Source organism: Phycisphaerae bacterium, assembly GCA_024102815.1.
Taxonomy (GTDB): Bacteria; Planctomycetota; Phycisphaerae; order UBA1845; family UBA1845; genus JAGFJJ01.
In genome coordinates this window covers 1-44,479 of sequence record JAGFJJ010000020.1, presented here as the reverse complement: position 1 = coordinate 44,479, position 44,479 = coordinate 1, and the positions used below count along the sequence as shown (strand labels likewise).

At 59.7% G+C, this 44,479-nt stretch carries 28 protein-coding genes; 20 read left to right on the top strand and 8 right to left on the bottom strand.

The features are described 5' to 3' along the window. Positions 1-207 precede the first annotated feature (207 nt). Together J5J06_06275 and J5J06_06270 are read right to left on the bottom strand one after the other, a co-directional pair. The gene (locus tag J5J06_06275) at positions 208-459 is read right to left on the bottom strand and encodes a hypothetical protein (protein MCO6436678.1); all 252 of its coding nucleotides are present in this window, start codon (positions 457-459) and stop codon (positions 208-210) included. Between the two features lie 54 nt (positions 460-513). After that, complete coding sequence (locus J5J06_06270) at positions 514-801, bottom strand: hypothetical protein (protein ID MCO6436677.1); 288 nt, start codon at positions 799-801, stop codon at positions 514-516. On the opposite strand from J5J06_06270, the gene J5J06_06265 reads away from it, so the two are divergent. The 13 genes from J5J06_06265 to J5J06_06205 all read left to right on the top strand — a co-directional run bounded on the left by J5J06_06265 (position 797) and on the right by J5J06_06205 (position 24,163). Next, positions 797-1,945, top strand: a complete 1,149-nt coding sequence (locus J5J06_06265) for a sigma 54-interacting transcriptional regulator (GenBank protein ID MCO6436676.1) — start codon at positions 797-799, stop codon at positions 1,943-1,945. The two genes, J5J06_06270 and J5J06_06265, sit on opposite strands and share 5 nt — an antisense overlap. A 219-nt stretch (positions 1,946-2,164) precedes the next feature. Next, positions 2,165-3,529, top strand: a complete 1,365-nt coding sequence (locus J5J06_06260; GenBank protein ID MCO6436675.1) for an SWIM zinc finger family protein — start codon at positions 2,165-2,167, stop codon at positions 3,527-3,529. Then, a complete protein-coding gene (locus J5J06_06255) occupies positions 3,529-5,097 on the top strand; it encodes a hypothetical protein (protein ID MCO6436674.1) in 1,569 nt (522 codons plus the stop codon). Before J5J06_06260 ends, J5J06_06255 begins: the two co-directional genes overlap by 1 nt. Continuing rightward, positions 5,084-6,178 (top strand): AAA family ATPase, encoded by a 1,095-nt coding sequence (locus J5J06_06250; GenBank protein ID MCO6436673.1) that lies wholly within the window; start codon positions 5,084-5,086, stop codon positions 6,176-6,178. The genes J5J06_06255 and J5J06_06250 overlap by 14 nt, the downstream gene beginning before the upstream one ends. 14 nt (positions 6,179-6,192) lie before the next feature. Continuing rightward, positions 6,193-8,454, top strand: coding sequence for a hypothetical protein (locus J5J06_06245; GenBank protein MCO6436672.1), 2,262 nt, complete (start codon positions 6,193-6,195; stop codon positions 8,452-8,454). After that, positions 8,441-9,586, top strand: a complete 1,146-nt coding sequence (locus J5J06_06240) for a VWA domain-containing protein (GenBank protein ID MCO6436671.1) — start codon at positions 8,441-8,443, stop codon at positions 9,584-9,586. The genes J5J06_06245 and J5J06_06240 overlap by 14 nt, the downstream gene beginning before the upstream one ends. A 641-nt stretch (positions 9,587-10,227) precedes the next feature. After that, complete coding sequence (locus J5J06_06235; GenBank protein MCO6436670.1) at positions 10,228-10,470, top strand: hypothetical protein; 243 nt, start codon at positions 10,228-10,230, stop codon at positions 10,468-10,470. Positions 10,471-10,512: 42 nt separating this feature from the next. After that, positions 10,513-10,788 (top strand): integrase core domain-containing protein, encoded by a 276-nt coding sequence (locus tag J5J06_06230; protein ID MCO6436669.1) that lies wholly within the window; start codon positions 10,513-10,515, stop codon positions 10,786-10,788. A gap of 797 nt (positions 10,789-11,585) precedes the next feature. Further along, entirely contained in the window at positions 11,586-14,624 is a 3,039-nt protein-coding gene (locus J5J06_06225; GenBank protein MCO6436668.1) for a S8 family serine peptidase, read from the top strand. 204 nt (positions 14,625-14,828) lie between these two features. Then, on the top strand, positions 14,829-18,497 hold the full coding sequence (locus tag J5J06_06220; GenBank protein MCO6436667.1) for a serine/threonine protein kinase: 3,669 nt from the start codon (positions 14,829-14,831) through the stop codon (positions 18,495-18,497). Between the two features lie 203 nt (positions 18,498-18,700). Further along, positions 18,701-18,871, top strand: coding sequence for a transposase (locus tag J5J06_06215; protein MCO6436666.1), 171 nt, complete (start codon positions 18,701-18,703; stop codon positions 18,869-18,871). Positions 18,872-18,876: 5 nt separating this feature from the next. After that, entirely contained in the window at positions 18,877-19,092 is a 216-nt protein-coding gene (locus J5J06_06210; protein ID MCO6436665.1) for a hypothetical protein, read from the top strand. Positions 19,093-19,759: 667 nt separating this feature from the next. Continuing rightward, positions 19,760-24,163 (top strand): hypothetical protein, encoded by a 4,404-nt coding sequence (locus J5J06_06205; protein ID MCO6436664.1) that lies wholly within the window; start codon positions 19,760-19,762, stop codon positions 24,161-24,163. 570 nt (positions 24,164-24,733) lie between these two features. Here the strand turns inward: J5J06_06205 and J5J06_06200 are convergent. The 4 genes from J5J06_06200 to J5J06_06185 form a co-directional block, all read right to left on the bottom strand. Further along, entirely contained in the window at positions 24,734-27,712 is a 2,979-nt protein-coding gene (locus J5J06_06200; GenBank protein MCO6436663.1) for a hypothetical protein, read from the bottom strand. Between the two features lie 683 nt (positions 27,713-28,395). Next, positions 28,396-29,178 carry a magnesium transporter gene (locus tag J5J06_06195; protein ID MCO6436662.1) on the bottom strand — a complete coding sequence of 261 codons (783 nt, stop codon included), beginning with the start codon at positions 29,176-29,178 and terminating at the stop codon, positions 28,396-28,398. Positions 29,179-29,237: 59 nt separating this feature from the next. Continuing rightward, positions 29,238-29,621, bottom strand: a complete 384-nt coding sequence (locus tag J5J06_06190; GenBank protein ID MCO6436661.1) for a magnesium transporter — start codon at positions 29,619-29,621, stop codon at positions 29,238-29,240. Between the two features lie 165 nt (positions 29,622-29,786). Next, positions 29,787-31,262: a diadenylate cyclase gene (locus J5J06_06185; protein ID MCO6436660.1), complete on the bottom strand. Its 1,476-nt coding sequence runs from the start codon at positions 31,260-31,262 to the stop codon at positions 29,787-29,789. Positions 31,263-32,101: 839 nt separating this feature from the next. On the opposite strand from J5J06_06185, the gene J5J06_06180 reads away from it, so the two are divergent. Next, positions 32,102-35,218: a S8 family serine peptidase gene (locus J5J06_06180; GenBank protein ID MCO6436659.1), complete on the top strand. Its 3,117-nt coding sequence runs from the start codon at positions 32,102-32,104 to the stop codon at positions 35,216-35,218. A 160-nt stretch (positions 35,219-35,378) separates the two neighbouring features. Continuing rightward, on the top strand, positions 35,379-35,939 hold the full coding sequence (locus tag J5J06_06175) for a hypothetical protein (protein ID MCO6436658.1): 561 nt from the start codon (positions 35,379-35,381) through the stop codon (positions 35,937-35,939). Here the strand turns inward: J5J06_06175 and J5J06_06170 are convergent. After that, positions 35,869-36,642 (bottom strand): type II secretion system protein, encoded by a 774-nt coding sequence (locus J5J06_06170; GenBank protein MCO6436657.1) that lies wholly within the window; start codon positions 36,640-36,642, stop codon positions 35,869-35,871. The two genes, J5J06_06175 and J5J06_06170, sit on opposite strands and share 71 nt — an antisense overlap. Further along, positions 36,629-37,372 carry a hypothetical protein gene (locus J5J06_06165; GenBank protein ID MCO6436656.1) on the bottom strand — a complete coding sequence of 248 codons (744 nt, stop codon included), beginning with the start codon at positions 37,370-37,372 and terminating at the stop codon, positions 36,629-36,631. The genes J5J06_06170 and J5J06_06165 overlap by 14 nt, the downstream gene beginning before the upstream one ends. Before the next feature lie 511 nt (positions 37,373-37,883). Between J5J06_06165 and J5J06_06160 the strand changes: the two genes are divergently transcribed. From J5J06_06160 to J5J06_06140, 5 genes are all read left to right on the top strand, one after another. Further along, positions 37,884-38,330, top strand: coding sequence for a hypothetical protein (locus tag J5J06_06160; GenBank protein ID MCO6436655.1), 447 nt, complete (start codon positions 37,884-37,886; stop codon positions 38,328-38,330). A 55-nt stretch (positions 38,331-38,385) separates the two neighbouring features. Beyond that, positions 38,386-39,267, top strand: a complete 882-nt coding sequence (locus J5J06_06155; GenBank protein ID MCO6436654.1) for a hypothetical protein — start codon at positions 38,386-38,388, stop codon at positions 39,265-39,267. A 119-nt stretch (positions 39,268-39,386) separates the two neighbouring features. Next, positions 39,387-40,139 (top strand): DNRLRE domain-containing protein, encoded by a 753-nt coding sequence (locus tag J5J06_06150; protein ID MCO6436653.1) that lies wholly within the window; start codon positions 39,387-39,389, stop codon positions 40,137-40,139. Positions 40,140-41,177: 1,038 nt separating this feature from the next. Then, positions 41,178-44,027, top strand: a complete 2,850-nt coding sequence (locus tag J5J06_06145) for a tail fiber domain-containing protein (protein MCO6436652.1) — start codon at positions 41,178-41,180, stop codon at positions 44,025-44,027. Beyond that, a complete protein-coding gene (locus J5J06_06140) occupies positions 44,024-44,371 on the top strand; it encodes a hypothetical protein (protein MCO6436651.1) in 348 nt (115 codons plus the stop codon). The genes J5J06_06145 and J5J06_06140 overlap by 4 nt, the downstream gene beginning before the upstream one ends. Positions 44,372-44,479 lie beyond the last annotated feature (108 nt).

The window sequence follows — 44,479 nt, the reverse complement described above, 5'->3', positions numbered from 1 at the left end:
CGCCGAGGCGATCATTCAAGGGCAGTTTCCGACCAAGGAAGAGTTTCTGCAGTCCCAGGACATGCGTGAGTTCGCTTCCTGGATGCCTATGCTAAGAAATCTGCGAGCGATCACGACTTGGACGTGGGACCTCGAAACCGTCGACTTTGCCGAACAGGTCAAGCTGACGAGCGATCCGGATGTCTGTTCAGTGAGGGCCCTCCGGGCTCACTGGCGTACGACCTGCTTGAAGAGGGGCTTGCCGCGGGCACGGTGTCCATCGCCGAAACCGCCAGGAGACCCATCGTCAATACGCTCGAAGTCGTCAACAACGGTGAGCGTCCCGTGCTCCTGGTCGACGGCCGGCACCTGGTCGGCGGAATGCAGAACCGGACCCTCGTCGGAAGCGTTATGGTCCCGGCGAAGGGTAAGGCCCTCGTACCGGTCGTCTGCGTAGAACAGGGCCGCTGGTCGCCCCAATCCAGGAGGTTCCGGGCCCACCCCGGGAGTGCGTCGAGTTCTGTCCGTCGGTCCTCATCGCCGCGGGCGGAGGACGGCTACGCCCTGTTGCGCTACGACTCGCGAAACCGGCCGAACTTCGGGGATGTGCTGCTCATGATCGACCGCGGCAAGAATCGGGCGGTCAGCCAGCCGATGTTCGAGTACCTGGTTAACGGCCGGATCGTGGATGCGGCCATTACCCCACTTTGCGCGGCGCAGCGTACGCTGAGCCTCCGCGAATCGTTCGACGAGGATACGCGGCGACTTGCGAAAATCGGCCGTGCCTCCTGGGAACTGCTCCTGAGCCAGTTCGGCAATCATCGACCTGGATATCTCGCGCTACGACCGGCTCGCGTCGCGTTTCGCCCTCGAGCACCACGAAAGCCTGACGTTCCTGAAGTCGGGTATCGAAACGCGGAACCGGCAATTCAACGCCATGATCGAGCAGATCGAGCGCGTCGCGCTGCGCTCTTCCGAACCATTGCTCTTGATGGGACCGACGGGAGCCGGCAAGTCTCGCCTGGCACGCCAGATCTATGAGCTGAAGTCCGCTCGGAAGCTGATCAGCGGACCCTTCGTCGAGGTCAATAGCGCAACACTGCGCGGCGATGCGGCCATGTCGACGCTGTTCGGGCATATCAAGGGCGCGTTTACCGGCGCCTTGCAGGCAAGGACAGGCCTATTGCGCAAGGCACATCAAGGAGTCCTATTCCTGGACGAAGTCGGCGACATGGGACCGGACGAGCAGGCCATGCTCCTCCGCGCGCTGGAAGAGAAACGATTCTCGCCTGTCGGGGCCGATCAGGAAGTGGAGAGCGAATTTCAATTGCTCGCCGGAACGAACCGCGACCTGCACGCCGACGTGTGCACTGGACACTTCCGCAACGACCTGCTTGCCCGAATCAGCCTCTGGGCTTTTCGGCTACCCGGATTGCGCGATCGGCGCGAGGACATCGAGCCGAACATCGATTATGAACTGGAGAACTTCACTCGCCGAACGGGGCAGCGGGTCACCTTCAACAAAGAAGCACGTACCAATTTCGTGCGATTCGCCCAGTCAGCATTGGCAATCTGGACGAATAACTTTCGCGACCTGAATGGTGCCATCACACGCATGGCCACCTTGGCAAACGGCGGGCGAATTTCCGTCGATACGGTTCGTGAGGAGATCGAGCGCCTCAACACCATCTGGCGACCCGATTCCGAAGGCGTGGGTGTGGGCCTGCTCCGGCAAATCTTGGATCCCGATCGGCTCGCGGAGCTTGATCGGTTTGAGCGGGTGCAACTTGCAGATGTGTTGACCGTGTGTCGCGCGTCTCGCACGCTTTCCGAGGCCGGTCGTGTGCTGTTCGCGGCCTCGCGCGAGCGGCGTAAGAAGGCCAACGACGCGGATCGGCTGAGGAAGTATCTGAGCCGCTTCGGCGTCCAGTGGGAGGAGATCAGCACGGTCGCGCAGGATGCCTAGCTTGGATAAACCGCAACGCTGGGTTTTGCGCAGGGGGCGTCGCTGATCGGGTTTGGGAACTGCTGCCTCGAGAAGCGAACTATCGATCTTTGTTCCCAGAATGCCGGAGCTATAGCCGTCCAAAGGACCACACAGCGCACCGACGACTTGACAACCGCTTTGCGGCGTTGTGCGATGGACCGTCCCGAGTCGTGCACCGACGGGCGCAGGGAACCGGTAATGGGAAGCTGGACCCCCCAACAAATCCTGGAGCTTGCCCCGGATGCGAGCTCCTCCAAGGCTGGGCAGGGTCTGGCTAAGCCCACCAAGTGGCAGACGCTCGGCCGCAGCGACCGCGCCCTGTGGGGCGAAATCAAGGGCAGCGGGAGCAAGCCCTACCAAGTTCGGATCGACTTGACTGAGCCGGCGTTCAAGTGCAGTTGCCCTAGCCGCAAATTCCCCTGCAAGCACGCCTTGGCATTGTTCCTGATCCTCGCGGAGAGTCCGGGCGCCGTTGCCGAAACGAAGCCGCCGGCCTGGGTTGGCGACTGGCTGAAGGAGCGCGACGCGCGCAACGAGCAACGGGCCGCACGGCGGGAGACGGCGGCGGAGGTCGATCCCGTCGCCCAAGCCCGCCGGGCCGATAAACGCGAGGCCAACGTCCGGCGTGGGGTGGAAGAACTGATGATTTGGCTGAAGGACTTGGCGCGGCAGGGGTTGGGGAGCGCCCAGGCTCAGCCCGCAGCCTTTTGGGAGGGCATGGCGGCGCGAATGGTCGACGCGCAGGCCCCGGGGCTGGCACGCTACGTCCGCCATCTGGGAGCGATCTCGTCGTCTGGCGAGGGCTGGCAGGAGCGCATGTCGACCATAACCGGCCGGCTCCATCTGTTGCTGACTGCCTACCAAAATATCGAAGCTCTTTCCGACGATCTGCAGGCTGACGTGCGGACATATGTGGGGTGGACAACGCCAGAGGAAGAGCTCCGCAAGCTGCCATGTGTGGATGATCGCTGGATTATCGTCGGGCAGGTCACGAGTAGGCAGGAGCGATTGCGCGTGCGGCGAACTTGGCTTCTGGGAAGGAAGAGCCAGCGTTTTGCATTGGTACTCCAGTTTGCCGCCGGCAGTCAGTCATTTGACACCACGTTTGCCCTTGGGACCGAATTCGAAGCTCAATTGACCTTCTATCCCGGCGCGCGGCCGCTGAGAGCCGCCGTATTGCAGCGGACCGAAGGAGGACTGATTCGCGAGCCGCTTCCGCCGGGGGTTTCCATTCACGCGGCGAGGCAAGCGTTCGTTGAGGCTATCGCAGTGCAACCGTGGCTCGAGAGTTCGCCGGTCTTCCTGAATCAAGTAACACCGTGTCCCGGCGACGTTCGCGATTTGCCTAATTGGCTCTTGGCCGACGAAACCGCCAATTCCGTATCGCTCATGATCGATACCGATTGTGGCTGGCAGTTGTTGGCCATTAGCGGTGGTGGGCCGATCCAGGTTTTCGGAGAGTGGGACGGCCGGTCGCTGCAGCCGTTGAGCGTCTTTCGCGACGGTCGATCTTTCGCTCAGATTCAAAGCGAGAGTGGCGCCCTCCTCGCAAGAGTAGCGTAATGTCGACGGCACCAGTGGACAGTCCGAGGGGCGAATGGCAGCGGCTTGTTGCTGCCGCAGTGCTGGGGATGGATCGCCTCGGCACGAACCTGCCTACAATCGGGGGCCCGGCCGGTGCGCTGGTCGATGCCGCCACCGCCGACGACGTGGCAACCAAGCTCTTGAATGCCGTTGCGGTTCTCGGCCCTTATGAGCTTGCCGGGCGAAGCCCCGCCTCCTTGAGCCGAACTCTGGAAGTGCCTCCACCAGAGGATGCTCCTGAATGCAGTCTGCGCGCGGGGCAGCAGTTGTTTCAGATTCTCGAGGGCGAATACGGGATGCTGCTTGAGGAATGGTGCCAACTTGCTGCACAAATGGGGGTACGGATCCCCGACGAGCAGTTGCCACGCTTCCTGGATCGTAGCCTCGCGGCACTGGACGACAGTGTTTTCAATCAGGTCCTCAGGCAGCGCGGGCGTTGGCTTGCGCGGCAGCACCCTCGGTGGCGCCGATTGGTGCAGGAGGACAACGCGGCTGAGATCTGGCGTACTGGGGATCCGGAGGATCGGCTGATCGCGCTGGCCCGACTGCGAAGATGTGACCCCAATGCAGGACGCAGCCTTGTAGCCGAGACTTGGCCGCAGGAGTCACCGGATGATCGGCCGAAGATTCTGAGACAGCTTGCCATCGGGCTTTCGGAAGCGGACGAGGCGTTCCTGGAATCCACGCTAGACGACAAGCGCAAGTCCGTGAGATCGATCGCGAGTGACCTGCTGGCCCGGCTGCCGTCCTCGGGGTATGCCAATCGTATGCTTCAGCGCGCTCGCGCCATGGTCAACTTTCAGGTGCGCAAAGGCTTGATCCGCGGAAAACAGGTGTTGGTCGACGTAACTCCTCCGAACTCCATCGACGCGGCACTGAACCGGGACGGCGTCGAAAACAAGAGTCAACATGGCATGGGTAACAAGGCAAGTGTGCTGTGCCAGGTCTTGGCCGGTGCCGAGCTGGAAGCATGGCGGTCCGGAGCGAACCTGGAACCGGAGGAGCTTGTTCGCGCAGCCGCGGCCTCGGACTGGAAAGCGCCCATCCTTCGCGGCTGGTGCCGCGCTGCAATACGTCAGGGCAATGAGGAATGGGCCATTGCTTTGCTGCGCGTGTGTGCAGATCACGCGGACGCGCTTGAGGGCGAGGAACTCGAAGCGCTGGCAGGCTGTGCTGGCTCGTCGATGCGCGAGCTCCTGGTCCTGGAGCTGCTCGGGAGTCGGGCAAACCTCCGGGATCCTCCCCTGCTCGCGTTGCTGGCGGGGAGCGATCACGCCTGGTCGACTCAGCTTTCTCGTGCCGTGCTGAAGGCGCTCCGGCAGTACTTGTGCACGGACACCGCCATGTATGATCATACGTTGCGAAAGCTGGTCACACAGCAATTTGCTAGACGGATGAATCCGGCCTTCGCAGAGGAAGCGGCCACCGGCTGGAATCGAAACACATCCGCCTGGAATAAGGGCCACGATGAAATGGTGGACAAGCTGGCGGCCACGCTAATGTTCCGCCGGGCGATGCAAGAGGAGCTGCGCAGTGACGAAGGATAAGCGTCCGACGGTGCTCCGGTGCCACGCCGAAGAGCAGTTTGCGGAGGAACTGGAGGCTCTCGCCCGAGAGGACAGCCGTCAAAAGCCGCCCAGCTGGAAGCTCTCGCCTTGGGCAGTGGCGACCTATCTGCTCGGCGGCAAGCTGGAGAGCGGATTCGCGATTACCCCTAAATACATCGGGGATCGGCGCCGCGTCGAAATCGCTGTTTCTACCCTGGCCACGGATCGAGCGCTGCTGCTCCTCGGAGTGCCCGGTACGGCAAAGACTTGGCTGAGCGAACATCTTGCAGCGGCGATCAGCGGTGATTCCACGCTGCTTGTGCAGGGCACCGCGGGTACGCCGGAGGAGGCCATTCGCTACGGTTGGAATTACGCCCTGTTGTTAGCAAAGGGCCCCTCGGAAGACGCCCTGGTCCCCAGTCCGGTGATGAGGGCGATGCGCGAAGGGCGCATTGCGCGCGTGGAGGAACTCACCCGTATTCCGAGCGACGTACAGGATACCCTCATTACGATCCTCTCCGAGAAAACACTGCCGATTCCTGAGCTGAATAGCGAGGTTCAGGCCACCAAGGGCTTCAATGTCATTGCCACGGCCAACAACCGCGACCGCGGTGTCAATGAACTCTCAAGCGCGCTGCGACGGCGTTTCAACACGGTCGTATTACCCACGCCCACCACGGCCGACGAAGAGGTCACCGTTGTGCAGACGCGCGTAGAAGCCATCGGCCGGGCCCTGGAACTGCCAGCCGATGCACCTCCGATCGACGAGATCCGGCGGATCGTGACAATCTTCCGAGAACTCCGCGAAGGCAAGACCGCCGATGGCAAGACCAAGTTGAAGTCTCCCACGGCGACGATGTCCACAGCCGAAGCCATCAGCGTCGTCGGCAGCGGACTGGCGCTGGCGGGCCACTTCGGCGACGGCACGCTACGGGCCGGCGATGTGGCCTCGGGATTGACTGGCGCGATTGTGAAGGATCCCGTGCAGGACGCCGTGGTCTGGAAGGAATACCTCGAGACGGTCGTCAAGGAGCGATCCGGCTGGTCGGATCTCTATCGCGCGTGCCGAAAGGAACTGTAGTCGAGGGAGCACCTGTGTCCTGCGACTTGCGAGTATTCGGCATCCGCCACCATGGTCCGGGATCTGCCCGAAGCCTTCTTCAGGCTCTCAAGTCCTTCGAGGCCGATACCGTCCTGGTCGAGGGACCGCCGGATGCCAATGACCTGATTCCGCTGGCGGCAAGCAATGACATGCATCCCCCGGTGGCGCTGATGATCTACGCGCCTGACGAGCCGCAACGAGCCGTCTTCTATCCTTTTGCGGTGTTCTCGCCTGAGTGGATCGCAATTCGCCATGCATTGGCCCGCGGCGTTCGCGTCGAGTTCATGGATCTGCCACAGACTTATCGGCTCGGCCGTGACGACGACCGGCAGGACGAAAGCCCCGACGCCGACGAATCGCCAACAGGCGATGAAAACGCAGAATCGTTGCGGTCCGACCCGTTGGGTCAGCTCGCCGCGGTTGCAGGTTTCTCTGACAGTGAACGTTGGTGGGACTATTTGGTCGAATCACGCTCGGGTGCTCATGTCACCGTGTTTGACGCCATCGCCGACGCCATGACGGCACTTCGCGAGCAGGAAGGTCCCGCCGACAGCAAGCGGTTGGAAGCCCAACGCGAGGCGTTCATGCGCAAGACCATTCGGGACGCCGTAAGGCGCGGCAGCGAACGACTGGCCGTGATCTGTGGTGCATGGCACGCGCCGGCGCTGCGCAACCCGCACGGCAAGGGATGTGCCGGCGAAGACAGCGCTACGCTCAAGGGTCTTCCGAAGTCGAAGACGGCTGCCGCCTGGGTCCCCTGGTCGTACGACCGGCTCTCATTTCGTTCGGGCTACGGGGCTGGCGTTAACTCCCCAGCATACTACGACCTACTTTGGACCCACGACCGTAGCCCGACCATTCACTGGATGACCCGCGTCGCGCGGCTGATGCGAAAGCAGGACATGGATGCTTCGAGCGCACACGTCATCGAGGCCGTGCGCCTCGCCGATACCCTCGCCGCACTGCGCGAGCGGCCGCTCCCGGGATTGGAAGAGCTCGACGAGGCCGCACAGGCCGTGATGTGCCTCGGGGGAGACGCCCCGATGCGGCTGATCCGTCGTAAACTGGTCATAGGTGACCGGCTTGGCCGCGTGCCCGACGATGTCCCGCTCGCTCCGTTGCAACAGGATCTCCAGCAGCTTCAGCGGCGGCTTCGACTGCCGGTCAATGCCGACGAAAAGGACTACGACCTCGACCTTCGTAAACCTCTGGACCTAGAGCGAAGTCAACTGCTCCACCGCTTGAATCTGCTCAACGTGCCGTGGGGCGAGAGACAGGAGCAGTACGGCAAGAAAGGCACGTTTCATGAGTTTTGGCGCGTGCAGTGGCGGCCGGAATTCGTCGTTGCCCTGGTCGATGCCAGCCGATGGGGCAACACGATCCAGGATGCAGCCACCAACTTCACGATCGACCGCGTCAGCCAGGCTGATTCTCTTCCGGAACTCAGCGCGATCGTCGACGACGCACTGCTGGCCGATCTACCGCAAGCCGTGACCGCCCTGATGGTCGAACTTCGCAACAGAGCGGCTCAAGGTGGAGACGTGCTCCAACTGATGGAAGCCCTGCCTGCTCTGGCGAGGGTCACGAGATACGGCAATGTCCGGCAGACCGACGTGAGCATGGTCGCGGAGGTGTGCGACGGGCTGGTTGCTCGTATCTGCGTCGGCGTTATTCCGGCATGCTCCTCCCTCGACGACGATGCCGCCCGATCAATGTTCGGGCACGTCGTTGCGGTCAATGACGCCATCGCGCTCCTGCAGCGTGACGAACACCGGGCCTCCTGGCGAAACTCGCTGGTCCAACTGGCGGATTACAGCGGACTTCACGGAATCGTTGCTGGCCGAGCAGTACGCATTCTCTACGACACGGGACATTGGTCACCCGAGGAGGTGGCCGACCGACTTAGCGTGGCGCTATCCGCAGCGAACGAACCCGCACACGCTGCTGCCTGGATCGAGGGCTTCCTTTCCGGAAGCGGCTTCCTGGTGGTTCACGACGAGGTGATGTGGAATTTGATGGACCAGTGGCTGCGCGGTCTTACGGCCGATCATTTCATGATGATATTGCCGCCAATCAGGCGAGTATTCGCGACTTTCGCCGCTCCAGAGCGACGGCTGATGGCCGAGCGCGCCGCCCGCTCAACGCACACTGCGCCATGCGCCGATACGGCAGAGTTCGACCATGAGCGGGCCGCGTTGGTCCTGCCGGTGCTGAGGCGCATATTCGGTGTGGAGGTCGATCATGACGTTGGATGAAGGGAAGCGCCGCTGGCGACTCATCCTGGGTCAGGCGGACTCGCTCCATACAGACCTGAGCACCGACGACGTGGCCATCGACAAGGCGCTGGGGGCTCTCTACGACGCGGACAGGCGAGCGGGCCTGGGGGCGTCGATGCCCAATGTGCCGCGATGGCTCGGCGATATTCGCAAGTACTTCCCCAAGTCGGTCGTGTGCCTACTCCAGCGCGATGCCATGGAGCGGCTCGACCTTCATCGTATGCTCATGGAGCCGGAGCTTCTCGAGGCCGTCGAACCCGACGTCCACCTCGTGTCCACGCTCCTTTCACTCCAGGGGGTCATGCCGGCCAAGACGAAGGAAACCGCCCGCGTCATTGTGCGCCGGGTTGTTGACGAGTTGATGCGGAAGCTTGCCAATCCGACACGGCAGGCCGTCGCCGGGGCGCTGAATCGGGCATCGCGGAGCCGCCGCCCGCGGCACAACGAGATCGACTGGCCGCGCACCATCCGTGCCAATCTGAAGCATTATCAACCGGAGTACAAGACGGTCATTCCGGAGACGCGCATCGGATTCGGACGGAAACGATCCTCGCTGCGCGATGTCATTCTCTGCATCGACCAGAGTGGGTCGATGGCCGCGTCCGTCGTGTTTTCGGGTGTCTTCGGCGCCGTGATGGCGTCGATACCGGCCGTCCGTACCAGGCTCGTTGTGTTTGATACGTCCGTCGTGGACTTGACCGATCATCTCGATGATCCCGTGGAAGTTCTGTTCTCAACCCAGTTGGGCGGCGGGACAGATATCAACCGCGCCGTCGGCTACTGCCAATCGCAAATCAGCCGTCCGACGGATACGATATTCGTTCTGATCAGCGACCTGTATGAAGGCGGAGTCGAGAAGGAGCTGCTCTCGCGAGCGGCATCGCTGGTCGGCGCGGGCGTTCAGGTAATCGTCCTGCTCGCGCTCAGCGACGAGGGTGCTCCTTCATTTGACCACTCCCTTGCCGCCAGGATTGCCGGGCTGGGAATTCCGTCCTTCGCCTGCACACCAGACAAATTCCCGGATTTGATGGCCGCGGCGATCAATCGCCAGGACATCGTACGATGGGCTTCGGAAAACGAGTTGGTGTCCGTTCGCCGGCAGGCCGAGTAGCGGGCTCTTATCTGGTAATCGAACGGGCGGACCTCATCGTTAACCTGACCAGCGTTTGCGCAACCATGCCCTCTGCCGGCGTTGTTGCAAGCAGTCATTGCCCGGTTTGATCTGCCCTGCCAACTCCGAAAACTTGGCGACGGCCCCATCGAGCTGAGCTTCATCAAGAAATCTTCGCGAATTGAAATCAGGACCCGACATCTGCCGCTGTACGGGTGACGGAGAGAAGAATTGGAGGCAAGACCTGTGAAATAGATGTAACCACACGCAATCCTACACAAAAACGAGGTGTAAGCAGCCGTAACTCCCTGCTAACAATAATCATGCGCATGGAGGCGGGGGGAATCGAACCCAAAGAGAAGCCCACAAAACAAGCCAATACGATGCAAGACGCCCCTCTCGCCATCCGAAATGGGGCTCCATTGGACATCAGAGTACGCGGAAGGACACAGAAAGACAAAGAATACTTGCGAAGTGCGCACCAACTCCGTGCCGACACGAGCTCGAAATCGAAGCGTTTCTGGCCGGCCTCGCCCCCGTGCAAGACGATACGGCGAGCTTTCACCAAGCCATAGAGCATGCGGCACAGGGCGTGGGTATTACGCTCCAGAACGATTGCCAGCTCGGCGAGGGTCGCTACCATGCGGCACCGTGACAACCACATCAAAGACATCGTCGCCGTCGACTTTTTCACCGTTCCGACTACGACGTTCCGTGTTTTGTTCACGTTTGTTGTGCTTCGCCACGACCGGCGTCGAGTGGCCCACTTCAACGTTTCCTCGCACCCGACAGCCGAGTGGACGGCCCAGCAGGTCGTAGAGGCGTTTCCGTTCGACGAGGTGCCACGGTTCCTGATTCGAGATCGCGATGGGGTTTACGGCTAAGCATTTCGCAAGCGCGTCGAGGGCCTGAGGATAGAAGAAGTTATGATCGCGCCGCGCTCGCCAAGGCAGAATGCGTTCGCCGAAAGAGTGATCGGTTCAATAAGGCGAGAGTGTCTTGACCATGTGATCGTGCTTAACGAGCGCCACCTTCGAAGAATTCTGCACGACTACTTTCAGTACTACCACGAAGCCCGCACGCATCTTTCGCTTGGTCGAAACGCGCCGATCTCGCGAGAAGTTGAGCCACCATCGAAGGGGCGACTCGTCGCCGTTCCGCAGGTCGGGGGCTTGCATCATCGGTATCGCCGAGCCGCCTGAATCCTCGATTCGCCTTCAGTTCATTGTTGCCTTCGCCAGGAGCGTACTGCGCACTCAGCGAAGGATCGGCGTATCTGCTGTCCGATCGTCCGCACAAACCCAACTTTTTGGCTGTCCGATTCATTGATCCTCCGCCACACGTACCTGTTTGAGTGGTGGGATGGACTTTTCGGGATGCACAGGGAGCAAGAGCTCCATCGCGTCGTACCTCGCTGCGGCCCGGACCGTGCTCAGCCCAAATGGCGAGAATTCGCGCAAGAGAGTACACAATGTCGTGAGCGATAGCATGGCCGTTTATCATAGGATGGACAGGGCCATGTCGTTTCCTACTGGGCCGTCGGGAGTGTCGGGGATCGAATTCGAGAACCGCGACCGCAAGCGCTTGGGGCGGGTGCAAGCACGAGCTTCCGAACTGGGCAAAATGACACGCTCATGAATCTGTAGTTTTCGCCTGCACGCCGTCAAAATAGGTATTCCAGGCGACTTGTGGATAATCTCTTTGCTTCACTCCACGGCTCTGGGAAGAGCATCCGTAGCCCGGGCGTGACGCTGCTGTGGATTCACGAAACGCAGGACGCCTCAAGTCGTAGTTTAGCCGCCGAAATGCGCCTTTCGGTCAGAATTTGCAGGGCAAAGCGTTACCAAACGCTTACGAATCGGTTACATTGCTCAATGGCTGGAGATACATTGCTGACATTGACGGGGGAATCTGAGGAGAGGGTGGGCCGATTCAATCCAGGCGGCGCAGTCAAGTCCATTCGCTCGTGACCCCTGCGCGGCAAGCATGGAGGTCATCCATGGAGCGTCAAACGAATAAAGAGCGTTGCAACATCGGCTTGATCATATCGGCAGCGGCGGTTCAGCTCATTTTTCCTTTTGGGGCCATCGCGAACGAGAAACATAGGATTTATTCCCCCGCGGTGGTGGAGGCACGTGAAGCAGCCCGTCAGATGGGCGTGCCGGAAAATCAGCTTCCACGACGAACAGTGGCGGAAAATCGGTTGCACAAACAATCGCTCCCGCGTTGGCAGCGTAAGCTTAACAGCATGGTGCTGGATCGATACGAGCGACTCATGGAAGACGAGATCGTTCAGCAGCCCCACCTAGCACCGAAGTATGCCACACCTCACGTGCGTATCGACGATCGTGCTCGACTCTTGGTCGAAATGCGCGTCGACTCGGTGGATTCGTTTGATGCCCCGTATCTCGCGTCGTTGGGAGGCCGTCTCCACAGCCGAGCAAAGGGTTACGGCTTGCTGGTCGCTTGGATACCCGTTGACAAGCTGCAAGCCATTGCAGAGCGTAACGACGTACGGAGGATCTTTGACGCGGCTCCGCTGACAAGTGATCTGGGGAGTGCCACAACTGAAGGGGATGCACTTCATGGCGCCGACCAAGTCCGCACAATGTTCGGCTATGACGGCACCGGTCAGACGGTGGGCGTGATATCCGACGGTGTTAATGACTTGGCAGACGCCATTTCCACGGGAGACCTCGTTACGGTAGATGTGCTGAGCGACTATACAGACGCTTCGCGAAGGTACAACGAAGGCACGGCGATGCTCGAGATCATCGCTGACATGGCACCGGGCGCGAATTTGATGTTTCACTCCGGCTTATTCGAGCCTGATTTCATCAACGCCGTCAGAGCCTTGGTCGACGCCGGAGCCACAATCATTGTTGATGACCTTACATCAAGCGCGCATCGACTATTCGAGCCCGGACCCGTCACCCAGGCCAAGATCGATGCGGTAGAACAGGGTGTATTCTACACCGCGTCGGCGGGAAATCGTGCCCAGCGGCACTACGAAGAGGAATTCAATGGCCCCTCGGTGAACGTGACCTTGGGCCCGAATACGTACAACCGCCCGCATCGATTTGCCCCATTCAATTGGCAATTACGTATGAAGGCTCCGCCGTCCGGCGCCGTAACTATCTGCCTGCAATGGGCAGAGCCTTACGGATCTGCGAGTATCAACCTGGATTTGTACCTGCTGGGCGAGAGCGGCAACCTGCTTGATTCAAGTACCGACCCCCAAGACGGCGATGATGACCCGATCGAGTGCATTGATACCACGGTAAGCCCCAACAGTTTTGTCAATGTCGTCGTTGATGCGACGACCGGCGATCCCGACGTATTCTTCGATCTCCGCGGAGCGGGCACCACGGATTGGCAATACCTCGTATCCGCGGGAAGCATTAATGGTGCATCGCGAGCGGAAGAGATCTATGCGGTTGGTGCGCATGGCAATGGCTTGATGCCTGGTTCTGCGGATTCGATCGATGCCTCGAGTAGTCGTGGACCTGTCAAGCAAATCATCCCATTCGAATTGACTTGGATGAAGCCCGACATCGCGGCCGCGAGTTTCGTGCAGATCTCCGGAGCCGGGGGCTTTGGGTATACGGGTTGTCCCGGGCTACCGTCGAGTACAAGCTGTTTTCCGGGTACCTCGGCAGCCGCGCCGCACGTTGCTGGCTGCGCCGCGCTCTTGCTCCAGGCTCGCCCCTGGCTCAGCCCCGCCCAGGTCGCTCAGGTTCTCGACGACACGGCCGACGACATCGAGGCGGGCGGACCGGACAACACCGCGGGCCACGGCAGAATGGATTGCCTTGCAGCTGTTCGAAGACTGCGCAACACCGGCACGAACTTTGCTAATAATGCATTTGACAGTGGAACCCTCGGGTCCGATACCGCAGCAGGCCCAGCAGCGGAAGTCGCGTGGGTGGGGCCCATTTGGGCCAGTCGTGATGCCAACACGCCCGGCTGCCCTTGCGACATCTCCTGCCCTTGCGTGGCCGTTGAGTACAACAACTACTTTAAGTTTGACTTGCTGAGAGTCTACAACGAGATCATCAGCGCCAAACTCGTCCTGGAATATCCGGTGGGCGCGCATGTTGTGCCAACCGAGTATGAAACGGATTCGCAACTCTTCGTTCTCCACGAGGTCACATCAGACCCGGATAGTTTCGGCTATGACTTCCTGGCCGGCACGATTCGCCCGTTTTCGGAGTCAGTGTACAACGACCTCGCCGACGGGCCGACTTTTGGTTTTCAGCAAATCAGTGCCGCCGACGAAGGCAGCCTGATCGAGATCGAACTGAATGTAGCTGCGATAACGGCGATGAATACAGCGCGCGGCAACGTCTTTACCATTGGAGGTAGAAACGTTGGCCCCGGTGGACTTGGGACCATCGCGTCCAACGATGTACCACCTCACCTGATATTTGCCAACACGGGTCTGCCGGGCGCCACCGATCCCAGTTTCGGCTTTCCTACGATTCGACGTCTGAAGTATGCAATGTGCGATGCCTCATCCCCCGGAAATACGGCATGCGGCACGAATGTAGAGGCTGCAGCAGGTGGTCACACAGTGACTTTCGAATCCGTAATCGTTGCTGGTGAAACAACGATTACCGAGAGTTCCGTCGGCGAAGATCCGCCTGCAGGTTTCCGGCAAGCATGCGATCCGCCCCAGTATTTTGATGTGTCGACCACCGCAACGGTTGCCGGGAACATCTCAGTCTGCCTAACTTATGATGACGTGGCCTGCCCAGACGAAGAATTCATTACGCTCTGGCATTTTGTGGACGGCGCTTGGGAAAACGTGACCGATCCGGCACCGCCTGATAATCCGGACACCACCGCCAATATCATCTGCGGCACGGTAACGGAGCTCTCACCATTCCTGCTGGCCGTTGACATAGCCTGTGCCAGCGGCAACTGCAACCCCATCCCCGCGGTCTCGCATTGGGGCATCGTTATCTTGGCGCTTCTGGTTTGCGCGCTAGGAACTGCGATTTATGGCCCCCGGACACGTTGGCGCCGGCATGGATAATTGCTTGGGCGGGCGTAACGGTAAGAGGTCTCGATCTCTGTTCGCAGGGCAATCACGTCGATGGGACGAACGGTGGCTCCAACTGGTCGCTGCCGCAATGCTTGGTAAATTGGTCCCTCGACTTCTTTCGACTCGGACTGTAGTTACAATCACTGGCGCTAGCCAGGTAGACAACATTCCTTTACGAAGAATTGGCGCCATACCATGACATCCTCGAACCATGACGACCAGAGCGAGGCGGATCTCACTCGGTCCGTCGGGCCCAAGCGAGGGCGCTCCGCGCAGGTAGGCGAGCAGATTCGCGCCCCATCGCCTAAAGCGCTGCCTTCCCAACGACCCGAATGCATTGGCACGTACCGGATCCTGGGCGAGCTCGGCGAGGGCGGCATGGGTGTCGTTTATCTGGCGGAGCAGAGCGAGCCCATTCATCGGCGTGTCGCCCTCAAAGTCATCAAACGGGGTATGGATACAGGGCCGGTCATCGCCCGCTTCGAGTCTGAGCGGCAGGCGTTGGCGCTCATGAACCATCCCAACGTTGCCAAGGTACTGGACGCCGGCGCGACGGACGACGGGCGACCCTACTTCGTCATGGATTATGTTCAGGGAGAGCCCATTACGCAATATTGTGATCGTCACTGCCTCAACACAAGAGAGAGGCTGGAATTATTCATACTGGTCTGCGAGGCAGTTCAGCACGCGCACCAGAAAGGGATTATTCATCGGGATCTTAAGCCGTCTAATGTGCTGGTAGAGGTGCGGGACAGCCGGCCGATACCCAAGGTGATCGATTTTGGAGTGGCCAAGGCAACCCAGCAACGCCTTACGGAGCGGACGCTCTTCACCGAGTACGGCCAACTGATCGGGACACCCGAGTACATGAGCCCGGAACAGGCCGAGATGACCGCGTTGGACATCGACACGAGAACGGACATTTACTCCCTCGGCGTGATCCTGTACGAGCTGTTGACGGGCGTTCTTCCCTTCGACGCGGTATCACTTCGGCGGGCGGCGTTGGTAGAGATTCAGCGAATCATCCGAGAGTTCGACCCGCCCAAACCCAGTACGCGATTGAGCGGCCTCGGTGACTCGACGGCGGCGGTCACAAAGCACCGTCGAACCGAATTGGGCTCGCTGGCTCGTCTACTTCGGGGCGACCTCGACTGGATCACGATGAAAGCGCTCGAGAAGGACCGGACCCGTCGCTATGCGACTGCGGCCGAGTTCGCAGCCGACGTTTCCCGCCACATGGCCTACGAACCCGTACTCGCGGGGCCTCCAGCGCCCGGTTACAGAATGCGGAAATTCGTGCGTCGCCACCGCGTCGCGGTGGCGACGGGGAGCGCTGTCATTGCGGCTCTGGTCGTCGGGATCATCGGAACCACCTGGGGATTCGCTCGGGCACTCAATGAGAACCGGCGGGCGCAAGCGGCCGAGGACAAGGCGCAACGGCGAGCTGATGAACTTGAAGAAGTCGCTCAATTTCAAGCGCGTCAGCTCTCCGGCGTGAATGCGGAGCTTATGGGGGAGCGATTGCGGGCCGCATTGCGGGTTCAGAAACGCTTGGCGCTCGAATCCCCGCATGTGTCCTCAAGTGATGTGGAAGCCGGGCTAAGCGAGCTTGACGCAAACCTGGAGGGTGTGAGCTTTACAAATCTTGCCCTGGAGGTATTGGACGAGAACATATTCAAACGAGCCTCTGCCACGATCGAATCCGAATTCTCAGATCAGCCTCTGGTGAAAGCCCGCCTGTCGCAAACGCTAGCGGATACTCTCCGGGCGATCGGCCTTTATGATCAGGCCATGCGCCCGCAGGACGAAGCCCTACGAATCCGTCACGAAAAGCTCGGCGATGACAATCTCAATACGCTGATTTCTCTCGATCATATGGGAAACCTCCTCCAGGCTCGAGGCGACCTTCCTAGAGCTCGAGATTGCTACCGCCGCAATCTGGAGACGAGTCGCCAGGTCCTGGGCAATGATCACCCACACACCTTGGATGCAATCCTCGATATGGGTGATATATTGGTCATTCTGGGCGATTACGCGGCAGCAGAGCCGTTGTTACGAGAAGCAGTGGACCGGCATCGTTCTGTGTTGGGTGATCAGCACCCGAATACGCTCGACTCGCTGGCCAGCCTTGGCGGGCTGCTGATGCGGCAGGGGAAACTGGCTGACGCTGAACCAATGTATCGGGAAGTACTGGAGGGGCGTCGCCGCGTTCTGGGTGAGCGCGATCCGGCGACAGCAAAGTCGAAGAACAATATGGGCCTCCTTTTGCAGGCCCGGGGAAAGCTCGCGGAAGCTGAACCCTATTATGGTGATGCCCTGGAGACGTTCCGGCGTGTACTCGGGAACGAGCACCCGGAAACGCTCATCGCGATAAACAATATGGGTCTCCTGTTGAACGCGATGGGCAGAATCTCTGATGCACGCCCCTATTTCCGCGAGGCATCGGATGGATTGCGACGAATACTCGTCGGCAATCACGTATTGGCCTTGAAATCCATCGCCAACCTGGCTTCGTCGCTACAGGCTCAGGGCGAGTATGATCAAGCCGCTCGCATCGCCCGCCAAGCACTGGACGGGTTTCGCGAGACCTTGGGCGACGAACATCCGGATACGCTCAGAGCCATGAACAACATGGGCTCATTGCTACAGGTCACGGGTAAGCTTGACGAGGCCGAGCGCCTTTATCGCGCGTGCTTGGAGCTGCGTCGTCGAATACTGATAAACGATCATCCGGATACACTGATGTCGGTTCATAACTTGGGCACGATTTTGCTCGACAGGGGGCGGCTTCGCGAGGCGGACGTCTATTTCCGTGAAGCGTTCGAAGGTCGTCGTCGTGTACTGGGGAATGATCACCCCGACACGCTCACATCGCTGAATGGCATGGGGCGTGTGCTTCAGGGACTTGGAAAACTGGATGAAGCCGAGAAATTCTACCAGAAAGCCCTGGATGGTCGTCGCGAAAAGCTGGGAACTGGTCACCCCGAAACGCTCCAATCGATGAACGATCTTGGTTCTTGCCTTTTGGCGAGGGGCAGGCGCGATGAGGCGGAAGGATATTTTCGCGAAGTCCTGGCCGGACGGCAACGTACGCTCGGCAACGAACATCCCGATACGCTGGCTTCGATCAACAATATGGGAACGGTCCTGTTTGCCCAAGGCAGACTCTCCGAGGCCGAGCAGTATTTCCGGTTGGCTCTGGATATCAACCGCCGAGTACACGGCGATGACCACCCGGAAACGCTGGTCTCGATTGGCAATGTGGGTGCAGTCTTGAATGCCCAAGGCAGAAATGCAGAGGCTGAGCCATTTTACCGGGGAAGCCTCGAAAAACATCGAAGAGTCTTGGGTGATCTACATCCCAATACATTGACAGCAATCAACAATATGGGCTATCTCTTGCGTGCCGAAGGGAAACTCTTAGCGGCCGAGCCTTTCTATCGCGAGGCGATGGAAGGCCGACGGGCCACCCTGGGTGATGATCACCCGGATACACTGCGTTCGATCAATAATCTCGGCGCTCTGCTGGTAGCCGGCGGTCGTTATGAAGAAGCAGTGGCCGTGCTTGCACCTGCGGAGCCTCTGGTTCGAGCGCATCTCCCCAGACTGCTCGGTCGATTTCTGACGCACCTAGGCCGTGCACGGTCGGCAACCGGTTCGTACGGGGATGCCGAGCGTGTTCTGTTGGAATCCCAGGCCATCCTGGCGAAGAACAAACAGGCCAATCGAAGCCACTACATCGACGCTCTACAGTCCCTTGTAAACCTCTACGATCGCTGGGACAGAGCCGAGCCACAAAAAGGGTACGATGCGGAAACGACAAAATGGCGCCGGAAACTCGCTCAACTCGATCACGCCGAGTAGACTCGGCCTTGCGATGACCGGATGCGATGACCGCCATTTGGCTTCTTGCGAGAGACGTGGTGATTCGATGCGTCAAAGCGTACAGTTCGGAGGCGATCCGAGACTGGCTGCGGCAGCACAAGAGCACTGCGGTGATTCCGACAAAGTCGAACGAGTGAAAAGAGTCCGGCTCTGACCGCGAGAAATATCGTCAGCGTAACGTTGTGGAGCGTTGCATCAATTGGCTGAAGGAGACCCGACGATTCGCTATGCGATACGAGAAATTGGCTGTGAACTTCTTGGCGATGACCCAGCTGGCGATCATTCAGCGGTGCTTCCGGGTATTGCATTCGTCAGACAGGCCCTGGTACGACGCTCGAATGCCAGAGAGGTGAGCTAGGTGGACCTGGAAGCCCGCATCTTGGGCTACGGAGAGGAACTGGGCATGAGTCTTCCCGGCGAGCGTCGTTTCAAAGGCGACCGTTTCGCGGCGGTCGCGAAGGTCGTTCGTTCGGTGAATCATGACACGGCCAGCTTCGATGGGCGAAACAGTAGCGAGAGCCTTGGCGATGTCGTCGGCGTTGAGAAACCATTCGGTGGGGAATCGTTTGGGTAGAATGGTAGCGGCTCCGGTCGACTTTCCGGCGCCGTTGGGGCCCGCGATGACGAATAAGCTCGGGTTGGCCATTGAGGTCTAGCATATCCGTGGCCGGGCATCGTGGTTAAAGATCGGTTGCTGTGTACTGAGCTCCCCGCGTCAAGGAGCGCAGCCCGCTGCCGGGCGACGCGGCGTCGAACCCTTGCCAGGATCAATTGTCGTTTTTGGCCCCGGCCCGACCCCGACAAATTGCTCACCATCGCATGCCATTACTTCCCCTTCTCCGACGCCGGTTCGCCCCCGCACCGCTTAAGAGGTTCTGAGTTGGCCTCGCCACCCGGCGGCTTCGGCGCATTTGCTCTTGTCCAAGTTCGTCGGAGTGACCAATTCTCTGGATGGTGACCGGGCGCTCGACGCACTTCGTGATTCCTCCGTGCCAAAATCTGCCGGCGGGAGTTCGTGGGCTTCGAGCAGGGTCGCGTCGGTCCCCCGAGGATCGACCCCGGTGAAAGTCGACTTCGCCCAGATTGGCGGGGTCGGTTCCCGGAAGACAGCCTTACCGGACCCCCTCATCTTGGGCACTGCCTTGTAATTGAGCCGTACAGTCGGGTAACATGCTTCTGGGCCAATTCAAAATTCTAAGCGAGAATCGCAAGAGCCCGGGCTTCTTGTTGGGGGACACACCATGTGCCGAGCAGGACTCAGCGGACTGATCGTACTCTGCGCTGCTGTTTCAAGCGCGTCCGGGAATGGATCCATACGACTGGTTCCGGCCAATCCCGGCCCCTACGCCGGAAACGAGAATTTCGACGTCGACATCTTTCTCGACAACGGACTCGAAACGGAACACGCCATCCTCTTTGTCCGCTTGAACTACACGGACTCCACCGTTTTTCTACCGAGCACTATGGCCTGGTCGCTCACGCCGGCCGCGGCTGGGAATCCCAACTTACTCGTTCCGACGTTTCAGAGCACCGGCAATCCAGAGAACACGCTGCCGGCGTCCGGTTCAATCAAACTCGGGAGCGTACGCATCACGCTTCCGCGCCAGGACGGCTGCTATGTCCTCGATGTCATGAGTCCCAATGCCACTTCCGGAGGAGCGCTGGTGAATCTGCTGGCCGGCGCCTCAGGTGGGGTTATCACATTTCAGGCCTCGGATGGAACGCTCCTTGGAGGACGCCACTCATTCAAGGTCGGTAGCTTTGGCAGCGCCGAACTCTGCAACGGTCTGGACGAAGATTGTGATGGCCTGATTGACGAGGATTTCACCGTCGAACAATACGATCCCGTCACGAATGGCGCGGTGCCCGTCGGTCCCGGGAGACGATGTGTTATTGGCGTGGGAAACTGCGAGGTTCACGGTCATCTACGATGTACGCCGGACGAGATGGGGATCGAGTGCGTTCCGGACCAGACTCCCCTGCCCCCGCGTATCGAAGGCCCCTACGGGTCGAGCTCCTGTGTCGATCTTGAGGACAATGACTGTGACGGTCTGGTGGATGGCGAGGACCCCGACTGCACCGGTCCGGAATTGTGCGACGACATCGACAACGACGGCGACGGCATGGTGGACGAGGACTTTCCCACTTTGGATGAGCCCTGCACGGTTGGACTCGGCCCCTGCCAGAGGATGGGTGTCATCATCTGCGACGAGCAGCACACGGGCGTCAAGTGCTCGGCCGAGCCGCAACCTCCCGGCATCGAGGGTCCGCGCGGCTCGCTCAACTGCCAGGACGGATACGACAACAACTGCAACGGACTTATTGATTTAAAGGATCCTGTCTGCCAGGGCCCGGAGATTTGCGACGGCAAGGACAACGATGGCGACGACCTTATTGATGAAGACTTCCCGACCTTGGGTCAGCCCTGCACCGTGGGCATCGGTCCGTGTCAGCGCACCGGCGTTTATGTCTGCAAGCCCAGCCGAATCGGCGTACAGTGCAGCGTGACCCCGGGAGCGCCCCAGCCGGAGGGTCCCGGTTGCGACTGCGGCGACGGAATCGATAACGACTGCGACGGCCTGCTGGACCTCGACGATCCCGACTGCGGCGGGAACATCCTCCGCGTCCAAGCCTCGCTGACCCCCCTGTGCGCCGAACCCAACGGCGACTGCAACGGGCGCTACACCGTGCAGTGGAACTCGATCCACAGCGGCCCCCCACCCGTCGAAAAAGGGGAGCTCCTCGCCCTCGATGCCGACGGCAACCTACTCGACTCGGTGATGATCGGCGAGGACGACTATGTCGACTTCACCATTCGCGCCAACGCCGCCCTGTCCGACATCCAGTCCTACGGATTCGAGGGATCGCAGACCTTCTATGGCACCCGCTTTGAGCCGTGCCTGACCGGGCCCGACGTGCCCCTCGTGGCGACCTGCGTCTATCTGGACATGGACTGCGATAACGATCTCGACCTCCAAGAGGTCGCCTTCTTCCAGAACCACTACGGTGAACTGTTCAAGATTCACGAAGTCACCGCGCCGGTTCCCATGGTCCGCGTGGAGAGTAACGACGGCGTCGGCCGGGCCTATGCGTTCCTTTCGCCGCTGCCTTTCACGCACGTGTGGTCGCCGGATGAGACGGTTGTCAGCCTTTCTGAGGGCGATCGCCTGCGGGCGGAAGTCTCGTTGACCAACGTCGATCCGCACTCACTCGAACTCTACCTGGATGGTGTGGACGTGCTGGCGGCGCTGGGGCTTGATCCGACGACGGACTTACCCGGCGGCCCCTACGGCGGATCGGTCCCGCTTCCCAACGGCTGCACGGCCCACATCTGCGAAATGATCGTGGATGCGGCCGACATGCTGACGCCCTCGGCCAACGCCCTCACCATGTACATTGAAGGCATGTGCTGCGGCGGACACCGACTCGTCGCTCGCGGCGTGGAGTTGCCCGGCGCCTATCCCGAGCCACCGCCGACGGCTTGCTCGAACCCCAATACGCTTGACGGCGGCGTGTCCCACGGATTCGAGATCAAAATACTCTTTCCGCCCGAGAACTTCGTGGACAATGCTCCGCCCACGCCGGTGTTGGGGACGGTCTGCCACGGGATGGAATTACCTTCGCCGACACCGAGCGCGGATGGCTTCGTGAAAGTCAACGCGGCCCAGTTCCCCGTGAACTTGAGCGTCCACACGCTGGGTGACGGCTCGTTTACCGCGGATACCTATGAGTATTCCTTTGAGGCCTCGCTGCTCAAGACCGACCTGTTCCAGGACATCATCGGCAACCAGGTGCCCGGCACACTCGACCCCGGCGGCAACATCATCGTCGCCGAAGTCGAGGACGACCTGCTCAATACAACGTTTGACACCGTAAGAATGGCCCTCGGCCCCATCTCACAGAATCCGTCCAAGGGCCCGTTGGCCACGAATATGGCCGTGCCCCACGGATTCAGCGTAACCCTGACTGAGCCGGCCCTGGACACGATCGTTACCGAAGCGCTCAAGTCCGTCGTAACGCACATCTTCATCGATGTGTCCAATATGCTGAACGAACTGCGTGGCAAGAAGATCACCATTCCCACCGATCCTTGCGACATCCATGCCCGCCTGCTCACCGACAGCCCGGTTCCCTTCGCCTTCAGCATGGACCCCAATGCCTTCACTTTCGACATCACGCCGACCAACGACAAGATTGATCTCGTCGTGACCTCCGGACCCATTCACGCCCAGGGTTCCATCGCGGGAAGCTGCCAGGTGAACTTCCTCGGTGGGTGCTTCATCCGCGTGATCGTCAAAGTCGGGGCCATGGTCGACATCGACAAGATCGTCTTCAAAGTGACCGTTACAGAAGACGATCTGCTCGACCACACTGCCCTGATGCCCCAACTGGAGATCGATCCGTCGGATGTGCACATTACGGTGTCCGACGTCGGATCGGACGTGGATTGCTGGGGTGGCATTCTGGCGGACATTTTGACCTTCGGGCAGATCGAATCGATCATCTCGGGAGTTGCCAAGCCCATCCTTCAGAGCTACATCGATGGCATCGATCTGACACAGTACCTCGGCCTGATTCAGATTCCGCCGATCCCGTTGGATTTCCTCGACTTCGACCCGGTGAATATCGAATCGCTGGCCGTGGAGTTCAACTTCGGACTCACGGAAGTTCAGATTGAGCCTGACGGCCTGACCGCGGGATTCGAGACGGAGTTCGTGCCCACGCAGACCGACCCGGAGGTTCAGGTACTGCCGGGACTGCCCGCCACGGTCGCGCCACTACCGCTTCCGGTGCTACCGTTCCCACCGGCCAGGGGACTGACCGCGCTCATCTCCGACGACGCCATCAACCAGTTGCTCTACGCGCTGACCCGCAACGGCATCCTCAAGACGCAATTTGAGGACGTCCGGCAATTGAAGGACTTGCTTCCCGCGGATTGCACGAGCCTGCCCCCGGCGTTCTACGGCCAGTGCGAGGCTTTCCGGGGCACGGCCTGCGTTGGTCTTGTGGGCATTCCCGCGCAGTTGTCCTGCGCGGCGACGAAGCTGCTTCTGGCTGGGCTGAACCTCACGCCCGCGACGCCGATTATTCTCCACGGACGGCTGGACGTCCCGCCCAAGATTCTGTTCTTCCGAACGGCACCAAACAACCAGCTCATCCTGAATATGCGGCTCACACAGGCGTTTTCGGGCATCGCGGCCGACCGCGACGGCGACGGCGTCTACAACGGCGACTACTCCGCTTTGCCGAGTTGCTGGACGGCCACGCCGCCGACGGGAAACACCTGCTCGCTCTGGGCCACGTGTTTCAACATCAATTACACGTTGACGCTGACATTGAGCACCGGCCCGGGGGGCGTGCCCAGGATCATCTTTTCGATTACCGATGCCGATCTGAGCATCCCCACAACCTGCGCGGGGGCAGTGAGTCTGCCCGCGGCCAACGACGCTTTCGAAATGGTCTTCGAGGGGCAGGTCTTCGACCTGATTCAGATGTTCGTGGATGACAACATCCCGCCGTTTGATCTGCCGCTCGATTTTGACGGGATCATCCAACTACAGAACCTTAGCATGATCCTCTACGGAAACGCGTTCGATCCGACATTCGAGGACACGATGGGACTGACGGCCGATCCGGCGCCGTGACCCAGAGTTAGCCAAATGCCCTTGGCCGGGGATCCGTTTGCGAAGTGACTCCGCGCCGTTGCCTACCGACCGGACGTCGTCACCAGGTTCTGGACCGCCTTTGCGCCGCGCGGGAGGTCACGTGTGCGGGGTCGTGCACGAACTGATTTCAACTCATCTTCCGTGACACCATCACGACTCGTCATCCTGCTGTCGACCAAACTCCCAGGCCCCGGTACCACGGTTATGGAGGAACAGAGGTGCAGCCGGATCTGCCGGGATCCAGAAGCTGTTTCAAAACCCCTGTGACACCGCGTTTTCAGTAGCCCCAGGCCAGATGCCGGGCAGTTTTGGAATGGCTTCTACTAACGCAGGTCTCCCATCGCTCGCCCAGAAGCGGCATAGTCTGCATTCGGAAACCGAGTGATCGCCGATCCATCGACGGTCGCCGCCTCGGCCAGAATCGATGGTCATTAGCCATCGATGTGGCCGTAGAATAACGTGCGGCGCCAGGCTGTTCACCGAACCAGTCCGGGCTCCGTTGGGAACCCGGCCTCGCACGTGCTGCCGCAGTGAATCAGCGACGGGTCCTCAAGGACACGTCGTCGAACTCGGTGGCGCCGGGCACAATGCCGGTGACGGCGGATTCATCGGATCATGAATACCACACGGCAACTGCGGATACGGGTGGGGATAGTACTCCTTTCCGGATCCCACGCTGAATGCGTTGACGATACGCAGCACGTCAGTTCCGATCGGCACCAAGTCCACTGGACTGGGGTTGACATCGACCCAGGTGAAATGCGGCGCAGCCGCTCCTGATGCTGCGGCTTGGAGCGCCGCCGCGATGTCGAAACCGCTCACGATCCGATTAGGCGGTTCCCAACTATTCGGGGGCGTTGGGGGCGTGGTAGAGAGGTTCCCCGCGGCGGAAAACGCTCCAACAAGATCCCCCCAGAAGCGGGCATTGGCCGCCGAAGGACGTGCCGGCGTGTGAATGACCAAGGGCGGCGAGAAAGTTACTCCGTTCGTCGTCGCCACGACCTCGTAGCTCCGCAGTTCCGCGCAGGAACCCGGCGTGCCTCGGCAGAAAGCGTCCGCGGCGCAAGGCTGTCCCAAATTCATCGTCGCCATTTCATTGCACCGCGCCCCATCGGCTGGCGCGATCATGCAGCCGGTTACGTGGATCGCAGACAACCCACCCCAGTTGACCAGGATGGGAGACGCACTCGATGACAATCGCGTCACACCTTTACCGACTACCGATGCCGGCGCCGTACATGGTGAAGTGATGTAGAACTGCATGCCCGTGCTGACATCCTTCACGAGAAATGCCTGAATTGCCTTCGCGGTGTTGTCGGGCGCAAAACTGACGTAGTTCGACTTCGCTGTCCCATGAGGATACGTCGTGATCGCCAGAGGTGGGGGCACTGTTGAGTCAATTACGCAAGGATCCGTCCCATTTGACACCTCGGCCCCGTCCGGGCTGCCGTCACCGTCCGTGTCGGGATCTCGCGGATCCGTGTTGATATTGCAGGCATCGGAAATGCCCAAGAGCGCGCCGGCGCAGCAATCATTGCTCTCCCGAACGCTCGGGATGCCGTCCGCATCGTGATCGTCACAGTTTGTGTTGGGCCCCTTGTATTCGCCGCCAAGATTCAGGCAGACAGTCTCCGCGCTATCGGGCGGCGCCTGGACAACGACTGAGCATGTTCCCGTGCCCGGATCGCAGCATGCCCCGCATTCACAGGGGGAGCATACCGTGCCAGTCACGTGGAGATGGCCGGGACCCGCGTGTCCGACTTCCTCACAACACTGCAGATCGGTCGTGCATCCTGCGGGTGGGGCGCTGTTGACACCCGGTACAAAGTTCGGGGCCGGGCAAGGAACGCTGTTGGGAACCAGGACTTCGTGCGACCACGGAGCGCCTCCCGGACGCCCTTCGAACAGCAACGGCTGAAAGCCCGGGACCAACGGCAGATCAAGGAATCGCTGGTCGTTCGGCGGATCAACTCGCGTAAAGATGAACAGCGGCTGGACGAGAAACGAAGAATCAAATCGTCCGCCGTCGGGTGTGTCTTTGTGGATATCCGCCTGTCCATTGTTTCCAGGAGGCAGTGGGTTCGGGGAGAGGGTCACGCGAACGTCCCACTGCTCCGGCTGGCCACCCGTCGTTACAGTGATCGGCTGGCAACTCACGAGATTCAGTTCCACAAGCTCAATGGGTATCTGGGCCGAATCGCCCGGCTGATCCAAGGCCATACCTTCATGTCGTCTTACCACCGTATCTGGCTCAGGAGCAGGATCTCCCTGAAATTCCACTCGGCCGACAAAAGGATCCGATCCTGGATCAAAGAAATCGGCCGGGATTGGCTGGTCACAGAAGTCGAAGTGCGTTGCTCCGCAGGCCGTATTCCAGCAGTCGTCAGCCGGTGGTATGCAATGTCGGCAATCGGATACAGGCGTGGGCGTCTCCGTCCCACAGAGAATTGGATCGCCGACGCAGGTTCCACTGGGAAGGCAACAGAAACCCCCGTTTATCGGATTGCAGGGATCGAATCCGAGCGCCAGTTCTCCTCCGTCGGTCTCGCCATCACCGTCCGTGTCAGGATTCCGCGGATCGGTATGAACACTGCAACTGTCCCCAAGCCCCAGCAAGGCCCCTGCGCAGCAGTCATTGGTCTCGCGAACGTCGGGAACGCCGTCACCGTCAGCGTCCGCGCAGGTTGTCCCCGGGCCTTTGTATTCCCCACCGAGTCCCAGGCAAACCAACTCCGCGCTGTCCGGCGGCGACTGAACAACTTCCGTGCATGTGCCGTCACCCGAATCGCAGCAAGCCCCACATTCACAAGGAGCGCATACGGTGCCAGTCACATGGAGATGCCCGGGACCCGCATGTCCGACTTCCTCACAGCATTGCGGCGCCGAAAGAGTACATCCCGGTGGAGGGGCGCTGTTGACGCCCGGTACGAAGTTCGGCGCCGGACAGGGAACGGAATTGGGAACGAGAATCTGGTGAGCCCAGGGTGCCCCGCCGGGGCGACCCTCGAACGGAATTGGCTCGAATCCGGGCAGCAATGGCAGATCGAGGAAACGCTGGTCATTGGGCGGATCGACGCGGGTAAAGATGAATAACGGTTGGACGAAGAAAAACGAATCAAATCGGCCGCCGTTGGGATTGTCCTTTGTGGCATGCATCATCCCCGTGTTTCCTGGCGGCAGCGCATTCGGAGAGAGAGTTACTAGGACATCCCAGAGTTCCGGCTGGCCGTTCGTTGTGACCGTGATCGGCTGGCAACTGACAAGATCGAGCTGCACAATCTGAATAGGAACATCTGCGACAGCCCCCGGCTGATCGAGAGCCATGCCCTGTTCACGTTGAACTATCGTATCCGGTCCGGGTGCGGGATCACCCTGCAATTCGATTCGCCCGATGAACGGTTCGGATCCGGGATCAAAAAAGTCTGCTGGAATCGGCAACTCGCAAAAGTCGAAATGCGTCTCACCACAGGGTGTTTCCCAGCAGTCGGCGGCAGGCGGGATGCAAGAAAGGCAATCGGCAACGGGCATCGGCGCTTCCGTTCCACAATTGAGTGGATCGACAACGCACGTTCCACTCGGCAGGCAACAAAACAACGGAACGCCCGCGGCGGCCTTCCCGGATTGTTGTGCGGAACGAGTCCGTGACTCCAGATCATTCGAACTACGTCCTGATCGGTCCTCCGCGTGTACCCATCCGGCGGTTAAGGCGATGGCGGCAAGGACGGCCATGTAGAGAGAGTGCCTCGAGGCTCTTGATTGAGTCCCGCTCCAATTCGGACACCCATCTGAGACGATGTTGACGGACTGCTTTGTCGAGTGCGCGTGGGAAATGCCTCTCGCTCTCATCTCACTTCTCCTCTGGATGTGTTTATCACTCCAAGACTGGCCAGTTGAGCGCCGCGCACTCGGACCAGCAGAGTGACTCCGCCTGAACCTGGGATGACCTGAGACTCCGACCGAATGACGAAGAGCTTAACTATTGCTTTGAACATAGTCAATCAAAATCCACGAGAGTAAAGCAACGCTGAGCGCAAGCCGCCGTCCTGCGGCTTTGGTGACCTATCCGGCCTCCTGAAGCGCCCAAGGCGTACCCGCTCGCACCATGGGGTCACTGGAGTACCAATGAGCCGCGAGCTATTCGCGGTTCTCATTCGCCTTGTCTTGCGCAATGCACTGTCGCGACCTGTCTGCTTGACGCATGAATCAAGTACCTAAACGAGATGGCTCTGGAACAACACTGCGAAACCGAGGAACGCGATGAAGCCCACAACATCCGTTACGGTGGTGAGGATAATGCTCGAACATTGAGCGGGATCCCACCCGAGAGCTCTCATTACAACCGGTATTGCCGCGCCCGAGAGGCCCGCGAAGAATAGGTTGACGATCATACCAAGACCAATGACGACACCCAGCATGACGTTGCCTTGCCAGAGCCAGGCGACGATTCCGGTGACGATGCCCGTCACAGTCCCGGTGATCAAACCGAGAAGGCCCTCCTTGGCTACAAGCGCGCCGACTCGGTGGCGAGGGATCTCGCGCATGACCAGACCGCGCATGACGATAGCGAGCGATTGGGCGCCGGCATTTCCGCCCTGACCTGCCACGACCGGCAGGAACACGGCCAAGATTGTGATTCGCGCGATCACGCCCTCAAACAGCGAAACCACAAAGGCAGCCAGAAATGCGGTTGCGAGGTTCACATGCAGCCACGGCAGGCGCTTTCGAATTGAGAAGGAGATCGCTGAGAATGCCCGCTCGTCCGGGCTGCCTCCGAACATTCGCTGGATACTGTCGGCGACGTCGGATTGGGCTCCACGAATAAGCTGTTCGGCTTTCACGATTCCCAGAAGTCGCTTCTCCGTATCGACAACCGGCGCCGCAAAGAACCTTCTTTTCCCCAGTTCGCGAGCTGCTTCCGCAGAATCCGCGAAGCAGTCAAGCGTGAATACGTCCCGACGAACGACCGTTGCAAGGGTCGCTAACTCCTCGGCCAACAGAAGGTCGCGCAGTTGATGACGCCGGCAAGACGATCATCGTTCTCGACAACATAAGCTTACGAAGCTGGGAACTGACGAGAAGCGAGCTGCCGTATTTTGCGGATTGCGTCCAGAACGGTGTCTGACTCACGAAAGGAAAGGTAGTCCGTCATCATGATCCGGCCAACACTGTCCTCCGGATAGACGAGCAACTCCCGAGCCTCGTCTTTCAAGCGCTGGGGCGCATGCGGCAGCAACCGCTCCAATGCCTCCCGCGGCATGCGCATCAGCAGCGTTGCCGCCCGCTTGGGCTCCATGGCATGAACAACGGCTTTGGAGACTTCGGGGTCAACGTCCTTGATCAGCGCGGCAGCAAAATTCAGCTGCAGATGCGGAAGAATTTGTGCAACGAGGTCCGCCGGCAGCAGCTTGGCAACTCCCATGGCGCTCTCTTCCGGCATGTTCTCGAATACCCTTGCAGCGCGAGGGGCATCCGAATGGACGAGCGTTCGAAGGAATGACGTCAGGGGGCTGTCAGCAGTTTCCATCGGCATTCTGAGGGCTCCATCCGATTCCGGCACGGTTTGTTCCGGGCTTTCGGTGTCGGCGAAAAAGCGCGGAGATTGCTACCGGTTCGCCTCCGGGGCCGGGGGCTCGCCATCGGGCTCCCGCGGAGCACTCAGCGTGACCCGAGCGTCGGTCGGCTGATCACTATCGGGGCGCAAGAACTCCGGGATGACCAACTTTGCACGGATTTCCTGGACGTCGGCAAATCGGGCTAAATCGACAGGTTCGGTGTAAATCCTCGTTGACGATGTCAGGCTTGAGCGCCAGACCATGCCGCGCACCGCGTCGGGAATGATCTGCAGTTCACGGTCCCTCAAACTTCGTGGCAGTCGCCCTTCTGTTCGCAGCTCGATGGGGATACGTCCCTTGGCCCACGTATGAACGCTGAATGTCAATATCCGGGGGGCGGTTCTAAAAAGCGTGAGGTTGGACGGTAGCTTGATGCTCGATTCGTCAATGACCACCTGCTGCGGACCCTCTTCAACCCGGCTCATGTCCAATGAAACTTTCAGGGCACTCGGAGCAAGCAGGCTGAACGCCCGTTCGTAGCCGGTGAGCGTTACGCGAACCTGTGTTGGCGCGTCGTCGCTAATGTCCATGGTTTCGGGAAGCTTGCGATATTCGACAGGTACGACAAACGTCTTGTGTATCGTATCAGCCTCGAAGCTCACCATAAACCATGCCACGATGGCGATGAGCAGGGCGGTTACCTTCAGGCCCAGGTTTTCAATGAGAAGACGGCGCCGCAAGTCAGCCGCGGAGCGAGGATGGGTCCGATGCACGAAGTGATCCAGCCGCTGTTTCAAGTCCATCGGCCGAGTGACCAATTCGAACTTCCCGCTTCGTGCCACCCTGACTTCGCCGCGTTCCTCCGAGACGACGATAATGAATGCGTCTGATCGTTCGCTCAACCCGAGGGCCGCGCTGTGACGAGTGCCCTTGGCCCCGATCTCCTCACTGTTCTCCGAAAGCGGGAGGCGCACCGCAAAGTGGGAAATCCTGTCGCCATCAATGATGACCGCCCCGTCATGGCCCATGGAATGAGGATCAAAGATGCTGTCGAGAATTGCCTTGCTGATCCTGGCATCGGCGGCCACTCCGCCCCGTAGGTGGCGGCCAAGTGATTCCGAACCTTGGGCGATGATCAGTGCGCCGATTCTTCTCCGCGCAAAATCGAAGGCCGCTTCGACCAGGATATCCACTTGCTTTTCCAGGGTCTGAGGATGACCCTGTCGCATCGATCCAAGCGATGCGATTCGAATGAACCCACGGCGAATGTCCTCCTGGAACACGACGATCGCGGCAATCGCCGAAAAGGCCAGGACCGCCTGAAACAGGTACGTCGTCATGTACAGGTCGAACGCCCTGGCAAATCCGTACACCGCGAAGAGAATGCCAACACCGATGAGGATCTGGCGGGACGCCGTAGACTTGAACCACAGCAGGAATGTGTACAGGAGCAGGGCCACGAGGCCGATGTCGGCGACATCCGCCCAACGAAACGAACGCTCCAAATAGTCGAAGATTGCGACCATCGATGCATCCGACCGCACAGACTCGCCGCAAGCAACAGAAGCACCCGTCGCCGGCAGGATACCGTTGACATATCACGAGGCAACAATGCGATTCGTAGCATATCGGGATTCTCTGGAGAAGAGCAAGCGCTGCATGCGTCGAGGTTTGGATTGAGAACGCGCCCATTCAGCGAGGCATTCATCAACTGCAACTTGAGAACAGCACCGAGATGGCCAGGCCGCACCATCGCGCTCGCCGACTCAGCGCCCGCGTCATCCAATCCATCGATTCTACGACGCCCTTACCCGTCTGAATGACTTGATGGGCTCTTGAGGAATGCCCGACGGAGGACTCTGATGAGGAGATCGCTGTTCACGGAGGAGCAGATTGCCTTCGCTATGCGGCCGGCCTAGACGGGTCCGGCCACCGATGACATCCGCCGAAAGGTGGGGATCGGTCAAGCGGCTTCCTACCCATGGCTGAGGGGGTAGGCCGGTCTCGCCATGGCCGAGGGCACGTCGCCGATCGGCTTGCCTCAGTCCTTCAGTGGTCTGTTGGAGGTTATCGCCTTGGATCGTTTCCGCAATTGGGGCGGCCCGAAACGCAAGAGTCGGGCTTCACGAATTTTCTTCATCCTCAAGAAAAAAGCGACTTCGTCTGTTACGATCCGCCCCGTCGAGCGACTTGTATTCTGGTGGGTGTCGCCCGCTGTTTGGCTGGCATTTGTTCAATCCTGCGACAGGGCCGGCCGTAAGACCTCGAGCGCTGGCAAACATCTGCCAAACCGTCGTGCCGCAATGGTGTGTGCAAAGAGCCCAGGGCCGGTTCTGGCTCAAGCCCATCTGGAAGGAGTGTTCAAGTGCCTCGAATTCACGCCCCTACAGTCCGGTCCTCTGCCCTGCTCACATCGCTGCTTGTCCTAATCGGTCAAGCAGCCTGCAACACGCACCCCCACCAAGGAGACCAGGATACGCTTACCTCTATCCCTGGGGACAACGACGCACCGGCCAGCGAGGCCATACCGCAAATCAGCAACCCGGGCATCGAACCGACGTACTCCACCGACTATCCTGATCTCCCCGGCATGGAGATTTCCCACGACACACTGCACATCGTCTTTACGCTGGATACAACCGTGGCGGAAGCCAATGCCATCATCCAAGGGCTGAATGCCGAGATCATCTTCGGTCTGCCCGGCAAAGCCGGCAAGGTCGAGGGCGTCATGTCGCTGCGACTGCCTACCCGCAGTCACGCCGAACTTGTCCCCATCCTCGAGTCGCTTAGCCAGAATCCGAATGTCAAGCACGTGGTGCCGGATACCCGGGTCGATGAAACGCTTGTTCCGCAACCGAACGAAGGTATTCCCGCCGCATGGACCTGGGATTCAACACAGGGTGACGGCAACTGGGGACTCAAGCGTTGTCGCGTCCCCCAGATGTGGAACATGCTGGCCGCCATCAACAAGACAGGGTCGTCGACCGTCACCGGCGTCTTTGACGTGGGCTTTGCTCCCCACCCCGATTTGAACTGCGCTCAGGACCTCACGCCCACAGCCATGCCGTCACCTTCGTCGGCCGACCACGGAACGCACGTCGCCGGAACGATTGGCGCGGCGTACAACAATGGCGCGGGCGTCGACGGCGTCGACCCGGCCGCCGACCTAATCGTCTACCGGCGCGGCTCTTTGACGAGCTTTTGCGACATGCTCGAGCAGCGGCCGGATATTCGCGTCGTGAACGTGAGCTTGGGCTACAACTGGTATAAGCAAAACATCGATCCCAATAACAACCTCGTGGCCCAGGCAACGGCATCGACCGCTGGTGCCATCTTTGACGCCATGATTGACGCGATCGAGCTCCAGCAGGACGCACCGCTGGTCGTCGTATCCGCCGGAAATGAATCGAATAAGAATGGCGCTGGCGCGGTGGAAGCGCGCCATTCATCCCTGTACGCCAACGCCGGACTCGAACACGGCAACGAGCACATCCTGGTTGTGGAAGCGCTGGACGATACACCCGGCAGCACCGGTGACACATCCCTGTCATCCTTTTCGTCCATAAACGGCAACATCTCAGCACCGGGAAGAGGCATTTGGAGCACGGTCGGGCCGGACAGCGTTGACTTCGACACCGCATACGGTTCCAAGAACGGCACGTCGATGGCGACGCCACACGTCGCTGGGCTGGTCGGCTTCCTGCTGGCCGTAGAGCCCGATTTGACCAACGCCCAGATACGGGAGTTGCTGTTGGCCAACAGCGTGCCCGCATTCGGAGGAGCCTCGAATCGAATCGACGCCTGGGCCACGATGATGGACATCGACCGCGTGATGGAAGGTGACGAAGTGCTGCGCATGTGGCTTGACATCGATGACGGGACGCCGGATGGCAACCAGCGCACGGACATCGCCGACGGAACGGTGTTCGATGACGAAGACGCCGACAACGACGGGGGCATCGGCGACGGCGAAATCGACATGTCCGACTTCCGGCGCTGGCGCGACTGGCTGCTGCAGGTCGAGGATCCCGGGGGACTCGCACTCGACGGAACCACCGACCACTTTAAGAAAGACGTCAACGGTGACGGCGACGTGGGCAGTGCGGCCGACGAGAGTATCTATCCACGCGGCGATTTCAACGGCGATGGCGTGCTGGACCGCGATTCGCTCAGCTACGTACCGGGAGCCATCAACGATTCCGTCACGGACCTGGGCGTGCTGCAGTCTCGATTTGATGACGATCGCTATGACGCCGCCGACCTGCCCGGCCTGGTCGAGTCGGCCGACCTGGAAATCTCCGCGGCGCAGTGCTTCGAGGCAGAAGGCAGCGTGCGCGTAACCTCTTCGGTTCGGCTCGCTGGTATGCCTGCCGAACCGGAACGTGAGCACATCAGTGGTCAGCCGCGAGAGGTGTACACCCTTCCGGTCAACACAACCATGTACAAAGCCACGATCAGCGCTTTCGACGCCGAAGGTGCCCTGATTGGCACGAGGGAGAAGGATTTCGACCTGCAGGACCTCGGCTGGGACGCGCAATGGATCCCGAACTGCAGTCCGTTGGACATCGACGTTGTGTTCCCGGAACTGGTCTTCCCCGGCGAGCCGACGCCCTTGTCCGTTCGCGTCGGGAAGGTCAACGACGAGGGAGTGACCGTTTACGGTTCGAGTATTTTCGTCGACATCGTTGTGGCGGGAGGTACTGTCACGAACGCGCTGGATTTCACAGACGACAACGGCCTCTTTGAGACAACGGCAACGATTACCGAAGGCAACGACCTGCTGACGTTGTTCATCACCGCCCAGGACGACGACGGGAACACGGTCACTAAAATCGTGGAAGCAAGGGCTACGGGTGGGCCGGTTGAGGTGATTGGGCGGATGTCGCAACTGTACGCAACGGCTGTCTTTATTGAAGACGGCACGAACGGCAGCACCAACATCATCCCACTTAACGGGACGGGACCATTCGAGAGAGAGCTGACCGTCTCCGACAGAACGACCAGAGGCACGTCAACGCAGGATTCGTCCCTCGTTATCGACCCCGATCTTGGGCTTACCGGCGCGAGCATGGGCGGAACCGTTCATGCGGAGAACTCCGGTGAAGGCGTCGGCAGCGAATTCGCCATTCGGGCGGAAGCGGCAACCGAGTTTAATCTGAGCTTCGCCATACCCGCCAATACGTTCTACCAGTATTCCGCCACCGGTCTCATCTCGCGCGGCGGCGACGGAAAGTACTTCTTTGGTGTCTACACAGGGCCGTTCGATGTGACTGGGCAGAATACCAACATTGACGTAAACAACGAGACCGGATCTTCCGCCAGCATCTCCGACACGCGCGTGCTCGGACCAGGTAACTACTCGATACGGATACGAATTTTCACGTCGGTCTTCTTCGGAGACACGGGTCTGACTTCTGAGGGCGAAGTTGACTTCACCATGACCCTCACGCCGACGGTCGATCCCGAGGGCGACGATTCGTAGGAAAGTTGGCTGTGCCGCAGGGCCCCTGCGTGAAAGGGCCTGCGATAATTCGTCAAGGTGACGATGGGCATTCAGCCGACATCGGGGATGCTCGGTCCTTCGCTTTGCCTGTGCGAGCTGTCGGTACCAATTGAGCGCCGGTGAGCAGGTCGCACTTAGGATGAGACTTCGCAAGCTGGCCTGTACCCGCGCTCGCCACGGCTACCTGCGCCTGCACATCCTGGTTCAACGGGAAGTTTGGAAGGTCAATAGCAAGCGGGTGCATCGCATCTATTGCAAGGAGAGACTGACGATGCGGACGCGAACACCTCGTCTCCGGAAGGGCTGCCAAGCTCGTGTGGGGCATCCTGTGGCCCGCCAGACCAACGGGTGCCAGTCGATGGACTTCATGGCCGACGAGCTGATCGATGGCCGCCGACCGCGGGTATTAACGGTAGTCAAAGACTTCACGCGTGAACGTCCTGCGATGGAAGCCGAGCAGAGCCTAAAGGAACGGCATCTGCCCCCTGTGCTGACGCGGATTGGTACGCAGCGTGGCCTGCCCGTGGGAGACGACATGCAGTTGGAACCAATTGACGTTACGATTTCCGCGGCCGTGGGCACTACATCAAGCGGGGTTCCAAAGCAAGCTCTGAACTTCCCCAAGCGCCTTACCGTTTCCGAGCTTCAAGTTTCGGTGCGGCGTTTGGGTCACCTCCTGCCGCGAAGTCTGCCGCAATGAGGACCTGGTCGATTCGGTGACGCAGTGATCTCGGAAACTCCGCAAAGTCCTTTTCGGTCACGGAGAACGCACCCTTGTCGTTGCCGAAGCGAGACACGTGCCCATCCAGAAATGCAATGTTCACATCGGTGCCATTGTGATTTCGCCGGCGCCAGTCAGCTATAGGTGCAGACTGATTCGCATCCAATAGGACAGCCTGCGCGGCGTCGTTCGTCTCGTTTCGGCCCAAGGTACTGACATTGCTCCGACTGGTCTGTTGAAGATGGCGGAACAGATATGAACTTAGGCCATCCGATGTTCTGTGCGAAGCCAGCCACTCCTCGGAGGTTCCGCCAAATTCATCTCCCGGACAGAACAACAGATCGGGCTCAATGAGTTTCTGCTCTACCAAGAGGCCGTGAGCGGCGTAAGACTGCGCCGTGGCAGAATAGAAAACGATCATGGCGTTGTCAGCCCATGATGTCGTGGGATCAAAGAGGAAGGGCCCGCCCGGGCCTGCGGGGAATCGATCCTGATGATCAATGCCGTAGGAATGCACCGCGGAGACAAGTTGGCGCATTTGACTACCGCACGTCGTTAGCTTGGCGAGGTCCCTTGCTCGGGATAGCGAGGGCAACAGGATCGCGATGAGCGCGGAGAGAATGGCGATGACTACAAGTAGCTCAATGAGCGTAAATCCGGTTCGTCGGCTAGTCCGGTCCATTTCCGCCTCCTTGCACGCGATGGACAAAGCGGCGGCACACGGCACGCTCCCTATCCACGAAGAGGGCGAGCAATTCTCCGCGACTCGATACGTTGAATTGCTTGTATAGCGCCTTTACGTATTCGTGGATCGTGTGTCGGCTTAACCCCGTACGATAGGCTATTTGCCCCTCAGATAAGCCCTTCAATAGCCCGTCGAATGTGTACCGATACCGTGTCGGAAGGGGTTTGGCCGGCATGGTGCGAAGGGAATCTGAAAGCCGGCTGAAGAACCAGCCGAATTCTCCGCCGATGAGCTCGAGGACATGTCGCTCTCGAGTAGTAAACGGTCGATCGCGCAGCACGCGATGAACGCCGCAGCCGAGCAGGCCGCCTCCAACGGGCATCGCCTTTTGCAGAATGATGTGATCGTCTACACCTACGGCGTGCATGTAATCGTTGACAAAAGTAGATCGCTCCCACTCCGCTGACTCAACCAGCTCACGCCGAGACCCTACGACCATTGATGAATCAAATCGGACCAAACGCTCCATGGTCGGATGAGGTTCCTCGCACTCCACAATGGAGCGCTGCCAGATCTGCGGTCCCGACGCGTCGGGCCAACCCGTGCATACGGTCCAGATGGGCAGACTTGGCAATTCCGGCCGCACATCGGGCCACTCCATGAGCAAAACGAGCTGCGCGGAAAGAAGATTCGCCACGGACTCGCAGAAATGATCCGCTTGCGACATCGGTCCGCCGTGAATCTCGTTCAATTCCCCAGCCAGGCGCAGGAGATGACGTACATCTTCCGTTCTGATTGCACTTGATTTCGACATGGTCCGAGATGTAGCAGCCGGCCCGGCTACCCCCTGTTTAGGGAACTTCCATTTGGGGAGCATAACCATAAGAGTACCTTTAGTTCAAGGCGCGATTCCCTTCGGAGCATGCGACCAGAAGGCCCGGTGGGACGAGCCGTGAAGATGGGCAGCCTGGGACCATTGGGAAGCCTTGATGATTGGAGCGACAGCCATTTTGGCTTTCAAAAAAGGGAATTCGGTCGTGACAACCTCCGCGAGGAACGACGGTTACGCAGCCCCGCATCGGCCGAGAGGCTGGCGCCCGTCTCCGCAGAAGCGCAGTCGGCTGAATCGAGAACAGGCTGCGCGGCCGGCGTATCGGAGTGCGCATCGAAACGTGGCGCTTAATTGTCCCAGCGCCTTGGCTGGCGCAGCAGGCACACGACTAAGGGAGAAACAGTTCATGCAGTCTGGAAAAAGTCTGGGGTCGGGTCTAGCCAGCTTGGCCGTTGGCTTCTGGGCCGCCACGCCGGCAGTCGTGGCCGAGCCGGTCGAAAAGGCGTTCATGTACCAAGGCCAGCTCAAGAAGGACGGCGCTCCAGTTGGATCCCCGAATTCTGTGACCTGCGACCTCAACGTCGGACTTTGGATGGGCGCGGGACCTGGCGGCACCGAATTAGGAACGCAACTGGTTCAGAAGGAGGTCAAGAACGGGCTGTCCACGTTCAAGCTGGACAAGTTGGGCCAGTTTGGTCCCAGCGCCTTCGACGGCGAGGCCAGATCGCTTGAGATCCAGGTGAACTGCCCGGTTGGAGAGCCCTTGGTATCGATGGGGCGGCAGGAAATCTCGCCGACGCCCTATGCCCTGCGCGCCGAGGAGGCGGGCGGTGGGATTGGTTGCTGCTTATGAATTGAGCCATGGCGAATCCAGGGCTTTTCGACCATGTTCGTTTGGAGACGACGCCATGAACCGTGCAACAAAACCGAGCATTCGATTACTGGCCCTTTGTCTGGCGTGCATTCCACTTACCATGGGTGCCCAATGTCCGCCGGATTCACCAGTGGGCGTCACACTCGAAGTCGAGCCAGAGAGTATCTGCCCGGGAGATTCCTACACCATTTCTTGGCAGATTGACTTGCCCACCGGCATCGAATTCTGTGGCCCATGTACGGACGAGGGCGATGGGTGCGCCGTAACGTCTGATTGCTCACCAGGGGCGGTGTGCGTTGACCATCAATGCGCCTGCAAGTCGTACTGCGAACCTGGTTGGGAAGCCACATTGAGCTACGGATCCGGCCTTGAACACGAAAGAGCACTCGAATACTACGAACTGACTAACAGCGAGATGCACACCGCTCCGGCAGACGGCGATGTATTCGTGGGCATCACCGGCTCAGCCTATAGTGAGTTCGCGGATTTCGCCACGAACTTCGGGCCCATCCTGGGCCGGGTGTATGTTGGGTATGACCGGCGTACGCTCAATTTTGAGCGATTGTGCCACAAGGAAACTGATGGCACGGTGAACTATTATTACGGATCATTCGGCGGCGGGGGTGTTTCCGGCACGGATGTTCTGCAGGTGACCAACGACTCCGACTATCGATTTGAATTGACAAAGCGTGTGGGAACCGGGCCCTGGATCGCAAAAGTTCTCGAACCGGGGGAGACGACAGAATTCTTCAACGGTCCGTATCCGGGTGTATGGCGAATCTTTAATGAGGAATGTGCCACCGGTGACTGTCCCTCGGAGCCGGACTGTCCTGCGATCCCTGGCGCGCATGCGGAAACTGGACGATGGCTGCGTCTCCCGGTGCATATCAGCCTTGCGGATTGCCCACCGGAATGATCGTACACATGAAAGCTGTGGCGAAGATTACGGTAAAGATGATCGCGTCCGCGCGTACCGGATCGAAGCCGGACTTGCTCCTTACACATAATGACTTCGAAAGAAAGTGAGGATCGGAAATGAAAAACATGACATCACTGTTCACAGAGCGTTTGCGCTCCTCGATGATCTTCGTGGTCGTCGGTGTGCTGGCGGTGGTTGTTGCTGGATGCCCGCTGGACGACGTCATACTAAAGGAACCTAGCGAGCTAGCCACCGTGTTCAACCGCTGGCACGAGATTCCCGGCGCGATCTGGTGCAGCGAACTGGACAGTCATGGGACTGCGCCAGCCCTGATGCCGAGCGATCCGACGAGATATATCGTGGCCGGATATTCCAACTCTTACGACGGCGGTACCGCCCCTTTCCCGTGTCCGCATTATTTTGGTCTCTGGGCGATGGGAGCTGTTAGGTTTGACCTGGACGATATTGAATCCGTCAGCAAGGCGACGCTCCAGGTCTTTCCCGGAGAGAAGCTCGATGATGAGAAGGCCGCGAATGAGGTAATGATCCTGGTCGCCACGGCTTCATGGAACCAGCGTGTGGAAGTAGTTGATCCATCGTCCCGTGATCCGGTTGACCACGCGCCGTTCGTCGCTTCCGAAATACGCGATTTGCAAGGGGAAACCTGGGTGCCACGGCCGGTGCGAGTTACCGACCCTACGCGAAGGGACGTTTTCAGCATCGGTGTCACCGACATCGTTCGCGCTTGGGTTGGTGGCGATATACAAAACCACGGGTTTGCGATTTCACCGATTGAGACGACAATCTTGCAAAACTGGAATGGAGAATTCATGAGTGAATACTCCTTTGTATTGAGGATCGAGCCCTGACATTGGGCGAGCAATACACGGCGTCGCATATACTGATGGGTTGATGGTCGCTGCTGGGCAACCGTCGAACATGCAGCGGAACGATGCGCGTCGATCCAAACGATCGCCGCACTTCCTCGTCGAATCTGACTACCGGGACATAATCTGTGATAAATATGCATGTGTGTATGAAGGGAGTATCAACGCATGTCATCAATGTCACGAATTGACTTCAGTCTGACCGTATGTATAGCGATTGCCGGCTGCGAGATTTGCGGCGATCGCGTTTAGTTCGGGCCAGTCTGCCATGTCGTATCCAGAAATCGCCTATGGGGCCGTCCTTGTCATGCAAGTGATTCCACACAATGATTGATCAAGTTCCCTCCATACTGCCGAGATGGGTACTGACAGCGGAGCCGTCGGGAGGAGGTTATGCTGCGCACATGGAAGAATCGGATTACGGGCGACGAGATCGACGCCTTGGATGGGCTGCGTCTCAAAACGCGCAGGGCGACCGAGTTTTGCAGCGCTACTACCAATATCCTGATGTCGGATGCAGGCCGGACCAAGTCTTCGATTGCCGAATAACTGGGTTGTGGGACCGCCACGGTTGAGCGCATCCGGCGACTGTACCAAACGAAGGGCCTGGTGAGATTGACGCCGATCAAGATTCCAGGCCGGTGCTGGACGTGGTCGCGATCGACCCGCGGCGGCGTGCTCTGCGTAAAGCGCTGGCTCCGCTCCGCGCGCCGCTCGATCACGATGTCCACCGGTCGGACTATTGAGCTTTGAATAGTTATGTAAATGCCCTATAGCGTGAACCGGGCATGCTGGAAGAACGGTCGCAGCAGCATCTGCTGGCCCCCCCGGTCCGTTTGATTGAGTGAATGGCAGCCTCGGCCAGCGCGTCGACGGCGTCAGGGATATGGTTCGGCGGCCTTTCCCGAATGGAATTTGATTAGCCGGCCCCGGTCAATGGGCAGGCGTAGCGCTTCCAACTGTCTGTACAGATGCGGTGTTCGGATTCCGCGCGTGGACCTCAAGTGGAGGATGATTAACATGTTCCGAAACGACTTTGTGTCCATTTTCACAGTGGTGCTGGGCACGGTTGGAGGGGCGTCAGTTGCTTCCGCCGGGCTACTGGATACGGCGATCACGTACCAAGGCCAGGTCAAGAAAGACGGTATCCCATGGGACGGGACGTGCGATCTCGAGTTCTCGATCTGGAGTGCCGCATCGGGTGGCTCACAGCTGCACGGGCCGATCGCCAAAACCAACATAATGGTCGAGGACGGGCTGTTCACGGTCGACGATCTGGATTTCGGAGCCGCGCCCTTCGACAGTGATCCCAAGTGGTTGGGGATTCGCGTCCGTTGTCCGGCCGGAGGCGGAACCTATCACCCATTGGACCCACGCCAACCGTTGACGGCGGCACCGTACGCGCTTCAAACACGTGGGATGTTCGTTGACAACATCGGCCGAGTGGGTGTCGCGAAGCCTGACCCGGACTTCATGTTCGATGTAAATGCTCAGGCCACAGGCGGTCGCGGCCTGCGAATTGCCCGCTCGGGCGGGGCGTCAAGTATTGAGATCAATCAAGAGGACGGGGCTCCGGATCGAAAGACCTGGCGCGTCTCGGCGAGTGGCGAGCTGTTCCAGGTGCGTACGGTCGATGACAACGGAAGCGTGATAGACACGCCCCTGACGATCACGCGCACTGGGTTGGTCGGGGTTGGTGCATCTCCGGCCGCGAAATTGGATGTGGACGGTGATATCCGCGCCAGGTCATTGTTGCTGGCCGATGAGGCAGTTTGGGTGGCCAACTCGCTCACACTGGACGGCCAGAACGACCGCATCTATTCGATCAACGGGTCCCTCAGTTTCGGGGACAACGACGTATCTACATCAGGACTCATCGAATCCAGCAGTAAGGGATTCAAGTTTCCCGACGGCACGGTCCAAACGACAGCCAGTATCGGGTCTGGCGACGGCCATTCCCTTGACGCTTCCGATGGGAATCCGGTGGACGCGCTTTTCGTAGACGCCGCGGGCAAGGTCGGGATCGGCACAGCCGCACCTCGCCGCAGTCTCGATGTGCTTGGCCAGATGACGCTTCGCACCGGCACGCCAACCAACCCTGGCATGTGGATCACGAGTGTGACCGACGTGGACGAATGGTTCTTCGGTCGGTCTCTGCAAGGCAGTGGAAACAAGCTTGGCTTCTGGAAAGACTCGTGGCACATGACGATCCGAGACGACGGCCATGTTGGCATCGGCACCACGGATCCCGCAACTAAGTTGCACGTTGAACACGGGGTGGCGAATGAGGAAGCGATCCGCGCCGTGCACACTCTTGCTGACGACAATACGCCGGCCATCCTGGGCGACCATTCGGTGACCGAATGGAAGGGCGTCGGCGTAAAGGGCGTCGGAGGATTGTACGGTGTTCTTGGTACTGTTGCACCTCCCGCTGCCACCGCAAGTAAAGGAGGCCCCCGCACTTTCACCGGCGTAGTTGGCGATGTCTACGGCGGTTCTGAGAGAAATGTAGGGGTGTATGGCACAGCACGAAATGGCGCGCAGAATTACGGCGTTCGTGGCGATGCCGACAGCGGCAGCGGCGTCAACTATGGCGTGTATGGCAGCGCTTACGCTTCCACGGGCACCAGCTACGGCGTGTACGGGACTGCTTCTGGTAACTTCGGAAGGGGCGTTGTCGGGTTAGCCACCTATAGTGCCGGGGTGACCAGTGGGGTACACGGTCAGAGCGCCAGCTCGTCGGGCAAAGCCGTTTCGGCGGCGGCGACCGCGTCGAGCGGTACCAACTATGCCGTGTGGGGTAGCACGAGCAGCCCAAGTGGTTTCGGGGCTTTCTTCACGGGCCCTGCCGGGAGCCGGAACTACTTCGAGCGGAGCATCGGCATCGGCACAACAGACCCACTCGTTCCACTCGCTGTTCAAAAGTCCATAACAAGCAACCAAGTCGGCATCACGCAGGACCAGATCGGCGGCAGTAAAACCATGGAGCTGACTACGTCCGACGGGTCCGACGACGATGGCGACGGAGAACCGGAGCAGGCGACGCGACTGCTCCTTCGTGGCGGTAACGACGCCGCAGACATTGAGTTTTATAGGGGAGCCCGTGGCTCGGAAGAACTGTCGATGTTCATCGAGGGCAACACCGGAAATGTGGGCATTGGTACAAGAGTCCCGGGTTCGCACCAATTGGCGATCGTAGGGGGCAACAACAGCGTATCCGGCGCCACGCTCCACGTAGACAATACCAGCACAGGTACCGGAATCGCCGCCGACTTCCGCTCAAATGGAAGCGATTCCACGATAGTCATCGGGAACGACGGGACCGGTGATCTGATTCGTGCCTTCAGCTCCGCGCAAACGTGCTGTCCGTTGTTCCAGATCACCCACATAGGGCGGGTAGGAATGGGCAGGAACACAGCGCCGGCCCATCCACTCCACGTGGGAACCAACAGCACCAATGGTAACGGCGCGCACTTGACAAACGGTGGCGTCTGGACCAACGGAAGTGACCGGAACTCCAAGCAAGGATTCGAGGACATCGACACGCAGGAGGTCCTCCGCAAGGTCGTCGATCTACCCATTACGCGCTGGCAGTACAAGAGTGAACCGCCGGAGGTTCGGCACATCGGTCCGGTGGCTCAGGACTTCTACGCCGCCTTCGGAACGGGAGAGGACGACCGGTATATCGGCACGATCGATGCGGACGGCGTGGCCCTAGCGGCCATTCAAGGATTGCACGAAGTCGTTCAGCAAAAGGACGAAGCGATCCGTGCGCAGCGCCGGGAGATTGAGACCCTCGTAAACCGCATCGATCGGCTCGAGGCCGCCTTGGGATCGCTTGTCAACTCCAGCGAGGAGTCCGAGCGATGAAGCCAACGGCATGGGTGACGGGACGTCGCGCGGTTCTTTTCGGGCTGGTGGTTGCGGGCATCGTTTGTGCAACTGAATACGAGATCAATCGGGCCGCGATCGACGGTGGCGGCGTGATGTACAGCAGCGACGCGGGCGCCGCGTATGGAGTCTCCGGTACGATCGGTCAATGGGATGCGGGTACGATGACCGGGGGGGGCTATGAGCTCACTGGCGGATTCTGGTTCGCACTGCCCCCCGGCGATTGCAACAGCGACGCGGCGGTAAACCTGTTGGACCACCGCGATTTTGTGGCCTGCATGGCCGGGCCAGGTGCCGGAGCGTTTAGCCGCCATATTTCATGAGTTGTCGAATGAGACGGGCTGATTCGTTGTGGTCGGGCGTGCGAGCGGGCCGGGGACACACCGCCCCCTTTCCCCCGTGCTGATTTCGATTGTCGGTTACGGATGGTG

Coding starts and splice junctions, on each gene's coding strand:
- J5J06_06235 (MCO6436670.1), top strand. CDS start 10,228: ATGCGGCACCGTGACAACCACATCAAAGACATCGTCGCCGTCGACTTT.
- J5J06_06230 (MCO6436669.1), top strand. CDS start 10,513: ATGATCGCGCCGCGCTCGCCAAGGCAGAATGCGTTCGCCGAAAGAGTG.
- J5J06_06260 (MCO6436675.1), top strand. CDS start 2,165: ATGGGAAGCTGGACCCCCCAACAAATCCTGGAGCTTGCCCCGGATGCG.
- J5J06_06190 (MCO6436661.1), bottom strand. CDS start 29,621: ATGCCGGAAGAGAGCGCCATGGGAGTTGCCAAGCTGCTGCCGGCGGAC.
- J5J06_06175 (MCO6436658.1), top strand. CDS start 35,379: ATGAGACTTCGCAAGCTGGCCTGTACCCGCGCTCGCCACGGCTACCTG.
- J5J06_06165 (MCO6436656.1), bottom strand. CDS start 37,372: ATGTCGCAAGCGGATCATTTCTGCGAGTCCGTGGCGAATCTTCTTTCC.
- J5J06_06240 (MCO6436671.1), top strand. CDS start 8,441: ATGACGTTGGATGAAGGGAAGCGCCGCTGGCGACTCATCCTGGGTCAG.
- J5J06_06220 (MCO6436667.1), top strand. CDS start 14,829: ATGACATCCTCGAACCATGACGACCAGAGCGAGGCGGATCTCACTCGG.
- J5J06_06160 (MCO6436655.1), top strand. CDS start 37,884: ATGCAGTCTGGAAAAAGTCTGGGGTCGGGTCTAGCCAGCTTGGCCGTT.
- J5J06_06140 (MCO6436651.1), top strand. CDS start 44,024: ATGAAGCCAACGGCATGGGTGACGGGACGTCGCGCGGTTCTTTTCGGG.
- J5J06_06145 (MCO6436652.1), top strand. CDS start 41,178: ATGTTCCGAAACGACTTTGTGTCCATTTTCACAGTGGTGCTGGGCACG.
- J5J06_06155 (MCO6436654.1), top strand. CDS start 38,386: ATGAACCGTGCAACAAAACCGAGCATTCGATTACTGGCCCTTTGTCTG.
- J5J06_06255 (MCO6436674.1), top strand. CDS start 3,529: ATGTCGACGGCACCAGTGGACAGTCCGAGGGGCGAATGGCAGCGGCTT.
- J5J06_06170 (MCO6436657.1), bottom strand. CDS start 36,642: ATGGACCGGACTAGCCGACGAACCGGATTTACGCTCATTGAGCTACTT.
- J5J06_06185 (MCO6436660.1), bottom strand. CDS start 31,262: ATGGTCGCAATCTTCGACTATTTGGAGCGTTCGTTTCGTTGGGCGGAT.
- J5J06_06200 (MCO6436663.1), bottom strand. CDS start 27,712: ATGCCCGTTGCCGATTGCCTTTCTTGCATCCCGCCTGCCGCCGACTGC.
- J5J06_06270 (MCO6436677.1), bottom strand. CDS start 801: ATGATTGCCGAACTGGCTCAGGAGCAGTTCCCAGGAGGCACGGCCGAT.
- J5J06_06225 (MCO6436668.1), top strand. CDS start 11,586: ATGGAGCGTCAAACGAATAAAGAGCGTTGCAACATCGGCTTGATCATA.
- J5J06_06150 (MCO6436653.1), top strand. CDS start 39,387: ATGAAAAACATGACATCACTGTTCACAGAGCGTTTGCGCTCCTCGATG.
- J5J06_06205 (MCO6436664.1), top strand. CDS start 19,760: ATGTGCCGAGCAGGACTCAGCGGACTGATCGTACTCTGCGCTGCTGTT.